Origin of the sequence: Micromonospora inositola, assembly GCF_900090285.1 — a bacterium.
Lineage (GTDB): Bacteria > Actinomycetota > Actinomycetes > Mycobacteriales > Micromonosporaceae > Micromonospora > Micromonospora inositola.
In genome coordinates this window covers 5048838-5103973 of sequence record NZ_LT607754.1, presented here as the reverse complement: position 1 = coordinate 5103973, position 55136 = coordinate 5048838, and the positions used below count along the sequence as shown (strand labels likewise).

At 73.4% G+C, this 55136-nt stretch carries 58 protein-coding genes, 1 tRNA gene and 2 riboswitches (2 of these 61 cut by a window edge); of the genes, 20 read left to right on the top strand and 39 right to left on the bottom strand.

What is annotated here, in order from left to right; genetic code table 11:
- Window positions 1-740, top strand: the 3' portion of a protein-coding gene (locus GA0070613_RS24340) for a DNA glycosylase AlkZ-like family protein (protein ID WP_172875886.1). Its footprint begins 328 nt before the window's first position; only the last 740 of its 1068 coding nucleotides appear in the window; its start codon lies beyond the left edge, outside the window; the stop codon is at window positions 738-740.
- Window positions 741-804: 64 nt separating this feature from the next.
- On the opposite strand, the gene GA0070613_RS24335 is transcribed toward GA0070613_RS24340, so the two are convergent.
- Complete coding sequence (locus tag GA0070613_RS24335) at window positions 805-3285, bottom strand: glycoside hydrolase family 65 protein (RefSeq protein WP_269459011.1); 2481 nt, start codon at window positions 3283-3285, stop codon at window positions 805-807.
- 262 nt (window positions 3286-3547) lie between these two features.
- Here GA0070613_RS24335 and GA0070613_RS24330 point away from each other — a divergent pair, with 262 nt between their 5' ends.
- The 3 genes from GA0070613_RS24330 to GA0070613_RS24320 all read left to right on the top strand — a co-directional run bounded on the left by GA0070613_RS24330 (window position 3548) and on the right by GA0070613_RS24320 (window position 6077).
- Window positions 3548-3814: a cupin domain-containing protein gene (locus GA0070613_RS24330; RefSeq protein ID WP_231929432.1), complete on the top strand. Its 267-nt coding sequence runs from the start codon at window positions 3548-3550 to the stop codon at window positions 3812-3814.
- 263 nt (window positions 3815-4077) lie between these two features.
- The gene (locus GA0070613_RS24325; protein ID WP_089014407.1) at window positions 4078-5103 is read left to right on the top strand and encodes a hypothetical protein; all 1026 of its coding nucleotides are present in this window, start codon (window positions 4078-4080) and stop codon (window positions 5101-5103) included.
- Window positions 5102-5185: riboswitch (ZMP/ZTP riboswitch) on the top strand. Its footprint overlaps the gene before it by 2 nt.
- Before the next feature lie 13 nt (window positions 5186-5198).
- Entirely contained in the window at window positions 5199-6077 is an 879-nt protein-coding gene (locus tag GA0070613_RS24320; RefSeq protein WP_089014406.1) for a bifunctional 5,10-methylenetetrahydrofolate dehydrogenase/5,10-methenyltetrahydrofolate cyclohydrolase, read from the top strand.
- A gap of 128 nt (window positions 6078-6205) precedes the next feature.
- Here the strand turns inward: GA0070613_RS24320 and GA0070613_RS24315 are convergent, their stop codons facing one another.
- Window positions 6206-6985, bottom strand: coding sequence for an endonuclease/exonuclease/phosphatase family protein (locus tag GA0070613_RS24315; protein WP_089016163.1), 780 nt, complete (start codon window positions 6983-6985; stop codon window positions 6206-6208).
- Window positions 6986-7182: 197 nt separating this feature from the next.
- On the opposite strand from GA0070613_RS24315, the gene GA0070613_RS24310 reads away from it, so the two are divergent.
- Window positions 7183-7956, top strand: a complete 774-nt coding sequence (locus tag GA0070613_RS24310; protein ID WP_269459010.1) for a sulfite exporter TauE/SafE family protein — start codon at window positions 7183-7185, stop codon at window positions 7954-7956.
- Window positions 7957-8006: 50 nt separating this feature from the next.
- On the opposite strand, the gene GA0070613_RS24305 is transcribed toward GA0070613_RS24310, so the two are convergent.
- The gene (locus GA0070613_RS24305; protein ID WP_089014405.1) at window positions 8007-8606 is read right to left on the bottom strand and encodes a malonic semialdehyde reductase; all 600 of its coding nucleotides are present in this window, start codon (window positions 8604-8606) and stop codon (window positions 8007-8009) included.
- Between the two features lie 99 nt (window positions 8607-8705).
- On the opposite strand from GA0070613_RS24305, the gene GA0070613_RS24300 reads away from it, so the two are divergent.
- Together GA0070613_RS24300 and GA0070613_RS24295 are read left to right on the top strand one after the other, a co-directional pair.
- Window positions 8706-9068 carry a winged helix-turn-helix transcriptional regulator gene (locus GA0070613_RS24300; RefSeq protein WP_089014404.1) on the top strand — a complete coding sequence of 121 codons (363 nt, stop codon included), beginning with the start codon at window positions 8706-8708 and terminating at the stop codon, window positions 9066-9068.
- 24 nt (window positions 9069-9092) lie between these two features.
- Window positions 9093-9872 carry a GNAT family N-acetyltransferase gene (locus tag GA0070613_RS24295; protein WP_089014403.1) on the top strand — a complete coding sequence of 260 codons (780 nt, stop codon included), beginning with the start codon at window positions 9093-9095 and terminating at the stop codon, window positions 9870-9872.
- Between the two features lie 103 nt (window positions 9873-9975).
- Here the strand turns inward: GA0070613_RS24295 and def are convergent, their stop codons facing one another.
- Genes def through GA0070613_RS24280 form a run of 3 tightly spaced genes read right to left on the bottom strand, consistent with a single transcriptional unit; the run spans window position 9976 to window position 11834 of the window.
- Window positions 9976-10485, bottom strand: coding sequence for a peptide deformylase (gene def / locus GA0070613_RS24290; RefSeq protein ID WP_089014402.1), 510 nt, complete (start codon window positions 10483-10485; stop codon window positions 9976-9978).
- A gap of 48 nt (window positions 10486-10533) precedes the next feature.
- Complete coding sequence (locus GA0070613_RS24285; protein WP_089016161.1) at window positions 10534-11301, bottom strand: TetR/AcrR family transcriptional regulator; 768 nt, start codon at window positions 11299-11301, stop codon at window positions 10534-10536.
- Between the two features lie 5 nt (window positions 11302-11306).
- On the bottom strand, window positions 11307-11834 hold the full coding sequence (locus GA0070613_RS24280) for a MarR family winged helix-turn-helix transcriptional regulator (protein ID WP_197698970.1): 528 nt from the start codon (window positions 11832-11834) through the stop codon (window positions 11307-11309).
- Window positions 11835-11886: 52 nt separating this feature from the next.
- On the opposite strand from GA0070613_RS24280, the gene pip reads away from it, so the two are divergent.
- Window positions 11887-12834: a prolyl aminopeptidase gene (gene pip / locus GA0070613_RS24275; RefSeq protein ID WP_089014400.1), complete on the top strand. Its 948-nt coding sequence runs from the start codon at window positions 11887-11889 to the stop codon at window positions 12832-12834.
- 27 nt (window positions 12835-12861) lie between these two features.
- Here pip and GA0070613_RS24270 read toward each other — a convergent pair whose 3' ends face one another.
- Window positions 12862-14172, bottom strand: a complete 1311-nt coding sequence (locus GA0070613_RS24270; protein WP_089014399.1) for a chorismate-binding protein — start codon at window positions 14170-14172, stop codon at window positions 12862-12864.
- A 123-nt stretch (window positions 14173-14295) separates the two neighbouring features.
- Between GA0070613_RS24270 and GA0070613_RS24265 the strand changes: the two genes are divergently transcribed.
- A complete protein-coding gene (locus GA0070613_RS24265) occupies window positions 14296-14496 on the top strand; it encodes a DUF5999 family protein (protein ID WP_088962150.1) in 201 nt (66 codons plus the stop codon).
- 122 nt (window positions 14497-14618) lie between these two features.
- On the opposite strand, the gene gcvP is transcribed toward GA0070613_RS24265, so the two are convergent.
- From gcvP to GA0070613_RS24175, 17 genes are all read right to left on the bottom strand, one after another.
- Entirely contained in the window at window positions 14619-17441 is a 2823-nt protein-coding gene (gcvP, locus tag GA0070613_RS24260) for an aminomethyl-transferring glycine dehydrogenase (protein ID WP_089014398.1), read from the bottom strand.
- 76 nt (window positions 17442-17517) lie between these two features.
- Window positions 17518-17618, bottom strand: a riboswitch (glycine riboswitch).
- Window positions 17619-17729: 111 nt separating this feature from the next.
- Entirely contained in the window at window positions 17730-18605 is an 876-nt protein-coding gene (locus GA0070613_RS24255) for an NAD-dependent protein deacetylase (protein ID WP_089016160.1), read from the bottom strand.
- Window positions 18606-19127: 522 nt separating this feature from the next.
- Window positions 19128-19823 (bottom strand): DivIVA domain-containing protein, encoded by a 696-nt coding sequence (locus GA0070613_RS24245; RefSeq protein ID WP_089014397.1) that lies wholly within the window; start codon window positions 19821-19823, stop codon window positions 19128-19130.
- Complete coding sequence (locus GA0070613_RS24240) at window positions 19820-20986, bottom strand: globin domain-containing protein (protein ID WP_089014396.1); 1167 nt, start codon at window positions 20984-20986, stop codon at window positions 19820-19822. Before GA0070613_RS24240 ends, GA0070613_RS24245 begins: the two co-directional genes overlap by 4 nt.
- 2 nt (window positions 20987-20988) lie before the next feature.
- Window positions 20989-21387 carry a group I truncated hemoglobin gene (locus GA0070613_RS24235; RefSeq protein ID WP_089014395.1) on the bottom strand — a complete coding sequence of 133 codons (399 nt, stop codon included), beginning with the start codon at window positions 21385-21387 and terminating at the stop codon, window positions 20989-20991.
- 479 nt (window positions 21388-21866) lie between these two features.
- The gene (locus GA0070613_RS24230) at window positions 21867-22466 is read right to left on the bottom strand and encodes a MerR family transcriptional regulator (protein ID WP_089014394.1); all 600 of its coding nucleotides are present in this window, start codon (window positions 22464-22466) and stop codon (window positions 21867-21869) included.
- A gap of 208 nt (window positions 22467-22674) precedes the next feature.
- Window positions 22675-23139, bottom strand: a complete 465-nt coding sequence (locus GA0070613_RS24225) for a bifunctional nuclease family protein (RefSeq protein WP_089014393.1) — start codon at window positions 23137-23139, stop codon at window positions 22675-22677.
- Between the two features lie 213 nt (window positions 23140-23352).
- Window positions 23353-24042: a transcriptional regulator FtsR gene (ftsR, locus tag GA0070613_RS24220; protein WP_172876022.1), complete on the bottom strand. Its 690-nt coding sequence runs from the start codon at window positions 24040-24042 to the stop codon at window positions 23353-23355.
- A 50-nt stretch (window positions 24043-24092) separates the two neighbouring features.
- Window positions 24093-24545 (bottom strand): oxoglutarate dehydrogenase inhibitor Odhl, encoded by a 453-nt coding sequence (odhI, locus tag GA0070613_RS24215; RefSeq protein ID WP_007071101.1) that lies wholly within the window; start codon window positions 24543-24545, stop codon window positions 24093-24095.
- Window positions 24546-24759: 214 nt separating this feature from the next.
- On the bottom strand, window positions 24760-25140 hold the full coding sequence (gene gcvH / locus GA0070613_RS24210; protein WP_089014391.1) for a glycine cleavage system protein GcvH: 381 nt from the start codon (window positions 25138-25140) through the stop codon (window positions 24760-24762).
- Window positions 25141-25197: 57 nt separating this feature from the next.
- The gene (locus tag GA0070613_RS24205) at window positions 25198-26127 is read right to left on the bottom strand and encodes a DUF881 domain-containing protein (protein ID WP_089014390.1); all 930 of its coding nucleotides are present in this window, start codon (window positions 26125-26127) and stop codon (window positions 25198-25200) included.
- A gap of 10 nt (window positions 26128-26137) precedes the next feature.
- The gene (locus tag GA0070613_RS24200; RefSeq protein ID WP_007071104.1) at window positions 26138-26470 is read right to left on the bottom strand and encodes a small basic family protein; all 333 of its coding nucleotides are present in this window, start codon (window positions 26468-26470) and stop codon (window positions 26138-26140) included.
- The gene (locus GA0070613_RS24195) at window positions 26467-27411 is read right to left on the bottom strand and encodes a DUF881 domain-containing protein (protein WP_089014389.1); all 945 of its coding nucleotides are present in this window, start codon (window positions 27409-27411) and stop codon (window positions 26467-26469) included. The genes GA0070613_RS24200 and GA0070613_RS24195 overlap by 4 nt, the downstream gene beginning before the upstream one ends.
- Window positions 27408-28049, bottom strand: a complete 642-nt coding sequence (locus tag GA0070613_RS24190) for a CDP-alcohol phosphatidyltransferase family protein (protein ID WP_089014388.1) — start codon at window positions 28047-28049, stop codon at window positions 27408-27410. Before GA0070613_RS24190 ends, GA0070613_RS24195 begins: the two co-directional genes overlap by 4 nt.
- A gap of 325 nt (window positions 28050-28374) precedes the next feature.
- Window positions 28375-28845, bottom strand: a complete 471-nt coding sequence (locus GA0070613_RS24185) for a MarR family winged helix-turn-helix transcriptional regulator (protein ID WP_089014387.1) — start codon at window positions 28843-28845, stop codon at window positions 28375-28377.
- A gap of 46 nt (window positions 28846-28891) precedes the next feature.
- A complete protein-coding gene (locus GA0070613_RS24180; RefSeq protein ID WP_089014386.1) occupies window positions 28892-30079 on the bottom strand; it encodes a PP2C family protein-serine/threonine phosphatase in 1188 nt (395 codons plus the stop codon).
- Between the two features lie 164 nt (window positions 30080-30243).
- The gene (locus tag GA0070613_RS24175; RefSeq protein ID WP_089016159.1) at window positions 30244-30990 is read right to left on the bottom strand and encodes an SAM-dependent methyltransferase; all 747 of its coding nucleotides are present in this window, start codon (window positions 30988-30990) and stop codon (window positions 30244-30246) included.
- 129 nt (window positions 30991-31119) lie between these two features.
- Between GA0070613_RS24175 and GA0070613_RS24170 the strand changes: the two genes are divergently transcribed.
- From GA0070613_RS24170 to GA0070613_RS24160, 3 genes are all read left to right on the top strand, one after another.
- A complete protein-coding gene (locus GA0070613_RS24170; protein ID WP_089014385.1) occupies window positions 31120-32001 on the top strand; it encodes a universal stress protein in 882 nt (293 codons plus the stop codon).
- Window positions 32002-32072: 71 nt separating this feature from the next.
- A complete protein-coding gene (locus tag GA0070613_RS24165) occupies window positions 32073-32282 on the top strand; it encodes a phosphatidylethanolamine-binding protein (protein ID WP_089014384.1) in 210 nt (69 codons plus the stop codon).
- Window positions 32279-32755, top strand: coding sequence for a hypothetical protein (locus tag GA0070613_RS24160; RefSeq protein WP_089014383.1), 477 nt, complete (start codon window positions 32279-32281; stop codon window positions 32753-32755). The genes GA0070613_RS24165 and GA0070613_RS24160 overlap by 4 nt, the downstream gene beginning before the upstream one ends.
- On the opposite strand, the gene GA0070613_RS24155 is transcribed toward GA0070613_RS24160, so the two are convergent.
- Window positions 32752-32958: a hypothetical protein gene (locus GA0070613_RS24155; RefSeq protein WP_089014382.1), complete on the bottom strand. Its 207-nt coding sequence runs from the start codon at window positions 32956-32958 to the stop codon at window positions 32752-32754. The genes GA0070613_RS24160 and GA0070613_RS24155 overlap by 4 nt on opposite strands.
- Before the next feature lie 135 nt (window positions 32959-33093).
- Here GA0070613_RS24155 and GA0070613_RS24150 point away from each other — a divergent pair, with 135 nt between their 5' ends.
- The gene (locus GA0070613_RS24150; RefSeq protein WP_089014381.1) at window positions 33094-33747 is read left to right on the top strand and encodes an HhH-GDP family DNA glycosylase; all 654 of its coding nucleotides are present in this window, start codon (window positions 33094-33096) and stop codon (window positions 33745-33747) included.
- A gap of 3 nt (window positions 33748-33750) precedes the next feature.
- On the opposite strand, the gene GA0070613_RS32340 is transcribed toward GA0070613_RS24150, so the two are convergent.
- The 10 genes from GA0070613_RS32340 to GA0070613_RS24105 form a co-directional block, all read right to left on the bottom strand.
- Window positions 33751-33939, bottom strand: coding sequence for a hypothetical protein (locus GA0070613_RS32340; RefSeq protein WP_157746485.1), 189 nt, complete (start codon window positions 33937-33939; stop codon window positions 33751-33753).
- Window positions 33940-34005: 66 nt separating this feature from the next.
- A complete protein-coding gene (locus tag GA0070613_RS24145) occupies window positions 34006-35283 on the bottom strand; it encodes a hemolysin family protein (RefSeq protein ID WP_089014380.1) in 1278 nt (425 codons plus the stop codon).
- A 43-nt stretch (window positions 35284-35326) separates the two neighbouring features.
- On the bottom strand, window positions 35327-35524 hold the full coding sequence (locus GA0070613_RS24140; protein WP_089014379.1) for a hypothetical protein: 198 nt from the start codon (window positions 35522-35524) through the stop codon (window positions 35327-35329).
- 54 nt (window positions 35525-35578) lie between these two features.
- Complete coding sequence (selB, locus tag GA0070613_RS24135; RefSeq protein WP_089014378.1) at window positions 35579-37342, bottom strand: selenocysteine-specific translation elongation factor; 1764 nt, start codon at window positions 37340-37342, stop codon at window positions 35579-35581.
- A 1-nt stretch (window position 37343) separates the two neighbouring features.
- Window positions 37344-38642: an L-seryl-tRNA(Sec) selenium transferase gene (gene selA / locus GA0070613_RS24130; RefSeq protein ID WP_089014377.1), complete on the bottom strand. Its 1299-nt coding sequence runs from the start codon at window positions 38640-38642 to the stop codon at window positions 37344-37346.
- A gap of 48 nt (window positions 38643-38690) precedes the next feature.
- Window positions 38691-38786, bottom strand: a tRNA-Sec gene (locus GA0070613_RS32335).
- A 45-nt stretch (window positions 38787-38831) separates the two neighbouring features.
- Entirely contained in the window at window positions 38832-40145 is a 1314-nt protein-coding gene (gene nrfD / locus GA0070613_RS24125) for an NrfD/PsrC family molybdoenzyme membrane anchor subunit (RefSeq protein WP_408630964.1), read from the bottom strand.
- Complete coding sequence (locus GA0070613_RS24120) at window positions 40142-41185, bottom strand: 4Fe-4S dicluster domain-containing protein (RefSeq protein WP_089014376.1); 1044 nt, start codon at window positions 41183-41185, stop codon at window positions 40142-40144. Before GA0070613_RS24120 ends, nrfD begins: the two co-directional genes overlap by 4 nt.
- A complete protein-coding gene (gene fdh / locus GA0070613_RS24115; protein ID WP_231929870.1) occupies window positions 41178-44501 on the bottom strand; it encodes a formate dehydrogenase in 3324 nt (1107 codons plus the stop codon). Before fdh ends, GA0070613_RS24120 begins: the two co-directional genes overlap by 8 nt.
- A gap of 447 nt (window positions 44502-44948) precedes the next feature.
- Complete coding sequence (locus GA0070613_RS24105; protein ID WP_089014374.1) at window positions 44949-45545, bottom strand: hypothetical protein; 597 nt, start codon at window positions 45543-45545, stop codon at window positions 44949-44951.
- Window positions 45546-46081: 536 nt separating this feature from the next.
- Between GA0070613_RS24105 and GA0070613_RS24095 the strand changes: the two genes are divergently transcribed.
- From GA0070613_RS24095 to GA0070613_RS24085, 3 genes are all read left to right on the top strand, one after another.
- On the top strand, window positions 46082-46423 hold the full coding sequence (locus GA0070613_RS24095) for a hypothetical protein (RefSeq protein ID WP_089014372.1): 342 nt from the start codon (window positions 46082-46084) through the stop codon (window positions 46421-46423).
- 25 nt (window positions 46424-46448) lie between these two features.
- Window positions 46449-47102, top strand: coding sequence for a nucleotidyl transferase AbiEii/AbiGii toxin family protein (locus GA0070613_RS24090; protein WP_089016156.1), 654 nt, complete (start codon window positions 46449-46451; stop codon window positions 47100-47102).
- A 234-nt stretch (window positions 47103-47336) separates the two neighbouring features.
- Window positions 47337-49130 (top strand): bifunctional metallophosphatase/5'-nucleotidase, encoded by a 1794-nt coding sequence (locus GA0070613_RS24085; RefSeq protein ID WP_089014371.1) that lies wholly within the window; start codon window positions 47337-47339, stop codon window positions 49128-49130.
- 50 nt (window positions 49131-49180) lie between these two features.
- Here the strand turns inward: GA0070613_RS24085 and GA0070613_RS24080 are convergent, their stop codons facing one another.
- The gene (locus GA0070613_RS24080) at window positions 49181-49372 is read right to left on the bottom strand and encodes a hypothetical protein (RefSeq protein ID WP_231929430.1); all 192 of its coding nucleotides are present in this window, start codon (window positions 49370-49372) and stop codon (window positions 49181-49183) included.
- Between the two features lie 99 nt (window positions 49373-49471).
- Between GA0070613_RS24080 and GA0070613_RS24075 the strand changes: the two genes are divergently transcribed.
- Window positions 49472-50506 (top strand): NAD(P)-dependent alcohol dehydrogenase, encoded by a 1035-nt coding sequence (locus tag GA0070613_RS24075; RefSeq protein ID WP_089014369.1) that lies wholly within the window; start codon window positions 49472-49474, stop codon window positions 50504-50506.
- A 60-nt stretch (window positions 50507-50566) separates the two neighbouring features.
- On the opposite strand, the gene GA0070613_RS24070 is transcribed toward GA0070613_RS24075, so the two are convergent.
- A complete protein-coding gene (locus GA0070613_RS24070) occupies window positions 50567-51736 on the bottom strand; it encodes a geranylgeranyl reductase family protein (protein WP_089014368.1) in 1170 nt (389 codons plus the stop codon).
- A 139-nt stretch (window positions 51737-51875) separates the two neighbouring features.
- Here GA0070613_RS24070 and GA0070613_RS24065 point away from each other — a divergent pair, with 139 nt between their 5' ends.
- Window positions 51876-52112 carry a hypothetical protein gene (locus GA0070613_RS24065; RefSeq protein ID WP_089014367.1) on the top strand — a complete coding sequence of 79 codons (237 nt, stop codon included), beginning with the start codon at window positions 51876-51878 and terminating at the stop codon, window positions 52110-52112.
- 70 nt (window positions 52113-52182) lie between these two features.
- Window positions 52183-53628, top strand: coding sequence for an MFS transporter (locus tag GA0070613_RS24060; protein ID WP_408630963.1), 1446 nt, complete (start codon window positions 52183-52185; stop codon window positions 53626-53628).
- Window positions 53629-53946: 318 nt separating this feature from the next.
- Here the strand turns inward: GA0070613_RS24060 and GA0070613_RS33690 are convergent, their stop codons facing one another.
- The gene (locus GA0070613_RS33690) at window positions 53947-54258 is read right to left on the bottom strand and encodes a hypothetical protein (protein WP_231929429.1); all 312 of its coding nucleotides are present in this window, start codon (window positions 54256-54258) and stop codon (window positions 53947-53949) included.
- On the opposite strand from GA0070613_RS33690, the gene GA0070613_RS33685 reads away from it, so the two are divergent.
- Window positions 54224-54811 (top strand): alpha/beta fold hydrolase, encoded by a 588-nt coding sequence (locus tag GA0070613_RS33685; RefSeq protein ID WP_331716738.1) that lies wholly within the window; start codon window positions 54224-54226, stop codon window positions 54809-54811. The genes GA0070613_RS33690 and GA0070613_RS33685 overlap by 35 nt on opposite strands.
- Window positions 54812-54877: 66 nt before the next feature.
- Here GA0070613_RS33685 and GA0070613_RS24045 read toward each other — a convergent pair whose 3' ends face one another.
- Window positions 54878-55136 carry the 3' end of a hypothetical protein gene (locus GA0070613_RS24045; protein WP_089014365.1) on the bottom strand. 332 nt of this gene lie beyond the right edge of the window, so only the last 259 of its 591 coding nucleotides appear in the window; its start codon lies beyond the right edge, outside the window — the gene reads right to left on this strand; its stop codon occupies window positions 54878-54880.

Genomic DNA, 55136 nt, shown 5'->3' with positions numbered 1-55136 from the left:
GGCTGCAAGCCAACGAGCGGTTCCGCGGGTACGTGTTGGACCTGTTGCGTGCTTCCGGGCCGCTGCTGTCGCGGGAGGTGCCGGACCGCAGCGAGGTGCCGTGGCCGTCGACGGGGTGGACGAACAACCGCAACGTGACGCAGATGTTGGAGTTTCTGGCCGCGCGGGGCGAGATCGCAATCTCCGGTCGGGTGGGGCGGCAGCGGCGCTGGGATCTGGCGGAGCGGGTGTACCCGGTGGGCGCGCCGGTCGTCCCGGTGGGCGATGCGGTCCGGTTGCGGGACGAGCGGCTGTTGCGGTCGCTGGGGATCGCCCGCTCCTCGGTGGTGGGCGAGGCCGGCGAGCCGGCGGTGGTGGAGGGCACGTCGGGCGGGTGGCGGGTGGACCGGGCGGCGATCGGTGGTTCGTTCGCGGGGCGTACGGCGTTGCTGTCGCCGTTCGATCGGCTGGTGCACGACCGCAAGCGCGCGCTGGAGCTGTTCGGCTTCGAGTACCACCTGGAGATGTACGTGCCGAAGGCGAAGCGGCGCTGGGGTTACTTCGCGTTGCCGGTGCTGCACCACGACGAGTTGGTCGGGAAGGTGGACGCGGTGGCCGACCGGAAGGCGTCGATCCTGCGGGTGCACGCCGTGCACGAGGACGTGCCGTTCGGTGCGGAGGTGGCTGAGGCGGTGCGCGCCGAGCTGGAGGCGTTGGCGTCGTGGCTGGGTTTGACCGCCGTGGAGCACGCCCATTGTTAGGCGTCCGGGGTGGAAGAGCGAACCTCAGCCTACGAGGGTGCCGGTCGCGTCACCTTTGCTCCGTCTACCGTGGTGGGTTGGTGGGCGGCGGTTGATCCGCCGGGCCGGTGCGGTGATTGAGCGTGATGGTGATCGTGTCGCCGGGTGAGAGCAGCACAGAGCTGTCCAGGACAGTCAGCGGCACGGGTCGGTCCGCCCCGGGGGCGGCTGAGATCCGCACTCGCTCGCGGTCGACGTGCAAGTCGATCAACAGGTTGCGGTAGCGGATCACGGTGTCGAGGTGGTCGAGTCCTTCGGGCAGCAGCGGGTCGAGTCGAAGGACGTTGTCGCGGACCTCGAGGCCGGTGTAGCAGCGTTGCAGGATGTCGAGCGTGCCGGCAGTGGCGCCGAGGTGGATGCCTTCTCGCGTCGAGCTGTGTTCCGGGTCGACGAGATCGGTGCCGAGCGCGGTCTGCAGCATGTCGAAGGACCGGCGACGGTCAGTGCGGGCGAGCACCCAGGCGTGCGCGACCCGGCTCAGGGTGGAGCCGTGCGTCGTGCGGGACAGGTAGTGCTCGACGGTGGCGGGGATCCGGGACTGGTTGAAGTCGTAGCCGAGGCGGCGCACCAGCCCGGTGAGTTCCTCGGCGCTGAACAGGTACAGCAGCATCAGCACATCGGCCTGCTTGGAGATCTTGTAGCGGTTGGGGTCGTCGCCCTCGGCCTGCAGCAGCGACCCCAGTAGGCGCAGGTCGTCGTACTGCCGCCGGTACCGGTCCCAGTCGAGCTCCGCCAGGTCGCCGTACCGTTCGAACTGGGCGAGGATGCCGTCGTTGAGGAAGGCCAGCCGCAGCCGGTGGCTGATGTGTGCCCACTGGCGGCGTTCGGCGTCGTCGACGGTGACCTCCCGCCATGGCACCGCACCCGGGTGCCCGCGTGTGATCGCGTACGCCTCCTCGGCGCGGGTCAGCATCCACGCAACCATCACGTTGATGTACGCAGAGTTGTCCAGCCCCAGGCCGGGCCGGCCCGGGTAGCCGTCGTGATACTCGTCGGGCCCCAGCACCCCCCTGATGTCGTAGCGGTCATCGGACGGGTTGTAGGTGGCCAGACCGGCCCAGAACCGTGCCGTCTCGACCAGCAACTCGACCCCGCAGCTGACGAGGAAGGACAGGTCGGCTGTCGTCTCCCAGTACCGCCACACGCAGTAGGCCACCGCGAGATTGACGTGCTGCTGCCGACCGGTGTAGTCGTCCACCCACCTCCCGGTGACCGGGGAGCGTGAACGGCTGGGACTTTCGTCTTGGCCGCTGCTGCCGCTCTGCCAGGGAAACAAGGCGCCCACCATGCCTGCGGCCTCCGCTTGCCGCCGCGCGGCCGTCAACCTCCGGTGCCGATACTCCAGCAACGCCCGGGTCAGCTCCGGCAACCGCAGGTTCAGGTACGGATAGACGAACAGCTCGTCCCAGAAGATGTGGCCGTGGTACCCCTCTCCGTGCAGCCCCCGCGCGGGCACGCCCGCGTCCAGGGCGATCGTGTGCGGCGACAACGTTTGCAGCAGGTGGAAGGTGTGCACCCGGACCGGCAACTGCCATCTGTGTTCCTCGCCGACGTCGAGCCGAAACCGCTCCCACAGCCGGTTCCACGCGGCGGCATGCTCGGCCAGCAACGCATCGGACGCCGCCGCGTACCGCAGTTCCTCCCGCGCAGCGGTCAGCGGCTCGTCGACGGCGCGATCGTGGCTGGAGAAGACCGCTACCGTCTTCTCCACCGACACCCGTCTCCCCGGCACCACATCGACGCCGATCACGTGACCCATGGCGTCGGGCCCGGGGGCCGTGACCCGCGAGGCGTGGGGCCCAGGGGCGTCGGGAACGCCGACCCTGGTGCGGGTGACGACGGCGAGCCGCTGCCGGGAGCCGGTCGTCGCCGCGGTCAACCACACCGTCTCCGGATCATCCGCACCGCTGGCAACGTCGGTGAGATGCCGACCGCAGGTTCCGGCTTCCAGCGCCGCGTTGGAGTTGACGATCCCGGCGTCGACGGCCGACCTGATTTCCAACCGGCCCGACCAGTTCTCTGGGACGATGGTCGTCTCCAACACCGCCAGATGAGGGTTCGCCATCGACACGAGGCGCCGCTGCCGGAGTCTGGTCCGTCGCTGCTGGCGGTCGACCACCAGCAGTTCCCGCAGATAGACCCCGCTGCGCAGATCCAGCACCCGGTGCTCGTGCACACGCCGCCCCTGTTGCGGCGTGAACCAGTCGCCGCCGGCCGGGCGGAACGTCAATGGCAGCCAGTTCGGTAGGTTGACGATGCTGTCCTCGCCATCCGAGCTGGTTCGGCCGGAGAGCCGATTGTGGAAGCCGGCCAGATAGGTGCCCGGGTAGTGGACGCCGTCGGATGTCGCCTCCGGGGGCGCCCCTCGGGTCGCCATGCGCCCGTTGCCCAGGGTCAGCATGGTCTCCCGCGTCGCTTCACCGGCTGGGTCGCCATCGGGGTATGTCAGCGCCCAGCCGCTCGGCAGATCCCCGGCGCACAGCTCACAACCCGGGTCTACAGCCACCGGCGCCCCACGCTCCCTCCGCTGTCCTACGGTGGGGGCCGTTTAGCCCGTCCTGGGCGCGACAAACCCGCTGTGCGGTCACCAGGCGGTGGTGTCGCTGGGAACCCCACGCCCGGACCGGAGAGGACCGGCGAACGTTGGGGGCTCGTGGGGGGTTCTGCCGGTACCTGGAACGACAGGCTCTCCCTGGCCCGCGTCGCCGCCGGTTTGATGGTCATGGCCCGGGCCATACACCGAGCGGCGATACTGATCACACGCTGTGATGGAGGTGTTCACCGGCGACGTCTGGTTCGATGTCGTCGCCGCCGGCCAGGAGCCCTCCCGGATGCGCGTCAACGTCGTGCGCTTCGCCCCCGGCGCCCGCACCGCCTGGCACTGCCACGCAGTCGGGCAGACGCTGCACGTCACCGAGGGGATCGGGCTGGTGCAGTCCCGCGGCGGCCAGGTCGTCGTCATGCGGCCCGGTGACACCGTCCACACACCCCGGGCGAGTGGCACTGGCACGGGGCCACCCCCGACCGTTTCATGACCCACCTCGCCATGTGGGAGGGCCCCGGCGAGGGCCAGGGCCCCGAGTCCGAATGGGGCGAGCTCGTCACCGACGAGGAATACCGCGCCCGCCCCGCCTCGAGTGAGCGTTGATCGGGAAATTGGGGGCGCATCCGCGGCCACGACGCTGTGCCGGAGCAGTTCTGCTCACGGTCAGGGCCAACAGATGTCACGAAGGTCGCCCGGGACGAGCAGATCAGCGGGACACAGCGAACGGCCGCACCCGGTGGCACCATCTCCGGAATGCATACGGGTGAAGCGCGGGCGGTGGCGGCGGAGTGGGTGCGGGAGCACGCGCGGCGGGAGCCGGGCGTGCGGGGCGCTTTCTTCAGCGGATCGACGGTGGGGTTGCCGGATGACGCGGTGCTGCCGGCGTCGTCGGACGTGGACGTCGTGGTGGTGCGCGACGAGCCGGCCGCGAAGCTGGGCAAGCTCCGCCACCGGGGCGTGCTCTTGGAGGTGACCGCGCTCACCTGGGCCGATCTCGGGTCGCCGGAGGACGTGCTCGGGTCGTGGGTGTTCGCGCCGTGCTTCCGTACGGACACGGTGATCGCCGATCCGACGGGCCGGCTGGCGACGATCCGCGACCGGGTGGCGGCGGGGTTCCCCGATCCGGTGTGGGTGCGGCGGCGGTGCGCGGGGGTGCGCCGCCGGATCGAGGACGGGCTGCGGGTGGTGGACGCGGCGGCGCCGCTGCACGAACAGGTGACGGCGTGGTTGTTCCCGACGTCGGTGGCGGCGGTGCTGCCGGCGGTGGCGGCGCTGCGGAATCCGACGGTGCGCCGGCGGTACGTGCTGGCCCGGGAGGTGCTGGCGGCGCACGGGTTGGCCGACCGGTATCCGGAGCTGTTGGCGTCGCTGGACGGTGGCGGGGTGGGTCCGGACCGGGTGCGAGGGCACCTGGCCGGGTTGGCGGCCACGTACGACGAGGCGGCGCGGGTGGCCCGTACCCCGTTCGTCTTCAGCGCGGACATCAGCCCGGCGGCGCGGCCGGTGGTGGTGGACGGCAGCGCGGAGTTGATCGCGGCGGGCCGGCACCGGGAGGCGATGTTCTGGATCGTCGCGACGTACGCCCGGTGTCACAGCATCCTGGCGGCGGACGCGCCGGGGCGGGAGGTGGCGTTGCGGCCGGCGTTCGAGGCGGCGGTCGCGGATCTGGGGGTCGCGTCGGCGGCGCAGCGGCGGCGGCGAGCGGACGAGGTGGTGGCGTCGCTGCCCGGCTGGTGGGCGGTGGCGGGTGCGATCGGCGGGTGGGATGTGGCAGGCTGACCGCTGACGCGACTGGCGGCACCGGGGATGGCAGTAACCATCGGGGAGCTCGTCGCGGGGGTCGACCGCCTGGGCCTCCGCGGGCGAGGTGTGGCATGTCTTCTACGGGTACGACGGCTCGGCTGTTGCCGGGTGGGCCGGTGGCGGAGCGGGTGCTGGCGGAGGTCGCCGAGGATGTTGCGGCCCTGCGCGCGGCGGGGGTGACGCCGGCGTTGGCGACGGTCCTGGTGGGCGATGACGACGCCAGCGCCGGGTACATCCGGATCAAGCAGCGGCAGGCGGCGGAGCTGGGGTTCGCCTCCCCGCACGTGCACCTGCCGGCGTCGGCGTCGCAGGCGGAGCTGCACCGGGTGCTGGAGGACTTCAACGCGGACAAGACGGTGCACGGGGTGCTGGTGCAGCATCCGATCCCGGCACACCTGGACTACGACCGGGCCTTGCAGGTGCTGGATCCGGACAAGGACGTGGACGGCATGCATCCGGTGAACATGGGCCGGCTGGCGTTGGGGTTGCCGGGGCCACTGCCGTGCACACCGGCGGGGATCGAGGCGTTGCTGGCGTTCCACGGAGTGCCGGTGGCCGGCCGGGAGGTGGTGATCCTGGGTCGGGGGGCCACGTTGGGTCGGCCGTTGGCGATGTTGTTGGCGCAGAAGCGGCCGACGGCGAACGCGGCGGTGACGGTGGTGCACACCGGGGTGGCGGACTGGCCGCGGTACACACGGCGGGCGGAGATCCTCGTGGCGGCGGCCGGGGTGCCGGGGATCGTGCGGCCGGAGCATGTGCGTCCGGGTGCGGTGGTGGTCGGTGGCGGGGTGCGCTACGAGGGTCGGCGGTTGCTGCCGGACGTGGACGAGTCGTGTGCCGAGGTGGCGGGGGCGATCACCCCGCGGGTCGGTGGGGTGGGGCCGACGACGGTGGCGATGTTGTTCCGCAACGCGGTTCGGGCGGCGCGGCGGGCGGCCGGGCTGGGCTGAGGCGCCGGTGAGCCACCTACCTGGCCCCTCCCCTCTTTTCACCATCGCCACCACGGGCGTGGGCCCGGCCGCAGGGGTGCCGCCTTCCGTCGCGGTGACGGTAGGTGGCGTGGCTGCGGAGGAGCTGCTCAGCCGAGGTCGACGATGAGGGGCCGATGGTCGGAGATGGCCGACAGCGGGGTGTCGACGGCGGTGACGGGCGGGAGCCGGTCCAGGCCCTGCCGGTCGGCGAGGATGTGGTCGAGCTGGACGCGAGGCTGCCCGGCCGGGTAGGTGGGGCGGCGGCCGAGGGGCCGCCACCGGGACAGCAGCGCGGCGGGTCCGGCGGGGAGGTTGAGATCGCCCAGCAGGATCCGCGGGGCGGGCAGGGCGCGCAGGGCGCGGACCACGCGGCGCAGTTGCAGCGCGTTCCAGCCGGGGACGAAGGACAGGTGGGTGGCGGCGACGGTGAGCGGGCCGTGCGGGGTGTCCAGGACGGCGGCGAGGACGACGCGGGGTTCGTCGCGCAGCAGGATGAGCCCGCCGCCGGGGCCGGGGACGTAGACCGGTGAGCGTACGGGGGCGGGCCGCAGCCGGGTGACCTGCCAGGAGCGGACGGGGTGGCGGCTGACCAGGCCGATGCCGTAGCAGGGTTCGCCGTGGCCGTCGTCGTCGTGGGTCAGGGGGCGGAACTGTTCGCCGGGGGTGCCGACGACGGCGGCGGCGAAGCGGTGCTCGGGGGCGCCCAGGGCGCGGGCGGCGACCGCGGTGAGGTCGAGGTTGCCGCTGCGGGACTGGTCGCGGTCGACCTCCTGCAGGGCCAGGACGTCGGCGTCGAGGGCGGTGACGGCGGCGGTGAGGCGGTCGGGGTCGACGAGCCCGTCGGTGAGGGATCGCCCGTGCAGCAGGTTGAAGGTGGCCAGGCGCACGTGCACACCCTACGTCCCCGTGGCAGGGTTGCCAGGTGCTCAAGGCGTTGGTCTGTTCGGTGCTGGTGTTCGTGGTGGTGGCGTCGGCCGGTCTGTGGTTGCGGCGGCGGCGGGGCCGCTGAGGCTCCCGACCGGGGCGGTGAGGCTGGCCACAGGTGGTCTCGCCGGGCCGCACGGGGTGGGCAGAATGGCCGCCCGTGGACCCCTTGTCGCTGACCACCCTGCTGACCGCGGCCGCCATGGCGGGCTGGGTGGACGCGGTGGTCGGCGGAGGTGGGCTGTTGCTGCTGCCGGCGCTGCTGGTGGCCGCGCCCGGGGTGCCGGTGGCGACCGCGTTGGGCACGAACAAGCTGGCGGCGATCTTCGGCACGTCGACCGCGGCGGTGACGTATGCGCGGCGGACGAAACTGGACTGGGCGGTGGCGGGGCCGTCGGCGGGGTTGGCGGTGGTGACGGCCGGGCTCGGCGCGGCCCTCGCGGGGGCCGTGCCGGCGGGGGCGTACCGGCCGGTGGTGCTGGTGGTGCTGGTGTCGGTGGCCCTGTTCGTGCTGGCGCGGCCCCGGTTGGGGGTGGTGGCGCAGCCGGAGCGGCGCACACCCGCCCGGGTGGTCGCGGCGGTGGCGGTGGCCGGGCTGGGCATCGCCCTGTACGACGGGTTGATCGGCCCGGGTACGGGGACGTTCCTGGTGTTGGCGTTCACCGCGCTGGTGGGTGCGGACTTCGTGCACGGCTCGGCGATGGCGAAGGTGGTCAACGCCGGGACGAACCTGGGCGCGCTGGTGGTGTTCGCGTACACCGGGCACGTGTGGTGGCTGCTGGGCGCGGGGATGGCGGTGTGCAACGTCGCCGGAGCCGCGCTGGGCGCGCGGATGGCGCTGCGGCGCGGCTCCGGCTTCGTGCGGGTGGTGCTGCTGGTGGTGGTCCTGGCGCTGGTCGGCAAGCTGGGCTACGACCAGTGGCGGGCCGGCTGAGCGGGCTGCCGGCTCGGCCGGCGGTCGCGCTGACCGGGCCGGGCGGTGGGTCAGGCGTGCCGGACCACCTCGTCGTAGTCGAGCCGGGGCAGGCGGGGGAACCAGGCGTCCGGGCCGGGCTTGCCGATGTTGACCACGAGCAGGGACTTCCAGCCGTTGTCGGCGAAGAACTCCTTGTCGAGGCCCTCGGCGTCGAAGCCGCCCATCGGCCCGGCGGCCAGCCCGGCGGCCCGGACGGCGAGCAGCCAGTACCCGATCTGCAGGGTGGCGTTGAACCGGGCCATCCGCTCGCGGCCCTGCACGTCGCCGGCGAGGTCGTCGCGCATCTGCGGGCGGATCGGGAAGACCCGCGGGACGAACTCGTGGAAGTCGGTGTCGGCGGCAAGCACGGCGACGACCGGCGCGGAGGCGGTCTTGGCCCGGTTGCCCTCGCTCATGTGGGTGAGCAGCCGTTCGCGGGGTTCGCCGTCGCGGATGAACAGCACCCGCAGCGGCTGCGTGTTGGCGGCGGTGGGTGGGTACTTGGCGAGTTCGAAGATGGCCCGCAGCCGCTCGTCGGTGACGGGCTCGTCGATGAAGGTGTTGGCGGTGCGGGCGTCGGTGAACAGCTGCGCCTGCGCCTCGGGGTGCAGGGTGATCAGGTCGGTCATCGGGTTCCTCGCTCTGACGGTTGCCTCAACTGCTCCAACGGTAGCAGCTAGCTTTTTAGTAGTACCTGTCTCCGTCGGTGTGACCCGTATCCTTGAGGCATGACGGTCAGGCCGGAGGTCGGTGGCACCCCGCGGGCGTGCGACGCGCGTCTCGCCCGCGTCTTCGCGTTCCTCGGCAAGCGGTGGAACGGGATGCTGCTGGGCACCCTGGCGGGCGGCCCCGCCGGCTTCGCCGAGCTGAGCCGCGCCCTGCCGGGCATCAGCGAATCCGTGCTGTCGGACCGCCTCGGCGAGCTGGCCCGGGTGGGGCTGGTCTCCCGGACCGTACGCGAGGGGCCGCCGCTGGGGGTCAGCTACCAGCTCACCGAGCGGGGCGCGGCGCTGGCGCCGGCCCTGGACGCCCTTGCGCGCTGGGCCGAGCAGAATCTCCCCGCCGAGCCGGGACTCGGCGCCGGCTGCTGACTCGCACTGTGTGATCATCGGCGGATGCCGGTGCGCGCCGAACACGACCGGGCCGTCCTGGCCGAGCTGCTGGGCCGCGACCCGGTGCTGCACGCCTACGAGCTCGGCGACCTCGACGACTTCTTCTGGCCGTACACCTCCTGGTTCCGGCGCGAGGACCAGGTGGCGCTGCTCTACCACGGCGTCAACCCGCCGACGCTGCTGGCGTTCGCGCCACCGGAACGGACCGCGCAGCTGGCGGCGCTGCTGACCGAGCTGGCGCCGCTGCTGCCGGCCCGCCTGTACGCGCACCTGTCCCCCGGCCTGGACCTGGTGCTGGCGCCCCGGTTCCGGGTCGACGCGGCCACGGCGCACCTCAAGATGGCATTGACCGATCCGGCGCGCCTTGCGGCGGTCCAGCCGGCCGGTGAGCCGCTGTCGGCGGCGGACCTGCCGCAGCTGCACGAGCTCTACGCCGCGGCCTATCCGGGCAACTGGTTCGATCCGCGGATGCTGGACACCGGCCAGTACGTGGGGATCCGGCAGGGCGGTGACCTTGTCGCGGTGGCCGGCGTGCACGTCTGGTCCCCCACCTGGCGGGTGGCGGCGCTGGGCAACGTCACCACCCACCCGCGGGTACGGGGGCGGGGGTTGGCGGGCGCGGCGGTGGCGGCGTTGTGGGGACGGCTGCGCGCGAGCGTCGACCACGTCACGTTGAACGTGAAGGCGGACAACGCCACGGCGGTGCGGCTGTACGAGCGGCTGGGTTTCACCCGGGTCGCCGGCTACGGCGAGTATGCGCTGACCGCCCTCGGTCGGGTCTGACTGTCCCGCATGCCACGCCACATCGGGTCAACAAGCCGGGGCGGGTCGACGCGACCGCCGGGCCGGGCGAGCCTACGACCGGCCGAGCGACGGCGGCATGCGGTCAGCGGTGCCGGCTGGGTGAGTCGAAGCGGCCGGCGCGAATCTCGCGCAGCGCCCGGCGGCGAGCCTCCCCGCGCAGGGTGTCGACGTAGAGTCGGCCTCGCAGGTGGTCGGTCTCGTGCTGCAGCGCGCGGGCCAGGAAACCGCTGCCGGAGATGCTCAGCGGCTGGCCGTGCTGGTCGAAGCCGTGCGCGGTGGCGTGCATCGCCCGCGGCGTCGGGAAGTACAGCCCGGGGATGGACAGGCAGCCCTCGTCGTCGTCCTGCAGCTCCTCGGACAGCTCCAACGTCGGGTTGATCATGTGCCCGCGGTGGCCGTCGGCGTCGTAGACGAACACCTGAGCGCTGATCCCGATCTGCGGGGCGGCGACCCCGGCGCGGCCGGGGGCGCCGAGCAGGGTGTCCATCAGGTCGGCGACCAGGGCGCGCAGGTCGGCGTCGAAGCTGGTCACCGGTTCGCACGGGGTGCGCAGCACGGGGTCGCCGATGATCCGGATCGGGCGCATAGTCATGCCCGGAAGGCTATCCGTCGGTTACCGCTGCCGTTGCGCCACCCGCCGTCAGTGGCCGCTCGCGCGGGTCCGGACGAGGACCTCGACGCCGTCGAGGATGCGCGCCAGGCCGAACTCGAAGGCCCGGGCCGGGTCGGCGGCGGCCTGGTACTCCTGACCGGCGGCGGTGCCCACCCGGGCGGCGAGCGGGAACCGGCGCGGATCCATCACCTTCTCCAGGTACGGGGCGTGGGCGTGCCACCACTGTTCCTCGGTCATCCCGGTGCGCTGGGCGGCCTGGGCGGCCTCCACCGCGCCGCGTACCGCGCCGTGGACATAGCCGCCGACGAGGGTGATGACGGAGTCCATCTCCAGGTCGGTCAGGCTGATGCCGTCGACCGCGCGCAGTTCGTACTCGTACTTGGCGCTGACGTTCGGGCCGAGCGGGGGGCGGGTGGTGGCGACCTGGAGCAGCCACGGGTGGCGCAGGTAGAGCGCCCAGTTCTCTCGGGCGATCTGCTCGAGCCGGCCGCGCCAGTCGCCGGGGACGTCCTCGGGGCGGGCGGTCTCGCCGTAGACGGTGTCGAGCATGAGGTCGAGCAGTTCGCCCTTTCCGGGCACGTGGGTGTAGAGCGACATCGTGCCCACGCCGAGCCGCTCGGCGACGCGACGCATGGACAGCGCGGCCAGCCCCTCCGCGTCGGCCACCTCGATCGCCGCCCGGACGATCCGCTCGACGCTCAGGTCGCCGCCCTTGCGGCTGGTCTTCTCCCGGGTGCGCCAGAGCAGGGCGAGGCTGCGGGCGGGATCGCCGGTGCCGCTGTACTCGGTGGTCACTCCGGTCACTGTAGCCACTGCTGGTGTCTGGCCGCGGCCTCCTCAGCCCTCGTGCCGGCCGGCGCCAGGCCGGTGTCGGCGATCCGGTCGTGCAGCGGCCGGCGGCGCAGCGCGGCGAGGACCGCGTACAGCTCGTCGGCCAGGGGCACCGGCAGCTCGGCGTCGAGGTGCCGCATCGCGGTGCTGGTCGCCGCCCACTCCGCCTCGATCGCGGGCAGCAGCGCGTACGCCCGGTCGGTGAGCGTGACGATGCGCTGCCGGGCGTCCGCACCGGGGGCGAGGGTGACCAGGCCGGCCCGGCTCATCTGGGCCACGCTCTGGCTGGCCGCCGAGTGGGTGACCCCGACCCGGGCGGCGAGGTCGCGGATGGCGAGGGGACCGTCGGCCACCAGCGCCCGCACCAGCGGGGAGAACCGCGGCCGGTAGTCGGCGAGGCCCAGGTCGGCGTAGACGGCTGCGACGTCGCCGTCGAGCAGCTCCAGCACGTGGCGCAGCAGGGTGCCCAGCGCCTCGCGGTCGGGTGTTCCGGTCACGTCCGCTAATGTAACAGCGCTGTTGTATCTGGTCCGCGGGAGGGGAACCGGGATGTATCCACCGATCGAGCCGTACGCCCACGGCATGCTCGACGTCGGCGACGGCCAGCGCGTGTACTGGGAGACCTGCGGCAACCCCGACGGCCGGCCGGCGCTCGTCGTGCACGGCGGGCCCGGCTCCGGCGCCACCCCCGGCTGGCGCCGGATGTTCGACCCGGCCGCCTACCGGGTCGTCCTGTTCGACCAGCGCGGCTGCGGACGCAGCACCCCGCACGCCAGCGACCCGGCCGTGGACCTGTCGGTCAACACCACGCCCCACCTGCTCGCCGACATGGAACTGCTCCGGACGCACCTCGGCATCGACCGCTGGCTGCTGCACGGCGCCTCCTGGGGCTCCTCGCTCGCCCTCGCCTACGCCCAGCGCCACCCCGACCGGGTCACCGCTGCAGTGCTGTTCAGCGTGGTGGCCAACACCCGCCGGGAGATCGAGTGGGTCACCCGCGACATGGGCCGGATCTTCCCCGCCGAGTGGGCCCGCTTCCGCGACGGAGTGCCCGAGGCCGACCGCGACGGCGACCTGTCGGCCGCGTACGCCCGGCTGCTCGCCGACCCGGACCCCGAGGTACGCGACCGGGCAGCGCGGGACTGGTGCGCCTGGGAGGACGTGCACGTCTCCCTGGCCGGCGGCTACCGGCCCAGCCCGCGCTACGCCGACCCGGTGTTCCGGATGGGGTTCGCCCGGCTCGTCACCCACTATTTCGCCAACCGCGGGTTCATGCCGGACCGGTCGCTGCTGCGCGACGCCGGGAAGCTGGCCGGCATCCCGGGCGTGCTGGTGCAGGGCCGACTCGACGTCAGCGGCCCGCCGGACATCGCCTGGCAGCTCACCCAGGCCTGGCCGGACGCCCGGCTGGAGATCGTGGAGACCGGCGGGCACGGCACCGGCCACGGCATGACCGAGATCGTCGTGGCGGCGCTGGACGAGTTCGGTCACCGCTGACCGCGCCCGGCCGGCGCGGCGGGCCGGTCAGTCGGCGGCGAGCAGGGCGCGCACCGGGGCGGCCTTCGCCGCCGCCTCGGCGACCTCCGCCGCCGGGTCGCTGCCCCAGGTGATGCCGCCGCCGGCCCAGACGTGCAGCAGCTCGGCGTCCGCGGCGGCGGTGCGGATGGTCAGGCCCAGGTCGATCCGGCCGGAACCCACCCAGCCGAACGCGCCCATGCTGGCCCCCCGACCGACCGGCTCCAGGGCCGCGATCCGGTCCAGCGCGGCGAGTTTCGGCGCCCCGGTCACCGACCCGCCCGGGCAGACCGCCCGCAGCAGGTCCGCCAGGCCCAGGCCGTCGGCGACCGCCGCCGACACCGTCGACTCCGCCTGCCACAGGTCGCACCACCGCCGTACGGCGAACAGCTCGTCGACCCGCACCGACCCGGTACGGGCCACCCGGGCCAGGTCGTTGCGCTCCAGATCGACGATCATCACGTGCTCGGCGCGTTCCTTGGCCGAGGCGAGCAGCTCCCGCCGGCCGGCGGCGGTGGCCGGTCGGGTGCCCTTGATCGGCCGGGTCACCAGCCGTCCGCCCTCGACCTCGACCAGGGTCTCCGGGGAGGCGCAGCCGATCGCCCAGTCCAGCCCCGACAGCGTGCCGCCGTAGCGGGCGCCGGGCAGCGCGCCGAGGCGGGCCAGGGCGGGCAGCGGGTCGCCGGCGTACGGCGCGGCGGCATGGCCGACCAGGTTGACCTGGTAGACGTCGCCCCGGCCGATGGCGGCGCGGACCGCCTCGACGGCGTCGGCGTGCTGGCGGGGCGTCCAGCTTTCCCGCCATTCGCCCAGCCACCAACCGGCCGCCGGGGCCGGGCCACCGTGCCTGTGGTCGGCCCGCGACACGGCGGGCCCGGTGGACGCGATCGGGTGGCCGACCGCTCCCGGGGCGGCCGGCCGGTGGAGGCCGGCGGTGGAGGGCCCGAGCCGGTCGGACGTGCCGGCGGCGCGCGGCTCGCCGTGGTCGTAGACCACCACCACCAGGTCGGGCAGCGCCGGCACGGGGGTGGCCGCGCCGGGCGCGCCGCCGGCCAGCAGCGCGCCGGCGGCGGCGGAGAGGTAGAGGGCGGCGCCGCAGACCCCGTCCGGGTCGTGGCGGCCCGGGCGGCCCAGGTCGGCGACGGCGACGCCGTGACCGGTGAGGAACTCCTGCGCGAGCGCCGCCGGATCACCGCCGTCGCCGCGGCGCCACTGCAGCCGGGCCCGCTCGACGAGCCGGCCGCGACAGTCGTCCGGCGCACCGGGTACGTCGATCACCGGTGGGAGCGTTTCCACGCCGGTTGGCTCATTCTTGCTCATCCGTTCAGTGGATTTAAGGTGAACAAGGCGGATGGCTGCTCGATACCGCGCACTTCCGCTTGGTACTGTGCGTCACTGGTCATGTGAACCATGACACAGTGCCCCCACAGTCCGGAGAACCCGATGTGCCAGCACCAACCCACCTGCCCCTCCGCCGAGGCGACCGACCGCGAAGCCGCCCGGGTCATCGCCTGCTTCCGTGAGCAGGGCTGGAGCCTGCTCTGCAACGGTGTCATCGTCTTCGAGGACACCGGTGAACTGCTCCCCGACGGCAGCACCATCGCCCCGCACCGCGGCCCCGCCCGGCACGCCCTCGTCGCCTAACTGATCACATTCGGTAACCGAGCGACTCCGCCGACCCAGGCTAGTCCCCCACCGGGGGACCGCCCTCCCCAGGTCGGCGCGCCGGCCGGGGCGGCACGACCAACGCCCCGGCGCAGCCCGCCTCAGCTTTCGAACGCCTCCGGCGACGGACACGAGCAGACCAGATTCCGGTCGCCGTACGCGCCGTCGATCCGCCGCACCGGCGGCCAGTACTTCGCCATCCGGTCGACCGCCCCCGGGTACGCGCCCACCGACCGCGGGTACGGGTGCGGCCACTCGTCGCCGGAGACCATCGCCGCGGTGTGCGGCGCGTTCGCCAGGGGGTTGTCCCCGGTCGGCCACTGCCCCGAACCCACCTTGTCGATCTCCGCCCGGATGGCGATCATCGCGTCGCAGAACCGGTCCAGCTCGGCCAGGTCCTCGCTCTCGGTCGGCTCCACCATCAGCGTCCCCGCCACGGGGAACGACATCGTCGGGGCGTGGAAGCCGTAGTCGATGAGCCGCTTGGCCACGTCGTCGACGCTGACCCCGGTCGCCTTGGTCAGCGGCCGCAGGTCGAGGATGCACTCGTGCGCCACCAGGCCCTTGTTGCCGGCGTACAGCACCGGGAAGTGGTTGCGCAGCCGCGCCGCCACGTAGTTCGCCGCCAGGACCGCCACCCCGGTCGCCCGCGTCAGCCCCGCGGCGCCCATCATCCGCAGGTACGCCCACGGGATCGGCAGGATCCCCGCCGACCCGTACCGGGCCGCGGAGATCGCCGGCCGGCCGTCGACGTGCGCGCCGGACGGGTCGCCGGGCAGGAACGGCGCCAGGTGCGCGCGGACCGCCACCGGGCCGACGCCCGGGCCGCCGCCGCCGTGCGGGATGCAGAACGTCTTGTGCAGGTTCAGGTGCGACACGTCGGCGCCGAACTTGCCGGGCTTGGCGAACCCGACCAGGGCGTTGAGGTTCGCCCCGTCGACGTACACCTGACCGCCGGCGTCGTGGACCTTCGCGCAGAGCTGCGCGATGCCCGTCTCGTACACGCCGTGCGTGGACGGGTACGTCACCATGATCGCCGCGAGGGCGTCGCGGTGCTTGTCGATCTTCGCGTCGAGGTCGACCAGGTCGACGTTGCCGTCGGCGTCGCAGGCCACCACGACCACCCGCATGCCGGCCATCACCGCCGACGCCGCGTTGGTGCCGTGCGCCGACGACGGGATCAGGCACACGTCCCGGTGCACCTCGCCCCGGTCCCGGTGGTACGCCCGGATGGCCAGCAGCCCGGCCAGCTCGCCCTGCGACCCGGCGTTGGGCTGCACGCTGACCGCGTCGTAGCCGGTGACCTCCGCCAGCCACCCCTCCAGCTGCGCGATCAGCTCCCGGTAGCCGGCGGTCTGCGCGTCCGGGGCGAACGGGTGCAGGTGCGCGAACTCCGGCCAGGTGATCGCCTCCATCTCGGTGGTGGCGTTGAGCTTCATCGTGCACGACCCGAGCGGGATCATGCCCCGGTCCAGGGCGTAGTCGAAGTCCGACAGCCGCCGCAGGTAGCGCAGCATCGCCGTCTCCGAGTGGTGGCTGCGGAACACCGGGTGGGTGAGGAAGTCCGAGGTGCGGGCCAGCGCCACGGGCAGCGTGGCGTCCACGTCGCCGTCGAACCCGTCCACCCCGAACGCCGCCCACACCGACCGCAGGTGCGCCCCGGTGGTGGTCTCGTCGCAGGAGATGCCCACCCGGTCGGCGTCGACCAGCCGCAGGTTCACGTTCCGCTCGGCAGCCGCCGCGACCACCTCGGCCGCCCGGCCCGGCACGACCGCGGTGACGGTGTCGAAGAACGCGACGTCCGCGACCTCGACGCCGCCGACGCGCAGGCCGGCCGCGAGCCGCGCCGCCATGTCGTGGGTACGCCGGGCGATCGCCCGCAGCCCGTCCGGGCCGTGGTAGACGGCGTACATGCCGGCCATCACCGCGAGCAGCACCTGGGCGGTGCAGATGTTGCTGGTCGCCTTCTCCCGCCGGATGTGCTGCTCGCGGGTCTGCAACGCCAGCCGGTAGGCCGGGTTGCCGTCCGCGTCGCGGGACACCCCGACCAGGCGGCCGGGCAGCATCCGCTCCAGGCCCGCCCGCACCGCAAGGTAGCCGGCGTGCGGCCCACCGAAGCCCATCGGTACGCCGAACCGCTGGGTGGTGCCGGCGGCGATGTCGACGCCCATCTCGCCCGGCGGGCGCAGCAGGGTCAGCGCCAGCAGGTCCGCCGCCACGGTGACCAGCGCCCCGGCCGCGTGCGCGGCCTCGACCAGCGGCGCGTGGTCCCGCACCGCCCCGGACGCCCCCGGGTACTGCAGGTGCAGGCCGAAGAACTCACCCGGCAGCTCGGCGGCGCCGAGGTCGAGCACCCGCACGTCGATGCCGAGCGGCTCGGCCCGGCTGGTGATCACCGCGATGGTCTGCGGCAGGGCGTCGGCGTCGACGACGTACACCGGGCTCTTGCTCTTGGACGCGCGGCGGGCGAGGGTCATCGCCTCGGCCGCGGCGGTGCCCTCGTCGAGCATGGAGGCGTTCGCGACCGGTAGCGCAGTCAGCTCGGACACCATGCTCTGGAAGTTCAGCAGCGCCTCCAGCCGGCCCTGGCTGATCTCCGGCTGGTACGGCGTGTACGCGGTGTACCAGGCCGGGCTCTCCAGCACGTTGCGGCGGATCACCGCCGGGGTGTGGGTGCCGTGATAGCCCAGCCCGATCATCGACACGGCGACGGTGTTGCGGGCGGCCAGGGCGCGCAGCTCGGCGATCGCCTCCCGCTCGCTGGCCGGGGCGGGCAGGTCGAGGGTGCCGTGCCAGCGGATCACCTCGGGGATCGCCGCGTCCATCAGCTCATCGACCGAGCCGTAGCCGACGGTCTCCAGCATGCGGCGTTCGTCGTCCGGGTCGGGGCCGATGTGACGGTCGGCGAAGTGCTCAGCGGTCATGTTCGCTGCGCTCCTTGCGGGGGCGAGGTCGACAGGTCGGCCTCCCCCTGAGTCACGCGCGAAGCGCTCCACAGCGCCTGCCCACGAGGTCCTTTTGCCTGAGAGGTTCCGGGGAGGAATCTGCCCCTTCGGCGCCGCCCCCGGTGCTGCTGGGGCGGTCTCTCCCGCGTGGGTGGTACCGGCATGGTCAACGCTACCAGCGCCGGTGTCACCGGCGGATGTCGTACCCCGCCGGCGCCATCATGGGCAGGCAGGAGGTGTCCCGAGGCACGAGCCCGTCGGTGGGGCTCACAGCGTGGCCGGGGCCACCGCCGCCGGCACCGCGCCCCGACCGCCGTCGCCGGCCCGGCCGGCGCCCAGCCGGTCGGCCAGCACGGGCAGCAGCCGCCCCAGCGGCGCGTCGACGATCAACGCCGCGTACCCGTCACCGCGGGTGGGGCCCTGGTTGGCGATCACCACCGGGATGCCCAGCTTCGCCGCCCGCAGCACGAACCGCCGCCCCGACATCACCGTCAGGGACGAGCCGAGCACCAGCAGCAGCCGGGCCGCACCCACCATGGCGAAGCAGCGCGACACCCGGTCCCCGGGCACCGTCTCGCCGAAGAACACCACGTCCGGCTTGAGCATCCCGGTGCCGCAGAAGGTGCAGTCCACGGTGTGGAAGTCGGCCACCTGCGCGTCGTCGAGCTCCACGTCGCCGTCGGGGTTGATCGCGCCGGCTGCGGCGTCGAAACCCGGGTTCGCCTCGTGCAGCCGCCGGTCCAGTTCCTCCCGGGATGTGCGGTTGCCGCAGTCCAGGCAGACCACCTCGTCGAGGCGGCCGTGCAGCTCCACCACGTCGGCGCTGCCCGCCGCCGTGTGCAGCCCGTCGACGTTCTGGGTGATCACCCCGTCGACCAGCCCGGCGTCCTGCAGCCGGGCCACCGCCCGGTGCCCGTCGTTCGGCGCCGCCCGGGCGATCATCCGCCACCCCAGGTGGCTGCGCGCCCAGTACCGCCGGCGGGCAATCGGGTCGCGGGTGAACGTCTGGTAGGTCATCGGGGTGTGCCGGCGGGCCACGCCGCTGGGGCCACGGTAGTCCGGGATGCCTGACTCGGTGGACAGCCCCGCCCCGCTCAACACCACGACGCCACCCGCCGCGACCAGGCCGGCCAGCGCGTCCATCGTCTCCGTCACCCGTCCATGCTGCCTCACGCGGCGGACAACGACGAGCGGCCGCCCGCGGGGCCGACGGCACGGGCGGGTGACCGCCTCCGCGCGGTCGACCGACGCGATCGACCGCGCCACGTCCGCCTGGCCAGATCCGGCCACGGGAGACGCCCGGCGGAGACGGCCCGCACCCGTAGCGCGACCGGCCGGCGGCGGGCCCGCGGTTTGGTTGGGGACCGGCCCGGGCAGCGGCGCCGCCCGCAACGACACCGTCGACCGGGCCGCCGCGGTGCTGCTCGCCGACGCCGCCGCCCGCGCCGCGGTCCGCCGCCATCTGCTGGTCTCCTCGATGGGCGTGCAGAACCCGCCCGCGCCGGGCACCGACGAGGTGTGGGCGGGCGCCCGGACCGGGGCGCGCCGCGCCGGCGGTCAGGGCAAGCGGCGACACCGTGTCCCTCGACCCCGCGGTCGGCGCCCGGCAGTGGGGGCGCCGACCGTCGGGCCGGGTGGCCGACCCGCCCGGGGCGGGGCGACCCCTCAGCGGTGCTGGTGGCGGGGCAATGCGGCCTGCGACGCGGCGCCGCCCACCGGCGCCGCACCGGCGGTCTCCCGGACGATCCGGTCCATCGTCCGCGCCAACTGCTCGCTGCCGTCGTCGAGGTGCCGGGCCGCCGCCTGCATGTGCGAGATCATCATCTCGCCGAAGATCCGCAACGCCTCCCGCGTCGCCACCGAGTCGTCGAAGTTGGTGCCGGCGTTGCTGCGGTAATCCGCCACCGCCCGCTCGGCCTCCTGCTTCGCGTCCTCCGCCGCCGCCTGCATGTAGCTCTCGTACTGCACCCGGGCGTACTCGGCGACCCGCCGGGCGTAGTCGTGGGCCTGCGCGATGATCTGCTCGGCCTCCCGCTGCGCCGCCGACAGCAGGTTGACCTCCTTCGCCGCGGGCAGCTTCGCCCCCGCGTCGGTGCTCGGGATCACCCCGTGCCGGTGCAGCTCCACGTGGTCGTTAAGCCGCTCGTTCTCCGCCCGCAGGGTCGCGATCTGCGCCGACAGCAGGTCCAACTCGTCGGCCACCTGCATCCGGAACCGGTCCACGTCCGTGTGGTCGTAGCCGCGGCGGGCGAACGAGGCGCTGCCGAACTCCCAACGACGCACCCGGTCGGCGGTCATCCGCACCTGCACGCTGCCGGACACCTGCACGCCGTCGTACCTGCTGATCGGGGTCGCGCTCACCGGACACCTCCGGAATTGTCAGGGCCGGTCACCGTCCGCCACGCCGGCCCGTACCAGTGCTTACCGAAGCCCTCGTGGTGCAGCTGACCGGCGTGGTAACCGGCCTGGGTGAACGCCGCCACCGAATGGCCGACCATCTCGTCGGAGCCGCACACGTAAACGTGCCGGGACCGCCAGTCGCCGTCAGCCAACGCCCGGTCCGCCAAGTGCACGAACTCACCCGGCCGCCGCATGTCCGAACCCACGACGTACGTCACCGACAGCCACGGGTGCGATGAGGCCAGCTTGTCGATCGCGTCGGTGTCGTAGAACTCGCTGCGCGAGCGGGCCCCCACATACAGGTCCACGCGGCGGCGGGAACCCTCCGCCGCGACCTGCTCCACCAGCGCTTTCACCGGCGCCCAGCCGGTGCCGGCGGCCAGCAGCAGCAGGTCGCTCGACCCGGCCGACCACAACGTCAACCGGTCGCCCACCGGAGCCGCCAGGTGAACCGGGTCACCCACCGCGGACCCGTACACCAGCCGCGACGACACCGCCCCGCCCGGGGCGGCCCGCACGTGCAGCTCCAGCGTGCCGTCGGCGCGCGGCGCGTTCGCCGGCGAGTAGTACCGCCACGACCGCACCGCCGGGTGGGACACCCCGATCGACTGGCCCGGCGTGAACGGCAGCAGGTACTGCGGCCGCACCGTCAACACCGCCACGTCGAACGCCCGCCGCTCATGGGCGAGGATCTCGGCCACCCACCACGGCGGGTTCACCGCCTCCGCCGCCTGCGCCGCGTCCGTCATCACCTGCGCGACCAGCCCGTACGCGGCCGCCCAGTCCTGGGCCAGCTCGTCGGTCCACTCCTCGCCCAGGAAATGCCGCAGCGTCGCCAGCAGCGCCTCGCCGACCGCCGGATAGTGTTCGGCGCGCACCGCGAACTTGCGGTGGTCGGCGCCGAGGTCCTGGAGGAACCCGACCAGGCGGTCGACCTGGTCCACATGGGACACAATGTGCCCCAACGCGGTGACCAGCCGGTCCCGCTGCCCGGCCATGTTGGTCGGGAACATCTGCCGGGTCTCCGGATACGCCAGGAACAGTGTGGAATAGAAGTAGAGCGGCACCTGGTCGCCGTGGGCGGCGACCAGGGACCAGCTCTGCTTGAGCCGTGCCGCGTCCACGCTCAGGCGCCCGTCCCGTTGCCGGACGACACCACCTGGTCCTGCACCTGCCCCAGCACGGTCTGCACGTCGGCGATGATGTCCGCCGGCACGCCCAGCTCGGTCAGCGTCGCGGTCAGGTGCTCACCGACCTTGACGTAGTGCGCCACCGGGATGTGCAACGACTGGTGCGCCTCGGCCAGCCCGCGACCGGCGTACTCGTTCGGTCCACCGAGGACCACAGTCAGCATCAGCGCCAGGTGCCGCCGCTGCTCGGCCATGTTCACGTCCGCGAAGTAGCCGGCCAGCTCCGGGTCGGCGAGCACCTTGTCGTAGAACACCTCCACGGCCGCCTTCACCGAGCTGGCGCCGCCGATGCGTTCGTAGTGGGAGACGGGAGTGACTTCTTCCGTAACCGTCACTGCTGTTCCTTCCGGGGTGGGGGCACGCGGGCAACGCCCGCGGAGGGGCAACCGGCAGCCGGCGCACGTCACCCGGTGTGGCGGTGACGTCGACGCAACAGCGACCGTCAGGGACCATAGCGCGCCACGCCGATCGGGTCACGGCCCCCCTATCGGATTCCTGACAGGGCGCGACCACGGAACGTGACAGCCGATTGGTCCATCCGTCCACCCGCCGCGACCGGTTCGGCCACAGCGCGTCCACCATCGGGTCGCCCACGGACGGGACAGTCGACAACCGACGGTCCGCGCGGCCGACCCCCGTCGCCACCGCTGACCAGGCATGGCGCCACCGAGGCCGCCCGTCCCGCTGATCGGACCCGCCAAGCCCGGCCGTGACGTCCACATAGGAATACTCAGCGTCACCAACGACAGATCGCGCCGGGCCCCAGCCACGACGCGATCCTCGAAATCCCCCGGGCGTGTCGCCCGGCGACGGGTCAGCCCGCCCGACGCCGCGCCCGCCGCGCCGCCAACTCGTCCCCCACCGACTCCGACGCCTCCGACGCCTCCGGTGCGGACGCCACCGAATCCTGGCCGCCACCCGCCGCCGGCTCCGCCGGCAGGTGCGACAGCGAACCCTGGATCTCCTTGAACGCCCCGCCGATCGCGATGCCGAACACGCCCTGGCCGCCCTGCAACAGGTCGACCACCTCCTCCGGCGACCGGCACTCGTACACCGTCGTCCCGTCCGAGATCAGCGTGATCCCCGCCAGATCCTCCACCCCACGCGACCGCAACGCCTCGATCGCCTTCCGGATGTTCTGCAGCGACACCCCGGCGTCCAGCAGGCGCTTCACGACCTTCAACACCACCAGGTCGCGGAAGGAGTACAACCGGGACGTCCCCGAACCCGACGCGTCCCGCACGCTCGGCACCACCAGCCCCGTCCGGGCCCAGTAGTCCAACTGCCGGTAGCTGATACCCACCGCCTGGCAGGCGGTGACACCCCGGTAGCCCACCACACCATCACCCTCGGTGCCCGGGACGGGCGACGCCTGCTGCGGCGTACCCGGATCAGGATCTCGCGGCTCGTGCATCCGGACAACCTCCCCGCCCGTGCGGCGACACGCCGTTTCTCCGAACGTGCACCCCTCGACACCGCAACCCTATAGCGGCCCTCAGGAGTTGCCACGGAGGAACCGACGCGACACGCCGCGCAGCACTCGGAAGATCACCGACGATCACACACCGTCACTAACCGTGATGCCCAACCGTCGGCCGTCGACACCCGACCGGGGACCGGAATCAGCCCGCGAAGTCCTCCGGCCGCACCTGCTCCAGGAACTCGCGGAACTTCTCCACCTCGTCCTCCTGCTCGTCGGGGATCACGATCCCCGCCTCGCTGAGGACCTCCTCCGCGCAACGAATCGGAGCCCCGACCCGCAACGCCAACGCGATGGAATCGCTCGGCCGCGCGGACACCCGCACACCGTCCCCGATCAGCAGGTCGGCGTAGAAGACGTTCTCCTTCAACTCGGTGATCTCCACCGCCCGCAGCGGCGCCTTCAACGCCGCCAGCACGTCCCGCAGCAGATCATGCGTCAACGGGCGGGCCGGCTTGACCCCCTGCTGCTCGTAGGCGATCGCCGTCGCCTCGACCGCGCCGATCCAAATCGGCAGATAGCGGTCCCCCTCGACCTCCCGCAGCAGGACGATCGGCTGGTTGCTGGGCAGCTCCACCCGAACTCCGACCACGCTCAGCTCGCGCACCGCCGCCTCCGTGTCGTTGTCACCTACGCCCGCACCGCGCCCTTCCCTGCACGGTACACGGACCGCGACACGAGAGTCCCATGCGCTACGTGCACCACGCGTCTCGCCAGGGAAGGGGATACCCCGGCAAGCCTACGACACGCTTCCCGGGGCAGATCTTTCCGCGTGCACCGACGGAGAAGGCCGGGCGCCCCACGACACCCGGCCCACACCTCACCGACCCAAGGTCGACCGCAACCCCACCCGCACCAGGGCCGCGTGCAACTGCTGCGACAACGCCACCAACTCACGCGCCGTCTCCGCCGCCCGGGACCGCGCCGCCGGATCACTCTGCCGCGCCAACGGCGCCACCAACTGCGCGAACAGACCGACCTCCCGATCCGCCGCCGTCCGATAACCCCGCAGATGCCGCGGCTCCAGCCCGTACTCCGCCAACCCCGCCACCGCCCGCGCGATGATCAGAGCATCCGCGTCGAACCAACCCGCCGGATCGGACACCAGCACACCGAGCCGCTCCAACTCACCCAACGTCGACTCGTCGATCCCACTACGGGAGATCAGCTCCGCCCGCCCCAGCCGCACCTGCGCCGATTCGGCAGGCTCCTGCCCACCCCGACCCGGCACCTCACCACCGGGACCGACCGCCACCAACGTCGGCCGCTGCCGGCCCGGAGCGTCGAACTCCGCCAACTGGTCACGGATCACCCGCAACGGCAGATACTGGTCCCGCTGCGCGGTCAGCACGAACCGCAACCGCGCCACATCGTCCCAGCTGTACTTCCGGTACCCCGCCGGCGTCCGCTGCGGCTCCACCAGACCCTCGGTCTCCAGGAACCGCAACTTCGAGATCGTGACGTCCGGGAACTCCACCCGCAACTGCCCCAGCACCTCACCGATACTCATCAGCGGGTGGGACCGGGCCACCCCGGGCGGCGTCGAAGCCGCAGGCTCATTCACCCCCGGCCGGCCTCCTCCTCCGGGCGCGGACCGGCGATGAACACCACCCGGAACTTGCCGATCTGCACCTCGTCACCATTGCTCAACGTGGCCGCCTCGACCCGCTCCCGATTCACGTACGTGCCGTTTAGGCTGCCCACGTCCCGCACCGTGAACGTGCCACCGTCACGGTGGAACTCCGCGTGCCGCCGCGACACCGTCACGTCGTCCAGGAAGATGTCACTGTCCGGGTGCCGGCCACTCGTCGTCACATCGTGGTCCAACAGGAACCGGGCGCCCGCGTTCGGACCCCGGCGAACCACCAGCAACGCCATCCCGGGCGGCAACGAACCGGACATCCGGCTCGGCACCACGTCGGTGTCCGGACCCTCCAGCACTTCGTCGAGCGAACCGAGATTGAGCGTCGAAGTGACGTCGAGTGGGGGGAACTCGTCGTCTGGGCGCGTCATGGGGACCACCTCACGGATCTGTTCGGTCGGCGTCGGGTAATGGCGGGTCTGGCCGCCGGGCAGTCACACCCGGCGGCTGGCTCCCCGTGCCCGGGAAGGCGCATTCCACAAACGCTCAACTATTGGGTTCTCGGTCGACTGGGCGAGCCTAGCCAGCGCCGAAATGCAGGGCAACCCGGACGCGCGGAGACAACCCCGCAGCCCGGGACGACACTCAGCTCTCAGTGAGCTCGCGGTACGCGCCGGCGGTCAGCAGACCCTCGACCGCCGCCGGATCATCCGGGGTGATCTCCAACAACCATCCCGCACCGTACGGATCCGTGTTGATCACCTCAGGGGTGTCGGCGAGCGCCTCGTTGCGCGCCGCCACCGTACCGCTGATCGGCGCGTAGATCTCCGACACGCTCTTCGTCGACTCGATCTCACCCAGCGGCTCACCCGCCGCCACCACCGCACCCTCGTCCGGCAACTGGACGAACACGATGTCACCCAGGGCGTCCTGCGCGAAGTGCGTGATGCCGACCCGGACGGCGCCGCCGTCGCCACCGACCAGCCACTCGTGCTCGGCGGTGTACCGCAGATCCTCAGGAATCACCAGCTGCGTCCTTCATCCATCGGTGCACCGGGGGGAACCGGCGCCGGCCACGCCCGGTCAGGAAACCGGACGGGCGTGTTCCAGCTTGATCGGCGCGTGCAGCTGCGAAACCTCGACAACCTCACGCTCCTCGACGATCACGTTACCGCCGGCATCCGAAACCGATGCGACCACCCCGCCGGGAATGTTCAACGCCGTACGCATCGTCGCCGGCTCACCGATCACCAGGATCGTGTACGGGCCACTCAACCGCCGCCCGTCCACCACCAGGCCACCGCCGTCCGCGTCCACGAAATACGTCGACGCGATGATCCGCACCGCTGTCCCGTCGGCACCGGAAATCTGCATCGCCTCCGCGCCCGCGCCCCGCAACTCCTCCACCGCGTCCAGGATCCGCGTCGACGAGATCGCCTTGCCGTCCCCCTCGAACCGCACCGACAACCCCGGCCCCACCGCCGGCAACGTGCCCGCCAGGATGCCCAGCTCATCGGCCCGCCGCGTCGCCTCCTCCAGCGCCGCCTGCCGACCCTGCTCACCCGAGCGCAACTGCCGCTGGCTCTCCTCCAACGTGGCGATGTCCTGCCGCAGCCGCCGTTCCCGCGAATCCAGGTCCGACGAGATCCGGACCAGGTCCTCCTCCCGCGTCGCCGCGAGGGTCGGATCCGTCGAGGTCGTCTTCAACTGCACCACCAGGGTGAACCCCAGCAACGCCAGCAGCACGGCGATCATCGCCCCGGCCGACGTCAACCGCCGCTTCCCCGACCAGGCGGCCACCGGGCCGGCCGCCGGGGCGGAACCCTCCGGCTCCGCCTCGGGACTCGCCGGCGCGTCGGCCTCCCGCTCCGCCGGCTCGTCCGGCGCCAGCGGGCTCAACTCGTCGGGATCCGGCGCCTCCGGCCGCGGATCCGGCTCACCCGCCGGCCCCTCCGGCCGTGGCGGCTCCGCCTCCGGCCAACCGGTCCCGGTCTCCCTGTGCTCGTCGCTCATCGCCACAAACCTACGCCCGGAACAGGTGGCGACGGATCGCCGCCACGTTTCCGAAGATGCGCACCCCGAGCACGACCACCACACCGGTGGAGAGCTGACCGCCCACCCCCAGCTGGTCACCCAGGTACACGATCAGACCCGCCACCAGCACGTTCGAGATGAACGACACCACGAACTGCTTGTCGTCGAAGATCCGGTCGAGCTTCGCCCGAACCCCGCCGAACACCGCGTCGAGCGCGGCCACCACGGCGATCGGCAGGTACGGCTGCAACGCAGCGGGCACGGTGGGGTCGAGGTACACCCCGAGGACCACACCGGCGAGCAACGCCAGCACCGCGATCATCGGCCACCTCCGGAGGGGCTGGGAGAGGTCCCCGAGCCGGACGGCCCGGGACTGATCGAACCCGCGGCGCCCGAACCCGACGGCGACGGGCTCGGACTGACCGAGGGCTCGGCGTAGCGTAGCCGTGGCTGCGGAGCGGCCGGCAGGGTGAGGTCATCTGCCTCCTTCACCCCGAACGACAGGCCCGTGCTCCGCGCGACCTCCCGCATCAGGCTCGCCGCTCGGCTGGCGTCGAACCGGTCCCTCATCGAACCCGGGCCGATGGCCGTCACCTCGTACGGGCCCGTCACCGGCCGGTAGTCGACGAGGATCGCCTCCCCCGCCGACCGGATCGTCGACGTCGCGGTCAACCGCTGCCCGTTGACAGCGACCGCCTCCGCGCCCGCCGCCCACAACGCGTTGGCCACCTTCTGCAGGTCGGAGTACAACACCCGGGACGGCCCCGCGTCCGCCCCCGTCACCGCGTCCTTGTCCTCGGAGGCGTCGGCCAACCGCACCACCACACCGTCACCCCGCACCCGGGCCAGACCGGTGCCCGCCTCCAGGCTCCGCAACCGGGACGCCTGCGAGCCACTCAGTGCCGCGTCCCGCTGCCGGCTCACCTCCTCGCGCAGCTGGTCCGCGCGCGCGGTCAACCGGTCGGTCTCGCTCTCCCGCTGCTTGATCTCGGCGATCAGGCCGGCGCGGGCCTTCGCCCGACCCGGCTCCTCCGCCATCGTCTCCCGGTAGGCGACGGAGAAGAGGAACCCGATCGCCACCACGACCACCACGGTCACCGGACGCGCCGCCCAGCGGCGCAGGCCCGACGGCGGGGCCTGCCGACGGCGGGCCGCCGCGTCCGCGTACCCGGGGTCGAGGGGGTTGCGGAACAGGTCGGTGAGGAAGTCCGGCGCGTACGCCCGGGCCGCGGGGGCCCGGCCGTCGCGGGAGGTCGAGCTCATGCCGGCGCACCCCCGGAGCGGGACCGCATCGCGCGAACCAGGCGACTGGCCTGCACCACGTACATCCCGCCGGCCACCCAGTAGAGCACCAGCCCCCACCAGGCCAGCCCCCAGCCGATCGCGCCGGCGGCGGTCGCCGTGGCCGGCGCCGCCGCGGCGAGCAGCAGGACCGGAAACGCGGCCAGCAGCAGGAAGGTGGCGGTCTTGCCCACGTAGTGCACCGGCGGCGGGCCGTAGCCGTACCGGCGCAGCACGGCCAACGAACCGAGCAGGAGCAGCTCGCGGGCCAGCAGCGCCGCGGTGAACTGCCACGGCACCACCTCCCGCGCGGTGAACGCCAGGAGCGTGGCCAGGATGTAGAGCCGGTCGGCGAGCGGGTCGAGCAACTCCCCCAGCCGGCTGACCTGGTGCAGGCGGCGCGCGATCCAGCCGTCCACCCAGTCGCTGGTGCCGCCGATGGCGAGCACCACGATCGCCGCCACGTCAGCGCGGACGACCAGGAAGAGGTAGAGGAACAGCGGCACGCCGACCAGGCGGATGAAGCTGATGATGTTCGGCAGGGTGAGAACACGGTCCCCCACGACCGCGGTCGTACCGCCGGAAGCCGAACGCTCCCCGTGAGCCGGGCGATCCGACACGGAACCCTCCCTTCGCAGCACGATCCGGCGGCCGACCGTGGTCAGCCGCTGCGGAGGAACGTGCGCGTTGCCGGCCGGTCAGCGCCGGCGCCCTCTGCGATCCCGGGCTGGGACCTCCCCCGATGCGGCCCACGATCGGTTGATCGTGGGCCGTTGAGTTGCGCTGCCACTATATCGGGCTCCTTCCCGTGGCCCCGGGGCCGAGACTGCGTCGTTGCTCAGAGGTTTCAGATCCTGTGCGGCCTCGCACCACCTCTAAGGCGTCCTAGGACACTAGTTGGGCGCCTGGAGGCAGGCCAGCGCCGGCCTGACCGGGCCGGCGCGGTCAGGCGGTACGGACGGTGGAATCGGTGCCGGTCTGCTGCGCGGACAGCGCCGCCGCCTGGCTGAACGCGACCAGGGACAGCAGCAGCTCGTGCTGCACCCGGTTGGGCATCCGGTCGAGGACCTCCTGCACGGCCTGGTGCCGGCGGTCCTTCAGCTCGAGCAGCAACGTCTCCGCCGCCACGGTCGGGATCAATCGGACCTCACGCCGGTCGCGGGGATCCGCCACCCGACGGACCAGGCCGACCGCCTCCAGCCGGTCGCAGAGCCGGCTCGCCGACGACGGCACCACGTCCAGCAGCTCGGCCAGCCGGTTCACGTTGGTGTCCGGATGCGCCATGATCAGCGAGAGCACCCGCAGCTGGGTCGGCGAGACGCTGACGGTGTGCCGCGAGGTCGCCGAATCGAGCACGCCGACGAGCGCCTCAGCAGCCGCATCGATGGCCGCGGCAAGATTCGGAGGTCGCTCCACCCGCTGTCCCCTGCGATCGTCCCGTTCGTGTTCCCCGTCGGTCCGGTTACCGCTCACATCCGTCGTCCACACGGCCGGAACCGCGCCAGTCCAGGCAGACGACGACCGCGTCATCACGGAGGTCCGCGTCGACGTGGTACGCGTGCAGTTCGCGCATCACCGTACCAACTGCCTCGGTCGCCGGCTGCAGCCGAGTGGACCGCATCGACCGCGCCATGACCCTTTCCCCATAAGGCTCCTGGCCAGCCGGCTCGGCAGCGTACACGCCGTCGCTGACCACGAACAGCCGGTCCCCCGGCTCCACCGCGAACTCCTGCACGTCGTACCGGGTCTCGGCGAACATGCCCAGCGGCAGCTGCTGCTCCAGGGCGATCGGGGTGACCGTGCCCCCGCGGAGCCGCAGCACGTGCGGCGAGCCGGCGTCCACCGCCTTCACCACGCCGCGCCGGGCGTCCAGCTCCAGCAGGAGCGTCGCCACGTGCCGGCTGCCGCGGTGTTGGTAGAAGATGGTGTCCGAGGCCAGCTCGGCCTGCTCGACCAGGCTCCCGCCGGACCGGCGGGCGTTGCGCATCGCGTTCACGGTGACCGCGGTGAGCAGCGAGGCCGCCAGGCCGCTGCCGGTGCCGTTGAGCACGGTGACGGTGAGCCGGTCCCCGTCCACCGACCAGTCGAAGTGGTCACCCCCGACCGTGTACGCCGGTTCGAGCTGGCCGGCCAGCAGGAACGCGCCGTGCGCGACGCTCCGCCCGGGCAGCAGGTCCCACTGCATCTCGGCGGCCATGCTCAGCCGCTCCCGGCGCCGGGCCCGGCGGTAGCGGTCGGTTTCCCGGTCGGCCGCGCGCAGCGCCACCGCCAGCTCGCCCGCGATGTCCTGGGCCACCTGCACCGCCGCCGCGTCCGGGTGGGCGGGAAGCTCGACCAGCAGCACACCGAGCCGCTCGCCCCAGACCGACAGCGGCAGGTAGACCCGGCACCGGCCGTCCTCGCCGGCGTCCTGCACCGGCTGCTGACTGCTGAAGCAGCGCTGGGCCACGCCCTGGCAGGAGAGGAACCCGGCGTCCGGCAGCTCCGGGTCCAGCACCGGCCAGAGCCCGCTGAACCGGTAGTCGGCGATGAACACCTCGGTGCGCGACGCCCCCAGCGCCGCGCGGATCGCCCGGTCGGCCGCCTCCACCAACTGGTCGGGCGGAGCCAGGCGCACGGCGCGCGACACCTGTCCGGCCACATCCGGCATGTGCATCCTCCGGGACGATTATTGCTCTGGGGCAAGCATCATACGGAGGTGGGCCGGCATCCCGGACGCCCGGTTCCGACCGCCCGCGCAGCGGCGCACCCGGCCACGGCAGGATCCCCTTGCGGAGAGCCCGGTCCAGGGGCGCGGGACGGGGACGTGGCCCGTCAGGCGGCCGGCTTCGTCGCCACCGCGCCGTAGAACGCGTCCGGCACCGCGGCCGGCTCGCCGTCCGGACGCCACCGGGCGACCGGCACGACGCCGTCGGCGGTGAGCTCCCAGCGACCCAGCAGCGGACCGAACGCGGCGGGCGGGCGCATCCGGAACGACGGCCCCATCATCGCCAGGGCCCGTGGATACCCGGCCAGCTCCTCCCCGGCGAAGTCGACGGCCAGGAAGCTGCCCGGCGCGACCGCCTCACAGAGCTCGTCCAGGGTGCGGGAGAGCGTGTCGTCGTCGAGGAACGCGGCCAGCCCGAGGAAGACCACCCCGACCGGCCTCCGCCCCCAGCCCGGGACGAACCGGTGCAGCTGGGCCGGGTCGAGCGTGCCGATGTCGGTGGCGTCGCCGAACCCGTAACCGGCGCGGTCGCTGCCGGCGAGGATGCGCTGGCCGAGCCGGATCGTCACCGGGTCGACATCGGTGTAGAGGACGGTCGCCTCGGTAACGACCTCGTGCACGTTGCCGCGGCTCGGCACGCCGGCACCGAACACCAGGAAGCTGTCCACCCCCGCGTCGGCGATCGACCGGACCGCCCGGCCGAGGAACTCTCGCAGCGAGCGGAAGATCACCGCACCGGGGCCGTACGCCTCCTCGAAGGCGCGGGCGGCGGCCACGTCGGCCGGGAAGTGGTGCTCACCACCGAGCCAGAAGTCGATCATTCGGGCGGTGCTCGGCTGGTCGGGCTCGGCCATCGACGAGGCTCCCTTCCTCGGGCGATGGTCGACAGCGTACCCACGGGTCCGCTCCGGCGGTATCGCCCCGTGGACCGGCCGCGGGCCGCGATACTGGCCGCGGGCGTCCGGCGGCCAGGAGGTGCAGCGGTGAACTCGGCGAACGGCGCGGCGGTGGTGGTCGGCGTGGACGGCTCCGAGCCGGCGCTGCGGGCCGTCCGCCTCGCCGCGGCCGAGGCGGCCCGCCGGCACCGCCCACTGCGGGTGGTGCACGGCTTCATCTGGCCGCTGCTGCACGTACCGGTGAACCAGCTCGCCGAAGGGCCACCCGGCGGCGGACTGCGGCGCCAGGCGCAGGAACTGGTGGCTGAGGCGGTGGCCGCGGCGGAGGCGGCGGCGCCGGGGCTGCGAATCTCCGGGGAGATCATCGACGGCGAGGCCTCCGCCGTGCTGATCGGCGAGTCCCCCACCGCCACGATGATCGTGCTCGGCGACCGCGGCCTGGGCGGCTTCGCCGCGCTGGTGGTCGGCTCGGTGGCGATCCAGGTGGCCTCCTACGCGGACTGCCCGGTGCTGGTGGGCCGGGGCGAGGAGCACGCGGCCGGACCGGTGGTGGTCGGGGTGGACGGCTCGGCGCTGTCCCGCGCCGCGGTCGAGTTCGCCGCCGAGGAGGCGGCGGTGCGCGGCGCCCGGCTGCACGCCGTGCACGCCTACACCCACCCGGCCTCCGGGGGCCCGGGCGACATGCAACCCCTGGTATACGAGGAGAACCAGCTGCGCGGCGAGGAGGAGCGGGTGCTCGCCGAATCCCTCACCGGGCTCACCGAGCGGTACCCGGAGGTGCCCGTCACCCGAGCGGTGGTCCATGCCCGGCCGGTCGCCGCGCTCACCGAGGCCAGCCGGGAGGCCCAACTGCTGGTGGTCGGCAGCCAGGGCCGGGGCGAGCTCAGGGAACTGCTGCTCGGGTCGGTCAGCCACGGCGTGCTGCACCGCGCGGCGTGCCCGGTCGCCGTGATCCGCTCCCCCGCCTGAGCGCCGCCGGCACGAATGACCCCGACGCCGCCGGGTAGACGAGCCGGGCACGCCGACACGAGGAGGCAGCGATGCCAGGACCACGGCCGGGCAGCAGCGCATACGACAAGGAACGGGCGCGGCTGCGCGATCTGATCGAACAGTCCGGGCGGGCGGCGGACAAGGAAGCCAACCAGGTCGCCAACCGGATCCTCCAGGACGACCGCGGCCAACGCGGCGTCGTCCGGGGGGAACGGACGTTCGGCCCCAAGGGTGAGCGCGAACCGGGCGACCCGAAGTGAGAGTCGCGCCCCTGGTCGACGGCGCGATCGCCGGCGCGGTGGGCAGCGCCGCCTTGAACGTGGTCGGCTACCTCGACATCGCGGTGCGGGCCCGACCGGCGAGCAGCACCGCGGAGGAGACCATCCGCCGGCTCGCCGGCGCGGCGCACGTCGACCTCGGGCCCGAGGACCGGGCGGCCACCCGCCGCTCGGGCCTCGGCCCCGTGCTCGGGTACGCCACCGGCGTCGCCGCCGGGGCCGCCTTCGGCCTCCTCGCCGCCCGCCGTCGGATCCCGCTGCCGCTCGCCGCGGGTCTGCTCGGCGGCGGCGTCATGGCCACCACGGACGGCTCGATCACCGCGCTCGGCGTCTCCAATCCCCGCACCTGGCGACCGAAGGACTGGGTGGCCGACATCATCCCGCACCTGGCATACGGAATGGCGACCGCAGCCACCTGGAACCGGCTGCGGTCGCCATCCCGGCGGGGGCGTTAGCCCCGGTCGTCGCTCTCGTCGTCAGCCACCGGCGCGCCGGCCGGGCCGTACGGCGAGACCTGCCCCTTCGGCGTCGGTCGCCCCCGGTCTCCCTGGGACGTCCCACGGTTGCGCGGTGCGCCGGCGGGGCCCGGCTCCTTGCTGTCCTGGACGGTCGGGTTGTTCCCGTTCCGGCGCATCTCGGGCTGCTGCACGTTCGTCACGGGCTTGCTCCTTCCGGTGGACGGCACACGGCGTAGGCCGCGCACCTGTGCGGGTTACCCGCCGCCGTCGAGCGCATTCCGGGTCGGGGGCGCGGCCGAAGGTCTGGGCCGACGCGGTACGGGTACACCCCCGGGATGCGGGACGACCGGAACGTGGCGCGGGTGCTGCTGGACCGGCAGGGCCGGACGTACGCCGAGGAGGCCGGGATCCGACTGGCCGACCGCCCCGGGCCGCTGTACCAGCTGCTGGTGCTCACCACGCTGCTGAGCACCCGGATTCGGGCCGGGGTGGCTCTCGCCGCCACGCGCGAGCTCTTCGCGGCCGGCTACCGGACCCCGCAGGCCATGGAGGCGGCGAGCTGGCAGGACCGGGTGGACGCGCTGGGCCGCGGGCACTACCGCCGCTACGACGAGCGGACCGCCACGATGCTGGGCACCGGCGCCCGGCTCTGCCTGGACCGCTGGCACGGGGACCTGCGCCGGATGCACCGGGAGGCCGATGGCGACCGGTCGATGCTACGCCGGCTGCTCACCCAGTTCCCGGGCATCGGCCCCACCGGGGCGGACATCTTCCTGCGCGAGGCGCAGACGGTCTGGCCGGACGTGCGCCCGTACGCCGACCGGCGGGCCCTCGCCGGCGCGAAGCGGCTGGGGCTGCCGGCGAACCCGGGCGGGCTGGCCGGCCTGGTCGGCGACGCCGACTTCGGGCGGCTCGCCTCGGCGCTGGTGCGGGTGGCGCTGGGCGAGGAGTCGGCGGGCGAGGTCAGCCGGAGCGCGGCGGCCCGCTGAGCCTCACTTGGCGGCCGTGTCGCGGGGCCTGGTCAGATGCCATACCAGCGCGGCCGCCAACAGGGCGAGCAGCACGACGCCGCCGGAGACACCGCTACCCTCGCCGGTGCCCCGGTGGCCGGTGACGGCGAAGTAGATCACCGCGAACCCGGCGAGTACCGCCAGGAACGTCCGCATTCCTCGGTCCTTCACGTCCCGGACGGTACGGGCGCCCGCCGCCCCTCGTGTGCCGTTTCGGGGTCGGTTCCCCCGTCCGGGTCACTCCGGTCGGCAGCCGGCGGCGGGACCCCGCAGCCGCACCCGGCGGACCGCCCGGTCGGTCACCTCGAGCACCGTGATGGTGAGCCCGGGCAGGCGGACCTTCTCCCCCGGCCCGTCGGGCACCCGCCCCAGCCGGGCCAGCACCAGGCCGGCGACCGTGGTGTAGTCCCGCGACAGCGGGAAGGTCAGCCGCACCCCGACGTCCGGCAGGTCGTGCAGCGGGAAGTCGCCGGAGAGCAGCAGCGCGCCGTCCGGCTCCCGGACCACCCCGCGCACGTCCCGGTCGGTCTCGTCGTACAGCTCGCCGACCACCTCCTCGAGCAGGTCCTCCATGGTCACCAGGCCGTCGACCCCGCCGTGCTCGTCGACCACCAGGGCGATCTGCTCGTGACGCTGGCGGAACTGGCGCATCGCGTCGGCGACCGGAAGCGTCCCGGGGAGCAGCAACGGCGGCCGGGCCCGCTCGCCGGCGGTGGCGTCACCGGCGTCGACCAGGTCGCGGATGTGCAGTACGCCGCACACGTCGTCCAGGCCGCCCGGCCCGACCACCGGGGCCCGGGACCGGCCGGCGGCCGCCAGTTGCCGCATCGCCTCCGGGGCCGGCACCGACGCCGGCACGACCGTCACGTCCCGGCGCGGGACCAGGATCTCCCGCAGCGTCCGGCCGGCGATGTCGAACGCCCCGGACAGGATCTCCCGCTGCTGCGCGGACAGACCCCGCTGGCTGACCAGCATCTCGCGCAACTCCTCCTCGGTCACCTCCTCCCGGCCGGCCCGCGGGTCCCCACCGGCGAGCCGGACCAGCAGGTCGGTGCTGCGGCTGAGCAGCCACACCGCCGGCCGGGACAGCCGGCCCAGCAGGTCCAGCGGGGCGGCGCTGAGCAGCGCCCAGCGCTCCGCCCACTGCATCGCCAGCCGCTTCGGCGCCAGCTCGCCGACGACGAGGGTGACGAAGGTCAGCGCCACCGTCACGAGCAGCACGGCCACCGCGTGCGCCGCGCCGCCGAGGAAGGCCAGCGGCCCGACCAGCGGCTCGGCCAGCGACACCGCGGCCGCCGCCGAGGCGAGGAAGCCGGCCAGGGTGATGCCGAGCTGGATGGTGGCCAGGTAGCGGTTCGGCTCCCGGGCCAGGCGGACCAGCCGCCCGCCGGTACGACCGGCGCGGCCCAGCCGCCGCAGCTGCCCCTCGCGGAGCGTCACCAGCGCCATCTCGCTGCCGGAGAGCGCCGCGTTCACCAGGACCAGGACGGCCACCAGGGCGAGCTGACCGGCCATCACACCCCCTCCCGCTCCACCGCACGCCCGCCGGGGCACCCGGTCAGTCGTTCTCCAGGTCGTCCAGGGAGATGGCGTGGGTCATCAGCCACCGGGCCAGCGCGGCCATCCCGAACAACCACAGCGGCGCCGACTCGGTGGTGCCGTTGGTGGCGAAGATGGCGAAACGCAGGTCCGGCGCCCGGTACGCCTCGATCCGCCACCGGTGCTGCTTGTCCCGCCAGACCGCCGAAGGGTCCATGGCGTCACGGTAGGCGACCGCGCCGGTCGGACGGGTCGTCTTCGTCCGCGCCGGTCAGCTCGGCGGGGCGACCACCTCACGGGCGTCGTCGGGCAGCCGGCGGGTGGCGCCCCGCCGGTCGAGCAGCTCCAGCAGCGGCACGGCGACCCGGCGGGTGGTGTCCAGGGCCTGCCGGGCGGCGCTGAGGGTGAACGGCTGCGGCAGGCGCGCGAGGACCCGTACCGCGTCGTCGAGCGCACCGGGGAGCAGCACCACGTTGTCGGCGAGCTTGAGCAGGGCGCCGGCCCGCACGGCCGCGCCGATCTCCCGGGGGCCGAGCCCCAGGTCGGCGAGGCGGTGCGTCTCGGGGGCCTGGAAGGGGCGTTCGCCGTACTCGGCGCGGACCCGGTCGACGGCCCGGGCGACCGGCTCCGGCAGCGCGTCGACCGCCGCCGCGGTGACCCGGCCGGCGCGCAGCCGCAGCGGCGGCCGGAGCAGCGCCTCCACCAGGGCCCGGTCGGGCAGGGCGAGGCGCTGGCGCAGCACGTCCACCGGCACGCCGGGTTCGAGGGGATGTTCCGCCGCGTACCGGGCGACCTCCTCGGTGAGCCGGACGCCGAGGCGGCGCCAGTGCTCCGGGTCGGCCAGCCAGTCCCCGGCCACCGGCGCGACGGTGACCGGCACGCCCATCCGGGTCAGCTCGCCGGCTCGGACCAGGGCCCGGCGGCGCAGCTCCCCGGCGAGGTCGGGCCGGCCGTCCAGCCCGGCCAGGACCGCCGCCCGGGCCGCCGCCGCGCCGCGCCGGCGCAGCGGCGGCGGGGCCACGTCCAGCACGGTCACCCCACCGGCGACGTGGTGCCGGCCCGGGTCGCGCAGCAGCGCCCGGTCGCCGATCAGCAGCGGCAGCGGACGGGCCAGCCGCAGCCGGACCGTGTCGGGGCCAAGCGGCCGTACCCGGGCAGGCACCGCGGCCGAGCCGACGTGCAGGGTGAGGGTGGCCGGCAGGTCGCCGGCCGGGTCGCCGGCGAGCCGCACGTCCAGCAGGTCGGTCGGCCGGAACCGGCCGGGGCTGAGCAGCGCGTCGCCGCGGGCGATCCGGTCCCGGGAGACCCCGCGCAGGTTCACCGCCACCCGGGCCACCGCGTCCACCCGCTGCTGCGCGGCGTTCAGCGAGTGCAGGCCGCGGACCCGGACCGGTTCGCCGGTGGCGGCGAGTTCGAGCTGGTCGCCGACGCGCAGCCGACCGCCGCCCAGGGTGCCAGTGACCACGGTGCCGCTGCCCCTGATCGTGAACGAGCGGTCCACCCAGAGCCGGACCGGGGCGTCGAGCGCCGGGGCGGGCAGCCGGGCGACCAGGCGGTCCAGGGCGGCCCGCAGGTCGGGCAGGCCGGCGCCGGTCACGCCGCTGACCGCCACCGCCGCCACCTCGCCCAGGGACGTGGCCGCGATCTCCGCCCGGGCCTGCGCCAGCGCCGGTCCCGGGTCGGCGAGGTCCGCGCGGGTCACCGCCAGCAGGCCGTACGACACCCCGAGCGCGTGCAGCGCGGCCAGGTGCTCGGCGGACTGCGGCATCCAGCCCTCGTCGGCGGCGACCACGATCAGCGCGGCCGGCGCCGGCCCGACCCCGGCGAGCATGTTCGGCACGAACCGCTCGTGCCCGGGCACGTCGACGAAGGCGATGGTGCCGCCGGAGGGCAGCGTGGTCCAGGCGAAACCCAGGTCGATGGTCATGCCCCGGCGGCGTTCCTCGGCCCAGCGGTCGGGTTCCATCCCGGTGAGCGCCCGGACCAGGGTGGACTTGCCGTGGTCGACGTGTCCGGCGGTGGCGACGACCCACACGTCAGTCGCCCACCCGCAGGACGGCCGCCCGGATCGCCGGGTCCGCGTCGGCCGGCACGCAGCGCAGGTCGAGCAGGAGGCGGCCGTGCAGCACCCGGCCGAGCACCGGCGGCTCGCCGGTGCGCAGCGGCTCGGCGTACCGCTCGGGCAGGCTCAGCGCCCACGACTCGAGTTCGACGCCGGGGGCGCCGCCGCCGCCGACCACGGCAGCGCAGGGCACGACCTCGGCCTTGCGGCCGTCGGCGCCGAGCTGGTCGCGCAGCCGCTCGGCACGCTCGTGCAGCACGGCCGGGTCGGCGTGCAGGGCGTCCCGGGTCGGGGTGGTCGGGGCGTGCAGGGTGGCGGCGAGGGCGGCCAGAGTGAGCTTGTCCACCCGCAGGGCCCGGGCCAGGGGATGCCGGCGCAGCCGCTCGACCAGGTCGCCGTCGCCGAACAGCAGCCCGGCCTGCGGACCGCCGAGGAGCTTGTCGCCGCTGGCGGTCACCAGCGCGGCGCCGGCGCGCAGGGTGCTGGCGGCGTCCGGCTCGTCGGGCAGCAGCGGATCGGGGGCGAGCAGCCCGGAACCGATGTCGGCCACCACCGGCACGCCGAGGGTGGCCAGCTCCCGCACCGGCACTGCCGAGGTGAAGCCGGTGACCACGAAGTTCGACGGGTGCACCTTGAGCACGAAGGCGGTGCGCGGGCCGATCGCCGCGGCGTAGTCGGCGCGGGTGGTGCGGTTGGTGGTGCCCACCTCGCGCAGCCGAGCGCCGGTGCTCTCCAGCAGGTCGGGCAGGCGGAACCCGTCGCCGATCTCGACCAGCTCACCACGGCTGACCACGATCTCCGCGTCGGCGGCGAGGGCGGTGGCGGCGAGCACCAGCGCGGCGGCGCCGTTGTTGACCACGTGCACGGCCGCCGCGTCGGGCACGGCGGCGGCGAGCGCGTCCAGGGTGTCCCGGCCGCGCCGGGCCCGCCGGCCGGTGCGCAGGTCCAGTTCCACGTCGGTGTGCCCCGCGGCGGCCACGAGGGCCTCGACCGCGGCGGCCGACAGCGGCGCCCGACCGAGGTTGGTGTGCAGCACCACGCCGGTGGCGTTCAGCACCGGCCGGGGCGCGGGCGCCGGCAGGTCGGCCAGCGCGACGTCGCGTACCTCCTCGGGGGTGATGTCGCCGCAGCGGGCGCGCTGCTGCGCGCGGACGATCGCGGCCTTGACCCGGTCGCGGCCGAGCGTGCCGGCGGCGGCGGTGAACGCCGGGTCGGCGAGCAGCGCGTCGGTGCGCGGCACCCGCCGACGCGGATCGGCCGTGCCGTCGGGCATGCGTCAACTCCCTGCGCCTGCCTGGCAGGAAATTCCCTGCGCCTGCTTTGGCGGAGACGGACGGGAATCGAACCCGCCTGGCCCGGGTCCCGGACCACACCGGTTTTGAAGACCGGGAGGGGCACCAGCCGCCTGAACGCCTCCACGCAGCAGTCAACCACAGAGATCCGTCGGAAGCGCGGCGACGGGTCAGTCCCCCGCGGCCACCCGCCGGTCGGCCCGCTCCCGCTGCGGCACCACGGTGTACCGGGGGTCCTTCGCGGAGGCGACGCCACCGTGGAAGATGCCGAACCGGGTGCAGACGGCGGCGGCCAGCAGCGCCCCGCCGGAGAGCGCGGAGACGGCCCGGCTGCGCCGGCCGACCAGCGCGCCGGCCACTCCGGCGGCGGTCAGCGCCCGACCGGCGCGCAGCAGCCGGCCGGCGGTGCCGGTCGCGTACGGCTCGCTGAGCAGGCCGAGCCGGTTCTCCACCCGGTGCGAACCCCACAGCTCCAGGGCCGCGCCGGCCACTGCGAGGCGGCGCGCCGGGCCGGCCTGCGCCGGCGGCGCGGCGAGCAGCCCCACGCCGGCGCCGCTGGCCAGGGCGCTGCCCGCGAAGATGGTCGGCAGTTCCGGGTACGCCTCGTGCCAGGACGGCACCGCCGTGTCGGCGAGCAGCACCCCGGTGTACGTGGCGAGGGCCGGCGCGGTGACCGCGGCGACCAGCCCGGCGGCGTGCCCGACCGGGGGCAGCAGCCGCCGGCCCAGCCCGAGCAGCCCGCGTTCGGGCAGCCAGGGCGCGGCCTCGGCGACCGCGGCCAGGCCGGCGGCCGGGCCGAAGGTGGTGAGGATCCAGGTGCCCACCGACATCGGCGAGGTCAGCTTCGCCACCCGCAGCATGTGGTGGAACCGGCTCGGCTTGCCGAGGTCGTTGACCAGGAAGTACGCGCTGGCGCCGACCGCGGCCAGGGAGCTGACCCGGCCGGCCCGGCGCAGCGCCGGCCGCCCGGTGAGCTGCCCGCCGGCGGCCAGTATGGACGAACCGGCGGCCAGACCCCCGGTGAACAGATACGCGGCGATGTCCCACTTCCACACCGGGGCCTTGAGGATGGGTCGCCCGTAGTAGGAGGTGAACTCGGCGGGCGGGACGGTGAGCTGCTCCCCGCCGCCGCCCTTGCGGCCCCGCCGGCGCGGCCGCTCCACCGGCTCGACGTCGCGGGGCGGATGCGGGGCCAGCCGGACCTCCGCCGCTCCGGAGTCGGTCCGGGCCACGCCCGCCCCGGTGCCGGTCGCCGGGCTGCCGCTCCCCGGTGCAGCCGTCCCCGTTCCACTCAACGGGGTGCCGTTCGGGCCGCCCGTCTCCGGCCCGGCCGCCCGGCTGCCGTTCGTGCCGCCGCCCGGGTTCACCTTCGACCCGTGTCCGGTGCGTGGCCCCGGACCGCCGAGGCGGTCGGGGCCCTCGGCGGCGAGCCGCTCGCGGAAGCGGCGGAACAGGGCGCCCACGGGGGCGCGGTCCGGACTCACGATGAACCTCCGACGAACGCGGCGACGGCCGCCGCCACCATGGCCAGCGCGGCCAGGCCGGCCCGCTTGTACGTCTTCGGCAGGTCCCGGGTGGTGACCACCGGGTCCGGGGGGAGGCCGTAGACCTCCGGTTCGTCGAGGAGCAGGAAGAACGCGCCGTCCCCGCCGACCCCGTCGGTCGGGTCGTTGCCGTAGAGCCGGGCCTCCGGGACGCCCCGCTCGTGCAGGGTGGCGACCCGCTGGGCGGCCCGCTCGCGCAGCTCGTCGAGCGGCCCGTACTGGATCGACTCGGTCGGGCAGGCCTGGGCGCAGGCCGGGGTCATGCCCGCGCCGAGCCGGTCGTAGCACAGCGTGCACTTCCAGGCCCGGCCGTCGCTCTTGCGCTGGTCGATCACCCCGTACGGGCAGGCGGAGATGCAGTAGCCGCAGCCGTTGCAGATGTCCTCCTGCACCACCACGGTGCCGAACTCGGTGCGAAACAGCGACCCGGTCGGGCAGACGTCCAGGCAGGCGGCGTGGGTGCAGTGCTTGCAGACGTCCGACATCATCAGCCAGCGGAAGTCGGTGCGTTCCTCGACGCCGCTGGACCGGCCAGGCGGCTGGGCGCCCGGCATGCCGAGGAACTCCGGCCCGGCGGCCATCCGGGCGGCGGCCTGCGGCTCGCCCGGGGGCACCCCCGGATCGGTGCCGGCGTCGTTGCCCACCTCGGCGGCGACCGCCGCGCTGGCCGGGCTCACCGCCGACCCGGTCGGATCGCCCTCGAACGGCGGGGTGCGGTGCCCGGCCGGGCGGGGCTGCTCGATGAAGGCCACGTGCCGCCACGAGTTGGCGGTCAACGCGCCGGTGTTGTCGTACGACATGCCGAGCAGGTCGAAGCCCGAGGCCGGGACGGCGTTCCACTCCTTGCAGGCCACCTCGCACGCCTTGCAGCCGATGCAGACGCTGGTGTCGGTGAAGAAGCCGACCCGCGGCCCGGCGTCGGCCCAGCCCGCGTCCGGCGCCGGGTCCAGGGGGCCGTAGAGGCTGTTGGCGTCAGGCATCCCCGCCCCCGTCCCGCGCCGCCTCGGCGGACCGCGCGTCGGTGTAGCCGGCCGCGTCGTGCCCGCCGGCCGCGTCGGTGGTGACGATCGGCACCTGCCGGTCGGCGGTCATCCCGGCCCGGCGCTGGTATTCGGCGACCAGGTCGAGCAGGGCCGGGCCGGTGGGCCGCCGGCCGGGCCGGATGTCACAGGTGCCGACCTTGCTCTCCTGGATCAGCACGTTCGGGTCCAGGGTGATGCCGAACAGGTCGTTGGCCGAGTCGCCGGTGACCAGACCCTCGGGACCGAAGTGGTACGGCAGCCAGAGCTGGTGGATCACCCGGCCGTCCACCCGCAGCGGGGTGAGCCGGTCGGTCACCAGCACCTTCGCCTCGATCACCGCCCGGCCGCTGACCAGGTGCGCCCAACCCCGGTGGGCCAGTCCGACCTGCGCGGCCAACTCCGGGGACACCTCCACGAACATCTCCGGCTGCAACTCCGCGAGGGGCCGGACGGTACGGCTCATGCCGCCCGCGGTGTGGTGCTCGGTGAGCCGGCTGACCGTGAAGACGTACGGGAAGACCTCGCTGTGCGCCTCCGGCGGGCTGGGGTTCATCCGGTTCACCGGGTGGTTGTACACCTTGCGGGTCGGGTTGGCCTGCTGGCCGTACATCGGGTTGCGCATCGGCGACTCGGCCGGCTCGTAGTGGGTCGGCAACGGGCCGTCGAGCACTCCGGTGGGGGCGTAGAGCCAGGCCTTGCCGTCGCCCTGCATGACGAACGGGTCGTCGCCGGCGATCGCCTCCGGGCCGGAGGCGTCCTTCGGCGGCCGGTATGTCGGTGGCTTGGTCTTCTCGAAGTCCGGCACGTCGTACCCGGTCCACTCGCCCTTCTCCGGGTCCCACCAGACGTACTTCTTCCGCTCGCTCCACGGGCGGCCCTGCGGGTCGGCGGAGGCGCGGTTGTAGAGGGTCCGGCGGTTCGCCGGCCAGGCCCAGCCCCACTCGGCGGCGACCCAGTCCTGCTCGTGCCGCGACTTGCGGCGGGCGGCCTGGTTGACCCCGTCGGCGTAGACGCCGCTGTAGATCCAGCAGCCGATGGCGGTGGAGCCGTCCTCTTTGGCCTCGCTGAACAGCGACAACGGGCGGCCGGTGGCCACCTCGTAGCCGTTGATCTCCTTCAACACCGCCTCGGCGCTCGGCTCGGCCTTGTCGCCGTGCGTCGGGTAGTCCCAGGCGAGGTCGAGCAGCGCCCGATCCCGGGGCTTGTCGGAGTTGGCCAGCTTCTCCCGCAGGACCCGGCCGAGGTGGTAGAAGAACCACAGCTCGGAGCGGCAGTCGCCCGGCGGGTCGAGGGCCTTCTCCCGCCACTGCAGCAACCGCTGGGTCTGCGTGAAGGTGCCCTCCTTCTCCACATGCGACGCGGCGGGCAGGAAGAAGACCTCGGTCCGGCACTCCGCCGGCACGATCTCGCCGGTGGCGATCTCCGGGCTGCTCTTCCAGAACGTCGCGCTCTCGATCAGGAACAGGTCGCGGACCACCAACCAGTCCAGGTTGGCCATGCCCAGCCGCTGCGCGCGGCCGTGCGCCGAGCCGACCGCCGGGTTCTGACCGAGCAGGAAGTAGCCCTTGACCTTGCCGTCGATCATGTTCAGCACCTGCTGGTACGTCCCGTGGTCGCCGGTCATCCGGGGCAGGTAGCCGTAGCAGAAGTCGTTCTCCGGCGTCGCCGCGTCACCCCAGTACGCCTTGAGCAGGCTGGCCGCGAAGGCCCGCGAGTTGCCCCAGAAGCCCTTCTGCCCGGGGTGCCGGATGCTGTCCACCCACTCGTCGAACGTCGGGTGGTCGGCGTGGTGCGGCATCGGCAGATAGCCGGGCAGCAGGTTGAACAACGTCGGGATGTCCGTCGAGCCCTGGATGCTGGCGTGCCCGCGCAGCGCCAGGATGCCCCCACCCGGTCGGCCCACGTTGCCCAGCAGCAGTTGGATGATCGCCCCCGTGCGGATGTACTGCACGCCCACGCTGTGCTGCGTCCAGCCGACCGAGTAGACCAGCGCGCCGGTCCGCTCCCTGCCGGAGTTCTCCGTCCAGGCGCGCGCCAGCTCCAGGAACTTCTCCTGCGGGATGCCGCACACCCGCTCCACCATCTCCGGCGTGTAGCGGGAGAAGTGCCGCTTGAGGATCTGGTAGACGCAACGCGGGTGCTGCAACGTCTCGTCCCGCTGGGTCTCACCCGGCACCGGCGCGCCGTGCGACTCGTGCCGCAGGCCGGCCGCGGTCTCCCGCTCCTTGCCGCTGCCCCTGGTCCCGGTCTGCTCTTCGTGCCCCTCGTACTGCCAGCTGGTCTGGTCGTACGAGGCGGTCTCCGGGTTGAAGCCGGAGAAGAGGCCGTCGAGGTCCTCGGTGTCGGCGAACTGCTCGCTGACGATGGTCGCCGCGTTGGTGTAGGCGACCACGTACTCCCGGAAGTCGAGCTCGTTCTCCAGGATGTACCGCACCACGCCGCCGAGCAGGGCGATGTCCGTGCCGGCCCGGATCGGCAGGTACGTGTCGGCGACCGCGCTGGTCCGGGTGAACCGGGGGTCGACGTGGAAGACCTTGGCGCCGCGCTTCTTCGCCTCCATCACCCACTGGAAGCCCACGGGGTGGGCCTCGGCCATGTTGGAGCCCTGGATGACGATGACGTCAGAGTGGATCAGTGCCTGCTGGAAGTCGGTGGCGCCGCCGCGACCGAAGCTGGTCCCCAGACCGGGGACGGTGGCGGAGTGTCAAATCCGGGCCTGGTTCTCGATCTGGAGTGCCCCCATCGCGGTGAACAGCTTCTTGATGAGGTAGTTCTCCTCGTTGTCCAGCGTCGCCCCGCCCAGACTGGAGATGCCCAGCGTCCGGTTCAGCGGGCGGCCCTGGTCGTCGACGTCCTCCCAGGTCTCGTCGCGGGCGGCGAGGATCCGGTCGGCGATCATGTCGAGCGCGACGTCGAGCTCCAGGTCCTCCCACTCCGTGCCGTAAGGCCGGCGGTAGCGGACCTTGGTCTGGCGCAGCGGACTGGTGACCAGGCTCTTGCTGGCCGACCCCTTGGGGCAGAGCCGACCGCGGGAGATCGGGCTGTCCGGGTCGCCCTCGATCTGGGTGACCTGGCCATCCTTGACGAACACCCGCTGCCCGCAGCCCACCGCGCAGTACGGGCAGACCGAGCGGGCCATGCTGTCGGCGGTCTCGGTACGCGCGGTCAGGCCGGCCGAACGGGCGGACTGCGCCGAGGCGCCCCGGCCGAGCGGGTCGGTGCCGGTGAGCTGCCGGTAGACCGGCCAACCCTCGATGAAGGTCCGGAGACCCAACCGGAACACCCCCTCCCGGCGGAAGCTGACCTTCTGAACATAGGCCAGCGGTCGGGCGGCCGCGACTCGAGGGTGCATGCACACACACAGCGGCGCCCCGGCCATATGGCCGGGGCGCCGCTGGGTGTCGGTGTGCAGGTCGCCTCTCGGCGAGTGGCACGACGCGGCTCCAGCCGAACGGTATTCCGCGAAGGCAATTTGGGTGAGGCCCGGGGACACTGGACACACCGACGCTCTGCACAACGATGCCACCGGGTCCGGTGTTCCGGCACCCCCGGTGACCGCCGTCACTTGCCCTACTTCGGCTGCGCTTTGGTTTCTGGTTGCGGTGGGGGCCTTGGTCACGGTCCGTGCGGCGGTCGCGGTTCTTCTGCGGTACGTGGAAATGCCGCTGGCCGGCACCCTCGTCGGGGTGCCGGCCAGCGGCATGTTGTTCGGTTGTGTGGGTCAGCTGTTCCAGTGCTGGGCGACGATGTCGGCGGCCTGCTGCTCCCACTGGGCGTAGGCGTCCGGGTAGGCCGACACCTGCACCGTCTGGGCGGCCTCGGTCAGCGGCATGTCCTGCCAGCCGTCGACCTGCTTGAGACCCTTCTCGAACGCCAGGGTCGCGTACTCGGGGTCGGTGATCTGCTTCGGCGTGCCCCAACCCGAGGACGGGCGCTGCTGGAACAGGCCCAACGAGTCGTGGTCGTTGGCGTCACCGAGGTGACCCAGGTTCTCCAGCTTCGACTCCTGCAGGCTGGTGGCGATCGAGATGACCGCGGCCCGCTCCGGCAGACCCGCCTTCTTCGTCGCCGCGATGATCGCCTTGGCGTTGCCGGTCTGCTCACCGTTCAGGGTGATCTTCGACTGCGCGCCCTGCACACCATGCGGAATCAGCTTGCCCTTGTCCACGCCCGGCTTGTCGGCCTGCACGGCGACAGCGACCGGCTTGCCGGCCACCGGGGTGGCGTCGGCGTGCGCGGCGACCGGACCGGCGAACACGCCACCGGTGAAAGCCAGACCAGCAATACCCAGAACGCTCTTACGCATGATCGTGTTCATGGTGAAGCTCCATTCGGGGGTCGACGCACACACCGGTGGGGGCCGGCACGTGCGCAAGCACCGTCAGGCGCTCAAAAACTGCAAGGGGAAAGTCTCTGCCCGGTGCCAGCCGCGGGGCGGGGCCTCTTCGCGGCGCCGGGACCATGTGTAACGACCGCCGGCCCACCATCATTCCGGGGGCCCGTCCCATCGGCCCGCTCGAGCGGGCCAGGTACTCGGCCGTACGGGAGATGTAACGACCCCGAGGCCCCGACGATTCCGCCGCCAGGATGCCGCCGGTCACACCCAGAAACGGACATCCGGCACCAGACCCCCGCCGCCCGGCCGCCCGGGCCGCCCGCAACGGACAACCGGCACCAGATCCCCGACTAGGCGGTATCCACGCCGCATGGCGGGCCACACCCCCCACCGCAACCGACAACGAACCGCAACGGACGGCGCAGCGGCAGCGAGAAAGGCGCAGCGGAAAGAGGCATCGGCAGGAAAGCCCACAACCGGAGACCAGCCCGAAGCCGAGTTGGCGTTACCCTGACACCATGCAGGCGCTCTCCCCCACGACGACCCCGGCGGCCCAGCTGGCCCGACCGGGTCGCCCCGCCGTGGTGGCCCGGACGCTCGCCGAGCTGACCGGCCCCACCCGGGGCGTCATCGAGCTGCCAGTGCGGCTGATGTGGAGCAGCGAGCGCGCCTTCGATCTGGGTGACCCGGACGACCTGCTCTGGATGTACGAGAACGTGCTGCGCGAGACGACCCGCACCGACGACCTCCGGGCGCTGATCAACGGTCGGACGCTGCGTCGGGTGTGGCGGCGGCTGAACCTGCCGCGGGGCGTACGGGTGGCGTGGGAGAGCCGGCACCGCGGCCTGCGCGCCGCGTGATCCGCCGCCGGTGACCTCGCACGCCGTGACCCACCTGCACGAGTTCTACCGGGAGGTGGCCCGGGTGGCCCTCGCGGCCGCCGGGCCGCACCGGTTCGTGCTGGGTGGCGGGGTGGCGTGGGCGGCGCACGGCCTGGTCACCCGCCCGACGGAGGATGTGGATCTCTTCGCGGACGTGGAGGGGGCGGCTGCCGCGGCGGCGGCCGGGGTGCGTACGGCGCTGGAGCGGGCCGGTTACGAGGTGGTGGACGCCGACCCGGGCAGCGAGCTCGGTGAGCTGTTCGACGGCTTCGACCGGGACCTGCGGGACTTCGTGGTGAGCCGGGACGGCCGGCAGATCCGGTTGAGCCTGGCCCGCCTCGACCGGCACCGCAGCCCGGTGGTGATGGACCTCGGCCCGGTGATGGACGTCCGCGACCTGATCGCGAACAAGACCGCCGCGCTGGTCAATCGGCGCGAGGTGCGCGACTACATCGACGTGTCCTCCGCGCTGGAGCACTACGACGTGGCGGAACTGCTGGAACTGGCCCGCCAGGTCGACCCGGCGCTGGACCTCGACGACGTTCGCGCCGCCGGCCGCTACCTGGACCAGGTGCCGGACCGTCGCTTCGCGCGCTACGGGCTCGACGCGGCCCGGGTGGCCCAGGTACGCCGCCGGATGGCCGCCTGGCCCCGCTGACGGCCGGCGGGCACCCGGCGGCACGTCACCCGGTGAGTTGCCGCCGGTGCCCCTCCGCCCCTACGCAGGCTCCAGGGGCGGAAGCGACAGCCGGATGGCCGGCGTGTTACGTGCCGGCGACCGGTGACGCTGGTGTGGTGAACCACCTCGGGTCGCTGTGGCAGGAGTGACGGCGGCTGGTTATGGTGCGCAACGACGCCCACGAGGCGCCTAACCCCCATGGAAAGGCACGGCATGACCTTCTCCTCCGGCGCCTCGCGCCGCCAGGTGCTCGCTGTCGCGGCCGCCGCCGCGACCGCCCCCCTGATCGCCGGCGCCCCGGCCCGGGCGGCCGAGTCGACGGGCCCGAAGACCTGGGACCTGACCGTCCTGGGCACCTCGGACACCCACGGCAACGTCTACAACTGGGACTACTACAAGGACGCCGAGTACGACGACAGCAAGCACAACGACGTCGGCGTCGCCAAGCTGGCCACCCTGGTCAACCAGATCCGCGCCGAGCGCGGCAGCAAGCCGACGCTGGTCCTCGACGCCGGCGACACCATCCAGGGCACCCCGCTGGCCACCTACTACGCCAAGCAGGAGCCGATCACCACCACCGGTGAGACGCACCCGATGGCCAACGCGATGAACGTGCTGAACTACGAGGCCGTCACGCTGGGCAACCACGAGTTCAACTACGGCCTGCCGCTGCTGGCCCAGTGGATCGGTCAGCTGGGCTTCCCTGCGCTGGCCGCGAACGCGATCAACGAGGCCACCGGCAAGCCCGCCTTCCTGCCGTACGTGATCAAGAAGGTCTCCCTCGGTGGCTCCGACTCCCCGACCATCAAGGTCGGCATCCTCGGCCTGACCAACCCGGGAGTGGCCATCTGGGACAAGGCCAACGTCGAGGGCAAGCTGGTCTTCGCCGACATGATCGCCACCGCCGCCAAGTGGGTGCCGGTCATGCGCGAGCGCGGTGCGGACATCGTCATCATCTCCGCCCACGGCGGTGACAGCGGCACCTCCAGCTACGGCCCGGAGCTGCCGAACGAGAACCCGGTCGCGCTGATCGCCGAGCAGGTCCCCGGCATCGACGCGATCCTCTTCGGCCACGCGCACAACGAGGTCCCGCAGAAGTTCGTCACCAACACCGCCACCGGCGCGCAGGTGCTGACCTCCGAGCCGTCGAAGTGGGGCCAGCGGCTCACCCGGATGGACTTCACCGTCGCCAAGGTCAAGGGCCGGTGGCAGGTGGTCGACAGGTCCGCCACCATGCTGAACACCAACACCGTGGTCGAGGACCCGGCGGTGCTCGCGGCCGTGCGGGGCCAGCACGCCAAGACGGTCGGCTACGTCAACCAGGTCGTCGCCCAGTCCAGCGTGGAGTTGTCCGCCGCCGAGTCGCGGTACAAGGACACCCCGATCCTGGACTTCATCAACCACGTCCAGACCGAGGTGGTCGCCACGGCGCTCGCCGGCACCGCGTACGCGGGCCTGCCGGTGCTGTCGATCGCCGCGCCGTTCAGCCGGACCGCCGTCTTCCCGCAGGGTGACGTGCGGATCCGCGACGTGGCGGGCCTCTACGTGTACGACAACACCCTGGAGGCGGTCGTCCTGACCGGCGCCGAGGTGCAGGCGTACCTGGAGTACTCGGCGAAGTACTTCGCCACGCTGCCGGTGGGTGCGCCGGTCGACCCGAACACGATCAGCGACCCGGCCGTGCCGGACTACAACTACGACGTGATCTCGGGTGTCGACTACGACATCGACATCTCGAAGCCGCTCGGCCAGCGGATCACCCGGCTGGTCCTGCCGGGCACCGACACCCCGGTCGCCGCGGACGCGCAGTTCGTGATCGCGGTGAACAACTACCGGCGCAGCGGTGGCGGCAACTTCCCCGGCATCGTGAAGACCCAGGTCTACAACCAGCAGCAGGAGATCCGCCAGCTGCTCATCGACTGGGCGCAGGCCAAGGGCGTGATCAACCCGGCCGACTTCTTCGTGCCGAACTGGAAGCTGGTCCGCGAGGGCGTGCCGGTCTTCTGATCCATACCATGCGACGGGCCGCGGGTTGTCACCCGCGGCCCGTCCGCGTCTCAGCCGCCCGGGCCGAGGCGGAGGTTCCACTCGTCGGGGCTGCCGGCCGGCTCGGGCCGGTCCCGGCGGGGTTCGGTCTCGGTGAACTCCACCCGCTCGTCCGGGCCGACCAGCGGCGGCAGCTCGCCGAAGCGCACGTGCCGCAGGAACGCGTACTCCTCGTCGGTGAACGACTCGGCCGGCTCGCTCATACCCGCATTGTGCGCCCGCCCGTCCAGCCGTCGCATCAACCTGATGGTCACGGGTAAGCCGCGGCGACGGCCGTCGGCGACGAGGCGGAGGACAAGACCATGCGCGCGGTACGGATGACCAGTCCCGGCGTGCTGGAACAGGTGGCGGTGCCCACCCCGGACGCTGGGCCGGGTGACGTGCTGCTGCGGGTGGGCGCGGTCGGCGCCTGCCACTCCGACCTGCACCTCCTCGACGCGCCGGCCGGGATGTTCCCCACCCCGATCACGCTCGGCCACGAGATCGCCGGCACCGTCGACACCGTCGGCCCCGGCGTCACCGGGTGGTCGCCGGGGGACCGCGCCGCCGTGTACGGGATCATCGGCTGCGGCCGCTGCCGGGCCTGCCTGCGCGGGTTGGAGAACCAGTGCCGGGTCGTGGCGGTGGGTGGCATCGGGCTCAGCCGCGACGGCGGGCTGGCCGAGCACGTGGTGGTGCCGGCGTCCCGGCTGCTGCCGGTCGGCTCCCTGGAGCTGGAGCAGGCCGCCCCGCTCACCGACGCCGGGCTGACCCCGTACCACGCGGTGGAGCTGGCCCGGCCCAACCTGCGCCCCGGCACGTCCTGCGTAGTGATCGGCATCGGCGGGCTCGGGCACATGGCGGTGCAGATCCTGGTCGCCACCACGGCGGTACGGATCATCGCGGTGGACACCAGCGTGGCCGCGCTGGATCTGGCCACCCGGCTGGGCGCACACGAGGTGGTGCAGGCCGGACCGGACACGGTCGGGAGGATCCGGGCACACGTCGGCCCCCCGCCGGACGGAGCGGACGTGGTGCTCGACTTCGTCGGGGCGGACCCCACCCTCACCACCGCCCGCCAGGTCGTCGCCGTCGGGGGCCGGGTGATGCGGGCCGGCCTCGCCGGCGGGACGCTGCCCGTCCGCCCCGTCGCCGACGAGCCGCCCACCCTGCCGCTGGAGACCAGCGTGGAAATCCCGTTCTGGGGCACCCGGGCCGAGCTGCAGGAGGTGATCGCGCTGGGCCGCCTCGGGCTGCTCCAGGCCGACGTGCAGATCTTCCCGCTGGAGCGGGCGCCGGAGGCGTACGACCTGCTGCGGCGGGGCGACATCCACGGTCGGGCGGTGATCGTGCCCTGACCGGTCAGGAGTGCTGGAAGACCAGGGCCAACGAGATCCCAATCGGTCACCCGGGCAGCGTTAGCGAGCGCCCGCCCGCGCCCCGGCGAGGGGCGTCGACCGGACCGGGGGAAGGCGGTCCAGCAGGGCCAGGGCCGCCCGGACCGGCCGGCGGGTGAGGGTCTCGTCGAAGCTGGCCCGGCCCTGACAGAACCGGACGAACATCCGCCACCCGACCGGGGTGGCCAGCAGCCCGTGGAAGACGTCCGGCCGCCGCTCGAAGACCTCCAGCAGCCGGTGACCGGCCCGCATGGACGGAGCCAGCAGCCGGTCGACCGCCCGCTCGTAGCCGTCGAGGTCGGCCAAGACGACCGCCGCGCCGGCCAACCGGCCCGAGCGCAGCGCGTAGCTGATCCCCTCCCGGCTCCACGGCTCCAGCAGTCCCGCCGCGTCCCCGGCGACCAGCACCCGGCCGCGGCGCACCGGCGAGTCCTCCGCCCGGCAGCGGGTCAGGTGGCCCGAGTCGTGTTCCGGGGTCACCCCGGACAGGCCCAGCCGGTCGACGAAGTCCCGCAGGTAGGCCCGGGTCCGCTCCCCGTCGCCGCGGGCGGCGATCACCCCGACGGTGAGCCGGTCGCCCTTCGGGAAGACCCAGGCGTACGACCCGGGGACCGGCCCCCAGTCCAACAGCAGCCGGCCCCGCCAGCGTTCCTGCTCGTCCGGTGACACCGGGAGTTCCAGTTCCAGCCCGAGGTCCACCTGCCGGTGCCGGACACCGACGTGCCGGGAGGTGACTCCGGAGGAGCCGTCCGCGCCGATGACGACCCGGGCCCGTACGGTCTCGCCGTCGGCCAGCCGCAGGCGTACCTCGTCGGGGTCCTGCTCGACGGCGCGGACGGCGACGCCCTCACGGACCTCGGCCCCGGCGGCGACCGCGGCGGCCCGCAGCCGCTCGTCGAATTCCTCCCGCCGGACCATGGCCACCAGCGGCCCGGCGGCGTGCCGGCGGGTGAAGCCGCGTCGCCCGTCCCGGGTGAACGTCACCCGGTCGACCCGGTCGTGCACCGGCACCTCGATCCGGTCGGTGACCTCCGCCAGCGACGTGCCGATCAGCCCTCCCCCACAGGTCTTGTAGCGGGGATGGGTGGCGCGCTCGACGACCAGCGTGCGGACCCCGGCGCGGGCCGCTGCGTGCGCCGCGGAGAGCCCGGCGGGACCGGCTCCGACGACGGCGAGATCCCAGACGATCACGGGTGCAGCCTAGGCCACGCCACGGGCGAAACGCCGGGCGCGACTCCCCGGATCGGGTGGGCATCAACGGACACCCGCCGGGTAACCGCCGGGCGCAGGCCGCCCGCGGGCCGGGCGGGTCACGCCGAGGAGGAAAGCCATGCAGCAGGTACAACTGTCGGAGGTCGAGGAACGGGTGTACCAGGCGGTGACCGCGCTGGAAACCCGGGGACACGTCCCCTACCCCGACCTGATCGCGCAGGAGACGGGGATGAGCGAGGATGAGCTGCAAGCGCCGCTGCACCTGCTCACCGAGAAGGGCCTGCTGCACCGGGAGGACTCCCCGCTGGCGGGGCTGGACTTCGGGCCGCGGTGGTGCGCTCGCCAGATGGCGTGACGTCCCGTTTGCTCCTCGAGGGCCCGGGTAGCGATCAGGAATGCGTGATCGACGGTCTTCGGGGGGCACGATGAGCGCGGACCGGTCGTCGGCACCGGCCGACACCGGCGGGTACGACGTCCGGAAGCGCTGGCAGGCGCTCGGCGTCGGCCTGGTCGCCGCCTTCATGACGCTGCTCGACGTCAGCATCGTCAACGTCGCCGTGCCGTCGATGGACCGCGCCCTCCACGCGACGCCGAGTGACCTGCAGTGGGTGCTCTCCGGGTACGCGCTCACCTTCGGGTTGGTGCTGGTGCCCGCCGGACGCTTCGGCGACGCCCGCGGCCGGCGGACCGCCTTCGTCGTCGGGGTGGCCCTGTTCACGCTGACCAGCGCGCTGGCTGGGCTGGCCCGGTCGCCGGAGTGGCTGGTCGCCGCCCGGCTGGTGCAGGGCGCCGCGGCCGGCGTGGTCAACCCGCAGGTGAGCGGCCTGATCCAGCAGCTGTTCCGGGGCGCGGAACGCGGCCGGGCGTTCGGCCTGCTCGGCGCCACCATCGGCATCTCCACCGCGGTGGGACCGCTGCTCGGCGGCCTGCTCATCCAACTCGGCGGCGAGGAGCACGGCTGGCGGTGGGTGTTCTTCGTCAACGTCCCGGTGGGCATCGTCGCGGTGCTGCTCGGCTGGCGGCTGCTGCCGGCCCGCCCCACCGGCCAGCAGGACCGGCACCGCCTCGACCCGGTCGGGGTGCTGCTGCTCGGGATCGGGGTGACCATGGTGCTGCTGCCGCTGGTGCAGCGCGAACAGTGGCACACCCCGTGGAAGTGGGCGCTCGTCCCGGCCGGCCTGGCCGTCCTGGTCGTCTTCGGCCTGTGGGAACGGTGGTACGGCCGGCACCGGCCGCCGCTGTTCGACCTGCGGCTGTTCGGGCTGCGCTCGTACACCCTCGGGGCGCTGATCGCGCTGGTCTACTTCGGCGGGTTCACCGCCATCTTCTTCATCTTCACCCTCTACCTGCAGAACGGGCTCGGCTACAGCGCCCTAGTCGCCGGCCTGGCGATCACCCCGTTCGCGCTGGGCTCGGCGGTGGCGTCGGCGCTCGGCGGCCGGGTCGTCACCCGGTACGGCCGGCCGCTGGTCGCCATCGGCCTGCTCGTCGTGGTGATCGGGCTCGCGGCCACGGTCTGGGTGCTGCGCGACTCGCCGTCCGGCTCGGTGCCGCTGCTGACCGCGGTGCCGCTGCTGCTCGCCGGCCTGGGCAGCGGCCTGGTCATCGCCCCGAACCAGACGCTGACCCTGTCGGAGGTGCCGGTGCCGCAGGCGGGCAGCGGGGCCGGCATGCTGCAGACAGGCCAGCGGATCGGCTCGGCAGCCGGCATCGCGGCGGTCGGGTCGTTGTTCTTCTCCTCGCTGGCCAGCAGCCGGGGCGACTGGGCGACAGCCTTCCGGCACTCGCTGCTGCTGGCCACCGGGATCATCACGCTCGCGCTGGTGGCGGCGCTGGTCGACATCGCCGCCGGTCGCCGCCGGTCGCGCTAGGGCTCCTGCTGCCGGGGGCCGGGCGGAGACCAGGAGCCCCAGATGGCACCTCGCCGCCACCCACGGCCTGCGCGCCCCGGGCCTCGGCGTCCCCGGCCTGCGCAAGATCGGCACCTGGCGCAGCCGGTCGGGCCGGGATTTCGTCAGCGTCCGCGCCGGCCAGCCGGCCGTGCGGATCGCCCTCGCCGGACAGCGGTACGACGCGGTGCTCGTCGGCGCCACCGACGCCGATGCGCTGGCCCGATCGGTACGCGGGTGACCGCCGAGCGCGAACTGACGTTCACCTCGGCCGGGTTCCGCCTGACGGGCACCCTCCGCCTACCGGCCGGGCCCGGACCGCACCCGGCCGCCCTGCTCGTGCCCGGATCCGGACCGTTGGACCGCGACGGCGACCACCGCCGCCTCCCGCTGGGCATCTCCCGCGGCCTCGCCGCAGCCCTCGCCGCCGAAGGCATCGCCACGCTCCGGTACGACCGGCGGGGCGTCGGCGCCAGCTCCGGCGAGTTCCGGCGAGCGGGGTTCCACGACAACGTCGACGACGCGCAGGCCGCGCTCGCGGCGCTCGGCGACGACCCGGACGTCGACCCCCCGGAAGCTGTTCCTCGTCGGGCACAGCGAGGGAGCCCTCACCGCGACCGCGCTGGCCGCATGGGGCACGCCGGTCGCCGGACTGGTCCTGCTCGCCGGGACCGGCCGCCCCGGGGCCGAGGTGCTGCGCTGGCAGGCGGCCCGCCTGCTGCCCAGCCTCCCCGCCCCGGTACGCCTCCTGCTCCGTCTCACCCGGACCGACCTGGTGACCAAGGTGACGCGCAACCACGAGAAGATCCTCGCCGCCAGCGGCGACGTGGCGTGGATCGGCGGGCAGCGCCTCAACGCCCGCTGGATGCGAGAGTTCCTGACCTACGACCCGCGCCCGGACCTGGCCCGAATCCGCGTGCCGATCCTCGCGGTCACCGGGGCGAAGGACCTGCAGACCGACCCGGCGGACCTGGCCGTCATCGCCGACACCGCGGGCGGGCCGGTGGACACGCGCCTGCTGCCGGACGTCACCCACGTGCTGCGGCGCCAGCCTGGCGAGCCGTCGCTGCGCGCGTACCGTCAGGAGATCCGTGAGCCGGTGGACCCGTCGGTGACCCGACCGGTCGTCGAGTGGCTGACCGCGCGCGCCGCCGAGGTGAGGTGAGCGAGAAGGGCCCCCTCCCCGAGCGGGGAGAGGGCCCTGTCGTTGTGTTCAGTCTTGAGTTGCCGGTCAGCTGTTCCAGTGCTGGGCGACGATGTCGGCGGCCTGCTGCTCCCACTGGGCGTAGGCGTCCGGGTAGGCCGACACCTGCACCGTCTGGGCGGCCTCGGTCAGCGGCATGTCCTGCCAGCCGTCGACCTGCTTGAGACCCTTCTCGAACGCCAGGGTCGCGTACTCGGGGTCGGTGATCTGCTTCGGCGTGCCCCAACCCGAGGACGGGCGCTGCTGGAACAGGCCCAACGAGTCGTGGTCGTTGGCGTCACCCAGG

Coding starts and splice junctions, on each gene's coding strand:
- GA0070613_RS24305 (WP_089014405.1), bottom strand. CDS start 8,606: ATGACCGACCTGATCACCCTGCACCCCGAGGCGCAGGCGCAGCTGTTC.
- GA0070613_RS24140 (WP_089014379.1), bottom strand. CDS start 35,524: ATGGACCCTTCGGCGGTCTGGCGGGACAAGCAGCACCGGTGGCGGATC.
- GA0070613_RS24095 (WP_089014372.1), top strand. CDS start 46,082: ATGCAGGCGCTCTCCCCCACGACGACCCCGGCGGCCCAGCTGGCCCGA.
- GA0070613_RS24060 (WP_408630963.1), top strand. CDS start 52,183: ATGAGCGCGGACCGGTCGTCGGCACCGGCCGACACCGGCGGGTACGAC.
- selA (WP_089014377.1), bottom strand. CDS start 38,642: ATGCCCGACGGCACGGCCGATCCGCGTCGGCGGGTGCCGCGCACCGAC.
- GA0070613_RS24080 (WP_231929430.1), bottom strand. CDS start 49,372: ATGAGCGAGCCGGCCGAGTCGTTCACCGACGAGGAGTACGCGTTCCTG.
- GA0070613_RS24205 (WP_089014390.1), bottom strand. CDS start 26,127: ATGAGCGACGAGCACAGGGAGACCGGGACCGGTTGGCCGGAGGCGGAG.
- pip (WP_089014400.1), top strand. CDS start 11,887: ATGTATCCACCGATCGAGCCGTACGCCCACGGCATGCTCGACGTCGGC.
- GA0070613_RS24180 (WP_089014386.1), bottom strand. CDS start 30,079: ATGCCGGATGTGGCCGGACAGGTGTCGCGCGCCGTGCGCCTGGCTCCG.
- GA0070613_RS24230 (WP_089014394.1), bottom strand. CDS start 22,466: ATGCACGAGCCGCGAGATCCTGATCCGGGTACGCCGCAGCAGGCGTCG.
- GA0070613_RS24265 (WP_088962150.1), top strand. CDS start 14,296: ATGTGCCAGCACCAACCCACCTGCCCCTCCGCCGAGGCGACCGACCGC.
- GA0070613_RS24295 (WP_089014403.1), top strand. CDS start 9,093: ATGCCGGTGCGCGCCGAACACGACCGGGCCGTCCTGGCCGAGCTGCTG.
- GA0070613_RS24075 (WP_089014369.1), top strand. CDS start 49,472: ATGCGCGCGGTACGGATGACCAGTCCCGGCGTGCTGGAACAGGTGGCG.
- GA0070613_RS24065 (WP_089014367.1), top strand. CDS start 51,876: ATGCAGCAGGTACAACTGTCGGAGGTCGAGGAACGGGTGTACCAGGCG.
- GA0070613_RS24120 (WP_089014376.1), bottom strand. CDS start 41,185: ATGCCTGACGCCAACAGCCTCTACGGCCCCCTGGACCCGGCGCCGGAC.
- GA0070613_RS24255 (WP_089016160.1), bottom strand. CDS start 18,605: ATGGACGCGCTGGCCGGCCTGGTCGCGGCGGGTGGCGTCGTGGTGTTG.
- GA0070613_RS24320 (WP_089014406.1), top strand. CDS start 5,199: ATGTCTTCTACGGGTACGACGGCTCGGCTGTTGCCGGGTGGGCCGGTG.
- ftsR (WP_172876022.1), bottom strand. CDS start 24,042: ATGAGTATCGGTGAGGTGCTGGGGCAGTTGCGGGTGGAGTTCCCGGAC.
- GA0070613_RS24145 (WP_089014380.1), bottom strand. CDS start 35,283: ATGGCCGGTCAGCTCGCCCTGGTGGCCGTCCTGGTCCTGGTGAACGCG.
- GA0070613_RS24175 (WP_089016159.1), bottom strand. CDS start 30,990: ATGGCCGAGCCCGACCAGCCGAGCACCGCCCGAATGATCGACTTCTGG.
- GA0070613_RS24195 (WP_089014389.1), bottom strand. CDS start 27,411: ATGAGCTCGACCTCCCGCGACGGCCGGGCCCCCGCGGCCCGGGCGTAC.
- GA0070613_RS24270 (WP_089014399.1), bottom strand. CDS start 14,172: ATGAGCAAGAATGAGCCAACCGGCGTGGAAACGCTCCCACCGGTGATC.
- odhI (WP_007071101.1), bottom strand. CDS start 24,545: ATGACGCGCCCAGACGACGAGTTCCCCCCACTCGACGTCACTTCGACG.
- GA0070613_RS24200 (WP_007071104.1), bottom strand. CDS start 26,470: ATGATCGCGGTGCTGGCGTTGCTCGCCGGTGTGGTCCTCGGGGTGTAC.
- GA0070613_RS24105 (WP_089014374.1), bottom strand. CDS start 45,545: ATGAACACGATCATGCGTAAGAGCGTTCTGGGTATTGCTGGTCTGGCT.
- GA0070613_RS24325 (WP_089014407.1), top strand. CDS start 4,078: ATGCATACGGGTGAAGCGCGGGCGGTGGCGGCGGAGTGGGTGCGGGAG.
- GA0070613_RS24150 (WP_089014381.1), top strand. CDS start 33,094: ATGCGGGACGACCGGAACGTGGCGCGGGTGCTGCTGGACCGGCAGGGC.
- GA0070613_RS24300 (WP_089014404.1), top strand. CDS start 8,706: ATGACGGTCAGGCCGGAGGTCGGTGGCACCCCGCGGGCGTGCGACGCG.
- GA0070613_RS24085 (WP_089014371.1), top strand. CDS start 47,337: ATGACCTTCTCCTCCGGCGCCTCGCGCCGCCAGGTGCTCGCTGTCGCG.
- GA0070613_RS24330 (WP_231929432.1), top strand. CDS start 3,548: ATGGAGGTGTTCACCGGCGACGTCTGGTTCGATGTCGTCGCCGCCGGC.
- GA0070613_RS24165 (WP_089014384.1), top strand. CDS start 32,073: ATGCCAGGACCACGGCCGGGCAGCAGCGCATACGACAAGGAACGGGCG.
- def (WP_089014402.1), bottom strand. CDS start 10,485: ATGACTATGCGCCCGATCCGGATCATCGGCGACCCCGTGCTGCGCACC.
- gcvP (WP_089014398.1), bottom strand. CDS start 17,441: ATGACCGCTGAGCACTTCGCCGACCGTCACATCGGCCCCGACCCGGAC.